The organism is Pseudoalteromonas sp. (genome assembly GCF_036960685.1).
Lineage (GTDB): Bacteria > Pseudomonadota > Gammaproteobacteria > Enterobacterales > Alteromonadaceae > Pseudoalteromonas.
Window position 1 is genome coordinate 62,163 of record NZ_JBALXK010000013.1, and the last position, 57,671, is coordinate 119,833.

Genomic DNA, 57,671 nt, shown 5'->3' on the forward strand with positions numbered 1-57,671 from the left:
AGTTGGTTGTTAGCAGTAATTTGCATTAGATTGATCCTTTCAAAAATGTTGGATTAATAACTTGTTAAACAAGCTATCGTTGCTTTAGCGCTCTGATTATTTATTGGCGCTTTTTAAGATGAACCCACACTGAGCCATCGTACACTTTATAGGTAGCAATTACCGATCCAACATTTTTAAAAAACGATCTTTTTTTGATCTTGATAATAAGCAGGCAGAACAACAGGTCATACCAGCTGTGTTTAGACATAAAAAAACGCACAGGGGTAACCGTACGTCTTTTACATCCAGGGATTTCTAGGCCACGTTTTTACACGGGATCTCCGTATTACTACTTAGCTTCAAAATAAATTCCATTGCGACTTCGTCACAATTGTCTCTGCGCAAACACAGTTCACAATCTTTCATTACCTTTTCCGGTAAGCTGTCTTTAGTACAGAATGTGAAACCTTGTTTCTCAAAGAAATCAGGTACTCGCGTCAAAACAATGATGCGATTCAGTGCCAATTTTTTGGCTTTAACTAATAAATGCTCAACTAACTGACGACCTTGTCCGGTAATGCAGGTTTCAGGGTCTATACCGAGCGAGCGAATTTCAGCAAGGCCAGTATCATAAATATACAGTGACGCACAGCCTGAAACTCTTCCAGCAACTTCCGTTACCGCAAACTCATTAATTGAGTGCACCATGTCACTTTTTGCACGTGGTAGGTTTTCGCCTACTGTAGCCCAATGCTGGATCAGCTTTGCTATCGACTCAACATCATCAAGATTAGCGTCACGAACCGTTATTTGCTGTTTTTTTTTGGCATCTTTTACAGCAATGCTTACTTGCTCTAAAGATGTGCCACCAAGTGCTTGGCGCGCTTTAATACATGCGTCTATTTCTAATACAGCATATACGTCTTGTTCAAAAATACTATGCACAGATTGGAATTGTTCTAAACTTAAATCTTCTAAGTTATTCCCTTGTGCGATAGCCATTTGCACCAGTACACCAACAATGTGATGACCTTCCCTAAATGGGATACCTTTGGCGACTAAGTAATCAGCCAATTCGGTCGCATTTGAATGTCCGCCTTTTGCAGCAGCCAGCGTTCGTTCACCATTAACTTTCACACCTTTGATGCAGGCCTGCGCCATATGGATACAAGCAAGCCAAGTTGGCATTGCATCAAACAAGCCTTCTTTGTCTTCTTGCATATCTTTATTATAAGCAAGCGGCAAGGCTTTAAGTGTCATCATCATCGCACTAAATGCCCCAAAGACACGGCCCGTTTTACCACGAATAAGCTCTAATGCATCTGGGTTTTTCTTTTGTGGCATAAGTGACGAACCAGAAGTGACATTATCAGCCAACTCAATAAAACCGGCCTCGCCCGAGTTGTAGAAGATCAGATCTTCTGACATACGCGATAAATGGATCATAGAGATTGACGCACAGCTTAATAGCTCAACCACAAAGTCACGGTCTGATACAGCATCTAAACTATTTTTAGTCGCAGCGGTAAAACCTAACCCCGTGGCAAGTGCTTGCCGATCAATTGGGTACGCAGTACCGGCAAGTGCCCCACTGCCTAATGGGCAAAAATTCATCCGGGCTTTAGCATCTGTTAAACGGCTTTCATCACGTTCAAGCATTTCAACATACGCCATACACCAGTGACTAAACAAGAGTGGTTGTGCGCGTTGTAAATGGGTATAACCAGGTAAAATAGTACCCAGCTCACGTTCAGCCAACGCAATAAACTCACCTTTTAACTGACCAAGCGCTGCAAGTAAGTGATCTGCGGTATCACGACACCATAAACGAAAATCAGTGGCAACTTGGTCGTTACGGCTACGTCCGGTGTGTAACTTTTTAGCTAAATCACCTACTTTTTCGATTAAAGCAGCTTCAACATGTGAGTGAATATCTTCAGCACCCGATGTTGCCACCGCTTGCGGATCCGCTTTTACTTCGTCGAGTAGTTCATATAGTGCAGCTACTAGCGATTGATGCTCGCTACTACTTAGTACATCAACTTGCTTTAAGGCACCAGCCCATGCAACAGAGCCGACAATATCCTGCTCCGCTAGTTGATAATCGAAGGGAAGTGAGTCGTTAAATTGTTTAAACGCCTCATCTGGACCCGTAGAAAAACGTCCGCCCCATAATGCCATGAAATCTCTCCAAACCCTGAAATTGCCCCGCTTTAATTACGGGGCTTTTGTAAAATTACTTCTTCGCTAGTGCTGAAATTCTGCTTGAAAGCGAGAATAAACGAATAAAACCTTCAGCATGCGATTGGTCGTACACATCATCTGCACCAAATGTTGCAAAATCTTCGCTGTATAAGCTATTTGGTGATTTTTTCTGAACCGCTGTCACTTGGCCTTTGTAAAGCTTAAGTACGACTTCACCGGTAGCGACGGTTGATAGCGCTTCAGCGCCCGCTAAAATTGAATCTTTAAGTGGCGTGAACCAACGGCCGTCATACACTAAGTGCGAAAACTCACCGCCCAGTACTTCTTTCCATTTGCGGCTTGCTTTATCAAGTACAAGTTCGTCAATTGCTTGTAATGCCGCCATGATTACTGTGCCACCTGGCGTTTCATAACAGCCACGGGACTTCATACCCACTAAACGGTTTTCAACGATATCAACACGACCAACGCCATGAGGAGATGCAATATCATTTAGTTTAACTAAACAATCATACGGTTTAAGTGGCTCACCATTTACCGCAACAACTTCACCTTCAACTACATTTAAAGTAACAAACTCAGGCTCATTCGGTGCTTGCTCTGGCGAATTAGTCCAAGTCCAGACTTGATCACTTGGTTGGCACCACGGATCTTCAAGCTCACCGCCTTCATGAGAAATGTGCCACGCGTTTGCATCACGGCTGTAGATTTTAGTTGCCGATGCTGAACATGGAATATCACGCTCAGCTAAGTAATCAAGTAATGACTCACGACTTGATAAGTCCCACTCACGCCATGGCGCAATCACCTGAAGATCTGGAGCTAGCGCGGCAAAACAAGATTCAAAACGTACTTGGTCGTTACCTTTACCTGTACAACCATGAGAAAGTGCATCTGCACCTACTTTGCGAGCAATTTCAACCTGCGCCTTTGCAATAATAGGACGTGCCATCGAGGTACCAAGTAAATAAGTACCTTCATAGATTGACCCTGTTTTAAGTGTTGGATAAATATAGTCACTTACCATTTCATCTTTTAAGTCAACTACATAACACTCTGATGCACCTGATGCGATAGCTTTAGCTTCAACGCCTTCAAGCTCTTCAGCGCCTTGCCCTACATCGGCCACAAACGCAATCACTTCACAGCCGTAATTTTCTTTTAACCATGGCACGATGGCCGACGTATCTAAACCACCAGAATAGGCTAATACAACTTTTTTAATAGAACGCATTGGTGATACCTTACACAAAATTTGGATTTAATAATGAAACAAGCAACGCGTTTTGCGCATGCATACGGTTTTCTGCTTGTTGTATAATTTTTGACGCCGGGCCGTCCATTACTTCTGAGGTAATTTCAAACTCACGGTGTGCAGGCTGGCAATGTAATACAGTGTCAGCCCCTGTTTGTTCAAGTAATGCAGTATTTAATTGATACGGCATATACTTTTCTTTTACTTGTTCAAGCGGTGTATCGTCGCCCATTGATACCCACGTATCGGCATACACAGCATTTGCACCAACCGCTGCTTCAACACGATCGCTGACCATTACCGATGCGCCATTCATTGCCGCAATTTGCTCAGCTTGCTTAAGAATTTGTGAATCCGGTGAGCTGCCTTTCGGGCATACTGCAACAAAATCAGTTCCTAAGGTTGCAGCCAGTAACATCAGTGAATGTGTAACGTTGTTACCTTCACCTAAATAAGCAAGTTTTAGCTGGCTCACATCACCGTATACTTCTTGTAATGTTAAAAAGTCAGCCAACGATTGGCATGGGTGATATAAATCACACAGGCTGTTGACCACAGGCACGCTGGAAAATTCAGCAAGCGTAGTTAAGGTTTTATGCTGATACACACGTGCAACAATGCCATCTGCCCAACTTGCAATATTCAAAGCAAAATCTTTTACTGATTCACGGGCGCCCATGGCACCATTTTGTGAATCAAGATACACAGCATGACCACCTAACTTATTGATGCCAATATCAAATGATAAACGCGTACGTAAGCTTGGTTTTTCAAATAACGTAACCACTGATTTGCCAGCCAGTGCTTGGCTAAAATCAGCTGGGTTTGCTTTAATTTTTTGCGCAAGCTTAAGTAATTTAAGTGCGCCTTGCTGGTCTAGTTCAAGACCCGATAAAAAATGATTAAACATATAAAACCTATGGTGTAATTTTTGTTCCGACGTGCTCACCCGCAAGTAGAGCTACTAAGTTTTCTGGCTTTTGCCAACTCGATATATAAACGCCACGTCGTAAGTGCTGGGCAGCAAGAAGGCTGGTCTTAACTTTGACCTCCATCCCACCCAAAATTACTCCTTCTGCAATTAAAGTATTGATCTGATTTGTGTCAAGTTGATGTAACGGCTGTTTATTTGCATCAAGTACCGCTGCTACATCGGTCATAAAAATAATTTCTGCATCGAGCTCTTTCGCAATTGCCGCCGCCGCTTCATCTGCATTAACGTTATACCAAAGGCCATCATCACCAAAACCAATTGAACTGATTAGCGGTAAGCGCCCCAATTTTAGTAACTCAGGAATAACGCTTTGTACGCCACTATCGCACTGCCCCACTTGACCAAGTGCTTTAAGCTTTTGCGATGAAATAATACCAGCCTCGTATAAACTCAGACCAACAGGCTTATGACCTGCAACGATTGCTTGACTCATTAACTGCTTATTTGCACAACCTGCCAATGCCCCAACAATGTACGGCATTTGCTCTTTAGGACTAATACGTAAGCCCTGATGTTTCGCGCTGGCAAAGCCTGCTTCTTTTAGCCAACTATCAACTAACGCCCCACCACCGTGCACAATCACAAACTGTGCTTGAGTTTGTGAGGCAAGCACTTCAAATAACGCTTTTGCCGCGTTTTCCGTATTGAGTACTGCACCACCGAGCTTGATGACCCATGTTTGCATTACTGTTACCCTTTTAAGCCAGTGCTATGAGGTAACCCCATAGCTAAATTAATACATTGCAGTGCTTGACCCGCAGCACCTTTTAATAAGTTATCAATCGCCGCCATCACTATCAGTTGACTACCTTGTTGCTGCCATGCAATGTCCACAAACGGTTGCTTAGCCACCCCTTTAATTGAAGGTATTTTATTGCCCAGCAATCTGATCAATGGCTCATCGGCAAGCACTTGGTAAGCTTGCGCGACTTGCTCAGGAGTAACATCGGCTTTTAATTGCACATAGATAGTTTCTAAAATGCCGCGAGGGAAATTGCCTAAATGTGGCGTGAATAACACTTTATGGCCTAAATGCTGTTCAATCTCAGGGCTATGTCTGTGGTTAAATAACCCGTATGGTGCAAGCGATACTTCACAAAAATGCGTGCCTACACTGGCTTTACGCCCGGCACCGGTTACTCCCGATACCGCATTAATAATCACGGGTTGCTCATCCAATAAACCGGCTTGCTGCAATGGCTTTAACGCATTTAATGCAGCTGTCGGATAACAGCCCGCTACAGCAACGAGTTGCGCTTTGGCAATAGCTTCGCTGTTCCACTCAGCCAAACCGTAGGCTGCTTGATTAAGTAAATCTGTATGTTGATGCTCAAAGCCATAATAAGTCTGATAATCTTCATTGCTGCTTAAACGATAGCCACCAGATAAATCAAAAACCTTTTTACCCATCTTCAAAAAACGTGGCGCTAAATCAACACTCACTTTATGATCAGTACATAAACACACAAAATCAGCTGAGCTTTCAATATCGTTATATGCACTTTCGCCAAGCGGCAATAAAGGAGAATCAAGCAAACCAACATGCTCAGGATACAAGTCACTTAATAACTTTCCTTTATCTAAGCTTTGCTCAGACACATAACACGCAGCTAAAGTTAATTGTGGATGTTTTACGACTAAACTTGCTAATTCTGCGCCGCTATAACCACTTGCGCCAATAATCACTACTTTCATTCGTTACTCTTTTTGGGTTGTGCTACTACATTTACATTCAAATCGGGTTAGACAGTGCAAAAACACACTGTTATGGGAATGAAACTAGGTTATCGTCGTTTTATATTCATTGCGTCGCTTTAATATATTTATGCTTAAAAAGTGAATTGATATTCATCATAAATACTTTTATATTGTTATGCAATTAGATTGAATAATTAATTTGGATTTTTTTATGCCTTTACCGTCTTTTTTGTCCATGTATCAGCAGTTGATTGCCGCCCCTTCCATTAGTGCTATGGATGAATCTTTAGCTATGAGTAATAAAGGCGTGATCGACCTACTTGCTAATTGGTGCACTTGCTTAGGTTTTGAATGCGAAATTACTGAGTTATCAGGCCCTAAGGGCCGCTTTAATTTGCTTGCCAAGCGTGGTCAAGGCGATGGTGGATTAATGCTAGCAGGTCATACCGACACAGTTCCTTTTGACGATAGCCGTTGGAATTATGATCCATTTAAATTAAGCGAATATGACAATAAGCTTTATGGTTTAGGCAGTATCGATATGAAAGGTTTTTTTGCTTTTGTACTACAAGCAATTAGTGAACTTGATAAAGATGCACAAACTCAGCCTATTTTAATTTTAGCCACCGCCGATGAAGAAACTACGATGGCCGGTGCACAACAAATTTGTAAGCATCCTAATTTAAAGCCTGCCCGCTGTATTATTGGAGAACCCACTGATATGACTCCGGTATTTACACATAAAGGGCATATGAGTACGGCTATTCGAGTAGTTGGTCGCTCTGGTCACAGCTCAGATCCTGAACGTGGTTTAAATGCAATTGAGGTGATGCATAAAGTAATTACTCAGCTATTACTATTAAAAGAAGAATTAAAGAATAAGTATGCAGTTGAGCACTTTGTTATACCCTACCCGACTTTAAACTTAGGGCACATTCACGGTGGTGATAACGCTAACCGCATTTGTGGCTGTTGTGAAATGCACATTGATATGCGTCCATTACCGGGTTTAAGCGTACAAGAATTACAAATGATGTTGTTAAAAATAGCCACAGAGATCAACAACCAATACCCTGATGCAGTGAGCGTGCTGGATATGCACGAACCTATTCCAGCTTTTACTGGCAGCACCGACACGGCATTAGTACAACTAGCAGAGAAAATATCCGGCGAGCAAGCCGTTGCGGTCAATTACTGCACTGAAGCACCATTTATTCAGCAACTTGGCTGTGAGACTATCGTAATGGGTCCCGGCTCTATTAACCAAGCCCATCAACCGGATGAGTTTTTAGCGATGGAAAAAATAAAGCCATCACAACATATTATTAGTGAAATGATTAAAGCAAGCTGCTTTAATTAAACAGTTGTATTTGTTCAGACGTCGAGCTCTTAAATACATAGAGCTCGACTAAGCTGTCAACAACTCAAGTAGTCTTGCCACTTTTGCTTTATCAAGATTGCCCATTTGTTCGCTGTTACTGAGGGCATAAATTACGCCTTCGACGGTGCTGTAATCAATGTCGGTTCTAGATTCTATAACATTAGCCCACAGCTCTAGGTCGTCTAAATCTATCTCATCTGCTTGGCAGCGAGTGAGCACATCAATAACCGTTGCAAGCCCCAATGTATAAATTGGGGCTTGGTTATTTATTGTTGATGCAACAATGATACTTATGGCCTCGTCTTTGTATTTTCCAAAAGTGGCGAATTCTGCTAACGCTTGTGCTCTGTTCATAGTTGCTTATCTGTTATTCTATGGGTTATTAAAAATTAAACGTATATCAAATGACTATTTTAGCCTGCTCACAATGCCACACCACTGTGTCATGTAATGTCGAGGATATTAACGCTTGTTGGTGCAATGAGCTGCCGGCTATTTTACCGCTTGATAACACAACCACCAGTTGTTTATGTCGAAATTGTACCTTAGCGAAAATTAATCAGTTTCTAAGTACCCTTTATCAACGCCCCCTCAAAGATCAACTTGCTTTCGCAAAGCCTTTTCATGGTAATGATAATTTAATCGAGAACCTCGATTATGAAATGCAAAACGGCTACATGGTATTTAGTCGTTGGTTTTTCTTAAAGCGTGGAAAGTGCTGTAAAAACAACTGTAAAAACTGTCCTTATAGAAACAGCTAGAGTATTTATTCAAATAAATAGCATAAAGCTGCAAATAACGCATGACTGCAAGAATAAAAATACACTATAATTGGATATAAATTCACAATACATCCAGAAAATCTGCTTAACATCTCGCCTCAGGTTGATTTTTAAGCATAAATATACTGTAACTTATTCGGAATATGAACATGACTACCTTTAGGCCAGCGCTTCTTGCATCAGCTGTTTCTGCTATTTTATTTAATAGCCATCACCTTGCTGCTGCGCAGGAAACCACCCAAGCAGACAAAGCGATTGAAACAATTCAAATTACCGCGACTCGTCGTGCAGGCTCAGTGCAAGAAGCACCTCTTAATATTACCGCCCTTGATGGTGATGTTATAAAAGATCAAAACATTGGTGATCTTGAAGATGTAGCCCGCTGGGTACCTGGTTTAACTATTTCTGATCAGGGTGGCCGTGAAGGCTCGCCTATTATTGTTCGTGGTTTAAATACCAATACTTCTGATCGTATTTCTGATGGCGGTACGGTAGCGACTTACGTGGGTGAAATTCCACTAAATATTGATTTACGCTTAACTGACGTTGATCGTGTTGAAGTGCTTATTGGCCCACAAGGTACTTTATACGGAGCTGGTACATTAGGTGGCGCTATTCGTTACTTATTAAAGCAACCGCAGCTTGATATTACCGAAGGCCAAGTTACTGGTGATGTATTTAGCTTAAATGAAAGCGACGGCACCGGTGGTGAATTTGGCTTAGTGTTTAATACGCCGTTAATTGATGATGTATTGGCTATTCGCGCTAGTGTCAATTATTACACCAACCCTGGTTATATCGATTATAACTACGTGGTGCAAAACCCTGGCGTATCAAGCCCAAATCCTGATTTTACGAATGAGCAAGACGTTAACGCTAACTTACGCCGTGTCAGTGACGTAAACGATGAGCAAATTACCACAGGTCGTGTGTCACTGCGTTGGCAAGCCAACGAAGCTGTTGAGGCAACGCTAAACTATTTTTATCAAAAACAAGAAAATGGCGGTAATTCTACATCGCAATATAATTCATTAAGTGACAGCAGTGCCTTACAAGGCATGGTGGGTCAATACGAAAATGCAGCCCGTATACTTGAGCCAGGTGAAGAAGAAAACGACTTATTGAGCTTGGAAATTAAAGCGGATCTAGGCTTTGCAGAATTAGTATCTGCCTCTGGCTGGTCAAGCTATGAGCAATCTGGGCAACGTGACCAAACTGACCTGCTTTACGATATATATTCAGGCTACGCTGAATTTCCAGCATTTGTAGCGCAAACACGGGATACATCCAAACGTGATAATTTCACTCAAGAAATTCGCTTAGTGTCTAACTCTGATAGTGCCTTTAACTGGATTGTGGGTGGTTATTACAACAAACTTGAAAGCCATGTTAATGACCGTGAATACACACCCGGTTTAACTGAGTTCTGGGGGGATGAAATCCCAAACATAGAAACTGACCTTGAGTATATTTTATTAACTAATTCAGAAACCACAGAGAAAGCATTATTTGGTGAGATCAATTATAGCTTTACTGAAAAGTTGAATGTAACGCTTGGTGCACGCGTGTATGAATATGACATTTCATCTAATATTGGCTCAGCCACCCCACTCTATATAGAGGACGACAACTACATTTCATCGCTGGATAAAATTGAATTCTCGAATATAAAAACCAATGATAGCGGTAGCCTGTTTAAGTTTAACGCAAACTATACTTTTGATTCTGGTGTGCTTGCTTATTTTACCGTAAGTGAAGGCTTCAGAATTGGCGGTGACAATGGCATTCCTCTTTGCCCAGATGTACTGCCTGAACAACAAGTTATTTGTACATTGCCAAATGAACAAGATTATAAACCAGATACCACAGTAAACTATGAACTTGGTTTTAAATCGAGCTGGTTTAAAAACCGCTTACACTTTAACGCGGCATTATTTAATGTTGATTGGAAGGATGCGCAAGTTGGTTCTTCAACAGTTAATGGTCAGGAGCTTATAACTTCGAACGCTGGTTCAGCTAATTCAAAAGGCGTGGAAATTTCATCACGCGCTATGATTGCTGATAATTGGACTGCCTACGCCACTTATGCCTATGCAAAAGCAGAGCTAACAGAAAATGTACCTATTTTATTTGGTGAGTTAGATGAAGATTACGCACAGTATCAATCATACTACGATGGTGCTGATGGCGATCGTTTGCCAGGTGCGCCTGAGCATCAGCTTTCATTCGGCCTGCGTTATGAGCAAGATGTACTCGATGATAAGTTACTGAGCATTAACTACGGTATGACTGCGCAAAGTGATGTGATCACTAAAGTTGGCTTAAAAGCCGATGGTGAAACACTTTCAGGCTATGCATTGAGTAATTTATCTGCCAAGCTAACGGGTGATATGTGGTCTGCCACTATTTATGTTGATAACTTATTAGATAAGTATGCATTTACTTCAGTACGCCGTGATAAATCATGGGCAGGTATGGCTAAATATGAAGAACTCAATAAAGATCTCCCTGAGCTACAACGTGTGTATGGCCACTACACTACAACACCGCGTACTATCGGCATGAAGTTTACTTATAACTTTGAACTGTAATAACGGTTATCTATAAACTAAAAAAGCCTTGGTGTTTTACGCCAAGGCTTTTATGCTTATTGTTATGCTGACATCGATACAAAAAAATCTACAAAAACAAATTGAACACGCTATTAATCATAGCAAGCTTAACGACGCGCATTTATTACTAGTCAGTAATATCAAACGCGCCTCAGATGATCACTTTAGTTATTTTTTACTCGCGCAAGTAAATATTGCAGCAAATGATATTAGCAAGGCACATAAACTGCTCGCTACAGCAATTAGTATTGCGCCACTACCTTTATATTTTGCTCACTCGGCTAAACTTGCTGTACTCAGTGGCCAGTTATTAGATGCACAATTAGCTATTAATGAAGCTTTAAAACACCCGCACTTTGAAGCGATTGAATGCGACTTAATTGCCAATGTGCTAACTCGTTTAGGTCACTACCAACTGGCACTACAATGGCAATTACGTGCTTATCAGGATGCTCCTGAAAACCCTCAAATCTGTTATAACTTAGCTGTAGCCTATAAAATCATGGGACAATTTAATGATGCTCAACAACTATTACACACATTAACACAACAACAGCCGCAGTATTTTCAAGCTCACTATTCACTTGCTGAACTTAATAATAACAAGCAGGCTAAACAGCATTTACAACAGCTGTTAACTTTAACCGAATACGCTACAGCGCCAATGCAGCAGCAATTTCTGCACCATGCAATTGCACTCAATTACGAACACTGTACTGATTATAAACATGCCTTTGCGCACTTTACTGCCAGTAAGCAAGCAATCTCTCAGCATATAAAATATGATGCAAAAACCCACCGTAAATTTTGCGAGCAGCTGATAGCACTGAGTAATGATTATAAGCCGCGCACAAGCGACAGCGACTTTACCCCGTTATTTGTGGTTGGCATGCCACGCTCAGGCACAACCTTGCTAGAGAAAATAATTAACCAAGCAACACAAGTACAAGGAGTTGGCGAACTTAATGATATTGCCCAGCTTTGCCAAGGTGCTAATGTTCAAGTATTAAATAGCAATGTACTTAAAAAGGCATATTCAAATACTGAGTTAACAGCGCAGCTTAGTCACTATCAGCAACGTATTGCTCAACTAGTGACACCTAAGCTACGTAGTTGCGACAAACAGCCCTTTAATTTTTACTATATCGATTTAATTTTAGCGGCTTTTCCGAAGGCTAAAATCATTTGCATGCAACGAGGACGCAAAGACTGCTGTATAGCTAATTATCGCCAACTTTACAGCCCAGCTAGTGCGTTTCATCACTATAGTTATAAGCTGCAAGATATTGATAATTTCTATCAAGACTACGACCGTTTGATCACTCATTTTGCAACAAAGCACCCTGCGAATGTAATGATCATGCAATACGAAATCTTAGTCTCAGAGCCAGTAAAAAGCACGCAACAACTCTATGATTTTTGTGATTTACCTTGGCAGGCGCAATGTCTTGATTTTTATCAGCAACATAGTCCGTCTGCAACTGCGAGCAAAGTACAAGTGCGCCAGCCTCTAAATAACAAAGGGGTTAATTACTGGCAGCATTACGCGTTTGCACTTTAACGTGCGGGGCAAGGGCCAGTTTCAATAGGTAACTCATCACGGCCGCCCCACTCGCTCCATGAGCCATCGTAAACGTGTAAGTTTTGATAGCCACATTCATCAGCAAATAACACTAAAATACATGCAGTAACGCCAGAGCCACAGCTAAACTGTAAACTCGTTTGCGGGTTTGCTTGCTCACCTAATACCGCGTCGAATGCAGCTTTAATGTCAGCTAATGGTTTGGCTTCGCCATCATCTAGCAGTTCAACAAAAGGTAAAGCACGACTATTTGGAATATGGCCGCTGCGCATACCCGCTCTCGGCTCTGCCATTTCACCTAAATAACGCTGATAACCGCGCGCATCAAGTAATACCGTTTGTTCATCATCGATACCATTAAAAACTGCTGCGGCATCAATGAAGTAATCAGCTCTTGGCTTAGCTGTAAAGTTACCCTTGTGATGATTGTGGCTGTATTCAATTTGCGTTAAATAACCTAGCGATTGCCATTTAGTTAAGCCACCACTGAGCACTTTGACATTATCAAAGCCCATGGCTTTAAACATCCACCAGCCTCGTGCGGCACTAAATAAACCTTGATCTTCGTAGATAATAACTAACGAGTCTTTATCAACCCCCATTGACTGCATCTGCTCGGTAAACTGCTCTGCGCTACACATGCTATGTGGTAGTGGATTTTCTTGATCTGCTAATTGTTTTTTAAAATCAAATCGCTGCGCATTAGGTAACTTAGCTTCTGGTTTATACTCGCCCAGTTTACCGGGGCGCACCATACCGGCATCAAAAACAATCAGTTTGGGGTCGTTTAAGTGCTCCTTCAACCATTGGCAAGTTACGATGTTTTTCATTATTATCCTTTACTTCATTAATTTGCTGAGAAAAAACATCCAACCCTAATAGACGTTTTTCAACAGCTTCTACATGCTCTTTTGAGCAATCTTGCCACCTTCCTTGCAGACTGTAAACATGCTTTATATAATTGAAAAATTGGTTTCTAAGTTGCGTATTGAATTGCCAACCTTGGCTCATTTGCGATATTCGTTCACTTAACTCTTCATTATTGCGCGCATGTAAAACCAATTCGTCAATGTTATAGCAAGCCAGTCCTAACGTAATAACGCGACGGCCAAACAATAATGCCTCTAGTCCGACTGTGGAATTAATCGTGATCACAGCCTCTGCGCTATCAATTAAATCAGCCGTCACATTACCGTTAGCAAAGACTGCCTGAGGGTGTTTTTTATATAGATGAGAATAATGTTTATGCCAAGAAGGATGTTCTTTAAATACCACTTTTAATTCTGGGTCATTGAGTTTTTCAATAGCGGTCATTACTTCTGAAAATAACATCTCCATTGAATGGATCCAAGGCGAATAACATACTATCTGCGTATCATGTGGAACCTGAAATGGCACAAAAATATAGCGCTTAGGTAACTTGCTTTGGACAAATGCTTTGCGTTTTTTATGATTTACTCGAGCGGTTAATTCTGGTGTTTTAAATAGTGCTGTCGGTGATAAGTCACAATTCAGGTAAACATTTTTATCGCGCTTAATTGAAGATGCATAGTTAACACCTTTGGGATCCAAACAGGTTGTATTAGGTAGTAAGCCGTTTTCATAATATATGATGCTAATTCTTAGCTTTTCAGCAGCTTTCACGACTGTAATATTAGGCAATTTATGGCCGTTCCAAATAACTAAATGGGTGGCCTGCTCCTTTGTAAGTAATGCTAAATATTTAGCATACCGACAACGCTCAACTATCTTTATTAAAAAAGAGTAAACTAATATTAATAAGTAGCTACGCCAAATTGCGTGTTTGGCTTGTTTACGCTTTAATTGTGTTGCAATAACCTCATCAAAAGATACTTTAAATGTTTGGAGTAAATACTTTACTGCGCTGAGCATTGGCCTGCCAAAAATATGCAAACTTGCCTTCAAATTTAGTTGAGTAATTAGCTTTTTATAATATCGAGCATGTATATTACGACGAGTAACAAAGAGGAAATGCATAGTAAGATTACACCCATTAAACTTCTTAGGTGACAATATTAAGCTGTAAATATGACTAATTTATGAACGAAGCAGCAATGCTTTTACAATCAAACAACAGTTTCAACAACTGAATAATTATTGAAACTCGAGTTCTGTAAAAGCCATTTAATCAACTAGAAAATATTGATATGACCAACATGGAAAATATCAAACGTTCCAAATATTAGAACTCGTCTGATTTATTTTATTCTAAATAGTTAGCGATTCACTTAGCAGATAATCCAAGCATTAACTATGGTCGCATTGATAATTATAGGCTTATTTTTTATGTCCGCCCTTAATGCAACTCACCGTCACGAGCGATTAATAGTCTATAGCTTAAGATAATTCACATGAAATAATTAATGCTTCTCTTTAATCATAATATCAAATGAGTCAAATTGGCCATTTCAATATTTTACATATAATCCAGCTTACTCTTACTTGTCATTGTTTAAGTAATAAAAAATACGCTTAATAATTCCATATTGCATTTTCTGGTTCAATAGACTTCATAAACCTGCATTGCTACAATCGACACACAAAATGAATGGCACAATTTAGATGAAAAAAAGTAACTGTAAAATAGCAACGCAAGAAATAATGGGTAACATCCTAATCGTCTTACCGAAGTTTATTGGTGATGCCGTTAATTGCACCCCATCCTTAAAGTTACTTAAAGTTTTGTATCCAAACAATGAAATTTTTTTATTACTCAGACCCAACTTAGTCGATTTATTTTCGCGCACTCCAGACTATTCAATTATTGTTGATGAACGATTCAATCACAGCAAACCAATATCAATTTTAACACAGGCAAAAATACTCAAAGCCGCTAACATCCAGCTTGCTATAATAATGCGTAACTCACTATCTGAAGCAATACTATGCTTCTTGGCAAACATTGAATATAGAGTAGGATATGCAAAAAATGGGCGCTCATTTTTATTGACGCATAAACTCAAATTAAATGTGAATCACCATTATATATTCCGTTATTGCCGACTCGTAAACGAACCTCATGACCACCCATTCAATACGATACCGAATACAGCACTTACAAAAGAGCCTAGTTTGCTAATAACAAAGACAAGAAAAAAGTCTATTGGAGTATATTTTGGTGGGAAAAATAAAGGCTTACGTCATTACCCTAATGAACTCTCATTTGCTGCTATGGCGAGCATAGCTATAAAAGTTGACTGCGTTTTTTATATTTTTGGTGATAACAGTGAACTGGATGATGCTAAACAATTACATGAGCAACTTAATAAACAACAAATTGACTCTGTAATACTAGCTGGAAAAACCTCCATTATTACAATGAGTGATGCTATTAGTGAGTTAGATTTATTGCTTACAATAGACTCTGGCCCAATGCATATAGCTGCTGCATTCAACGTGCCTTTTGTAACAGTTGTCGGTTTAGGTACTTCACCATGGAGTGTTGTTGCACCCAAAGTTAATAACTATATTGCTTTAGTTGCAAATGGTAATCAACTACTTGAAAGTGACATTATTAACGAAATAACACCAACGGATATAAGTGATGCAGCTTTAAAACTTCTGCTTGCTAAATCTTAATTATCTGCGATCTCAATGGTGCCATTTTCGCGAGTATTTTATTTTGTACTGTATGATCAATATTTTGTTCATTCATGGCATTAATAAGCAAGTCGACTACATGATTGAAGTCCGCTTCGGTTATGTGCATGCCGGTGTGGATCTCCACCATACTATCGCGCGTGTACTCACAAGGGCCATCAGTTAGCACACACAAATGATTGATAAAACCCTCTCGAAAATGGCTAATATTGGCGTGCTCAAAGTAGTGAATTATCTGCTCATCATTCCCGATTTGATTAATAAAGCTGTCGACTAATCTTTCTAGCCCTGCTTTTCCATCGAGTTGTTGATACAAGGTTAAGTTAGCCATATTTGAACAAGCACTGAGTACCATAGTAAAAATTATTATTGTTATAAATTTTAACATCACCAATATCCTGTTACCGATAAATACCAACCTGTTTGATCTGGCGCCCCCGCGATACTGCCTAAATCAAGGTATGCTGCGGTAACGCTAACATATTTATTAGGCATCCAAGCGACAAACAAATCTTGCCAATCTTGCTCACCTAGCCCTAAGTTATTTGATTTTTGTCGATATTCAACACCCACTGCAATTTCTCGACTTAAGAAAATAGCGGTACTACCTTCAAATAATAACTTTTCGCTGCCATTGGCTCCACCGTAGCCAAGTAAACCTAGCTGATTTGCTTCGCTATAGCGCGTGGTTATATTCCAGAACCAGTTATAACCTGCAACGGCTCCCAAGTGTAACTTGCTTGCTGCTAGGTAAATATCAGTGCCAGAAGTCTCTTCAGCTCCGAGAAGCGTAGCAACAGTGCCATCATCAAGAGACTTATGCTGCGCACCGAGTGTTAGCTGTGGCCAATCACTGTAGACAATATCGCCATAGAGCCTAACTTTAACACCTGTAATTGCTTGTTCTATTTCAGTATCAAGTGCTGGTACCGCAAAGTTTTGCTGTGCATAACTAAGCTCAACACGATTAAATAAATTAATTTGCGCGCCGCATACATCAAGGCTGTAATCAGTCACATCTGCACGACTGCAAAAGCCATTGACAGCAAATTCATCTTCGCTGGCATAACCGGCAAGCTGTGCCCAAGGTACAATGCCGCCGCCACCGCTGCCCTCTATTTGCGATACCCCAGGTGTTGCTAACAACTTGCCTTGCGACGCAAAAGAATCAAAAGCAGCGAATGTGATAACGGTGACAAATAGTAATTTAAGCTTGTTCATTATATTGCTCCAACCATTTTTCAAACACATCCGCTTTGAGCGGTCGACTTAAATAGTACCCTTGCACATGATCACACTGCATTTTTTGTAGCAGTTCCAGCGAAGCCAGTGTTTCAACTCCTTCGGCTACCACAGAAAACCCCAGCTGATGACCTAGGGTGATGGTTGATTCAACAATAAATTGATCTTTTTCCGATTCATCTAGCTTTAAAATAAAGCACTTGTCGAGTTTAAGTTCATCAATAGGGAGCATTTTTAAACGCCCCAAGGATGTTTGACCTACCCCATAATCATCTAACGAAATTTTTACGCCGATAGCTTTGAGGTTTTCCAGTGCTTGAATGCCTTTCTCTTCATTTTCAATCATATCGCGTTCGGTTAACTCAATAGTGATAAGCGCTGGAGCGACCGAAAACTGTTTTAAAGTGCGAATTAAATTTGCATGGAATCCCTGATAAGCAATATCTTGAGCTGAGACATTAATAGCAGCTTGCATGTAAATGCCTTGCTGTTGCCAGAGCCCAACCTGCCCGATTACCGTTTTAACAACCCAACCCGTTAACTCCACAATAAGGCCTGATTGCTCAGCTAAATCAATAAATAGTTCTGGTGACACCCAGCTACCATCTTTACGCTGCCAACGAATGAGTGATTCAACTTTATCTATTGTTTGAGTGGCAATATGCAATTTAGGTTGATAGGTCATAAATAGCTGCCCATCATCGTCATTAATAGCTTGCTTGAGCTCATCGATCATTATCAGTCTTTCAAGATGCTCTTCATCTTCTCCCTGCTGATAATAATGGATATTTTCTTGAGCATTTTCGGCACTATCCACGGCAATCAACACTCTGCGCATTAAATCATCGGCTTGCAAGCCTTGAGAGGGATATTGCACTACACCGGCACTGAAACGTAAATTGATTTTCAGCTTCTGAATCGTATAACTCGCTTGTAACTGCGCCATTAAGCCAATTATGCCACTTTTAAGATTACAGCCGGTACTACTTGGAAACGCGGTTAAAAATTCATCACCACCAATACGCGCATGTAAGCCACCAAACTCATCAGAAAACTCAGCAATCCTTAAAGCTACAGCTTTTAAGCAGTCATCACCAATACGTGCGCCGAGCTTATCGTTGATATGTCTGAGGCCACGAATATCAATTGCAACTAAGGTATACTCTTGGTTTTGTTGGAGGTTCTCATTCAATACCTCCAACATCGCTGAGCGATTATAAAAGCCTGTTAAAGTATCATGTTTTGCTGCAAAGCTAATTTGTTGTTCGCGCTCTTGAATATCGTTACCCATATTTTTAAAAGCATCAATAAGGGTTGATATTTCAGTGCTCTGCTTTTTACTCATTAGCTCGACACTGTAGTTACCACGAGCAAATTGTCGCGCTAAACTGGCCAGTTGTGATAACGGCATAGTTAAGTTTTTTGCTAATAAGCTACTGGTAGCAATGCCAATAAAAATGGTTATAGATGCCAAAATAACTAACGTATAAAACAGTCGTTCAAACTCACTGTAACTTTGCGTTAAATCAGCACTCAGTAATACATTCACAGGGTGGTTATTGAGTGAAGGCAAGTATACGTCACGATTACTATATACTAGCTGTTCACCAAAAATACGTTGTGTAGTTTTGTTATGGAAATACTCAGTTGGAATAAAAGGCGTTGGCCGCGCTAATAATGAACTTTTTACTAAATCATCATTTTTAGCAATAAAGCTTACATCCATGCCGGTTAGGTTTTTTAATTCAGAGGCAACTTCGTCATCAATTTTAAATCCTACTAGGCTATAAGCGACAGTGCGTGGTGCCTTGATCGGTAGTAAAATAACCTGATATAGCTCATTATTTAGCACAACAAAGCTAGACTGCTCGGTATTATTAAGCAACTCATTCATCAAGACTTGTGAATTATCATCAAAATCTTGTTGTCGATTAGTTGATACTAACTTACCTGATAGGTCCAATAACAACATAAGATCAGCATTAATACGTTGGCTATGATTGTATAATACACTGCTTATTGTATTGGCGTCTCTGGTAGCAACCGCCTGCTTAAAGCCAAAGTCAGCGGTCAACACCTTCGCTGCGGTGAGCAATAAGCTTTCTTTTGAAGTCAAATATTGCTTATAGACATTTTCAGCCACATTAATATCTTGTGTTACTTTTTTTTCATTAAATTGACTAGTCGACCACCAAAAACTAAATAAGCTGACTATAGTCGTTAATAACACCAAGCCGACACATAAAATAGTAATGCGATTCTTTAAGCTGTTAGTCATTCCCGCCCTTAAACTTACTACCAAAAGTATTGCGTGGTTTAGGCTCTGTTGTTTGCATTATTACTTGTAAACTACGAGGTGAATTTACAGTTAGTGCAAGAGGCTGTTTCTCTTCTAAGGCATTTTGCTGCAGTGAGTGCCAAAGACTAAGTTGCACAGGCAGTGTTAAGCCACTCAGCTGTACATTTCCCTGCTCATCACTTTGATAAACATGAGAACTTCTAGCGACATAAATATACCCTACCATTGAATCATGAATATTACAGCCAAGTACCACCACGCCTTGATTCTCAAACGTAATTGGGCTTTCTGGTTGTCCTGAATAAAGTTTCAACTGAAATGGTTTAGCTGAAGAAAAAGAGTACACATGATGACGAATATTATCGCTATTCGGAAAGTTGACCTGCTGCCCCTGTTGAGCAATTAACAATGTGGGTGAAAACTGCTTATCGACTTGATCCATAATAAGCACAGGTAGCTGCTGTGATGACTTATCATCAGCTTCACTCACAAGTTCTATTACTACATTTTTAAGTGGTTGCCCATGTTGATCAACTACATTAAGCGTAACATCTTGTGCAAAGGCGGCATATGAAAACGCCACTGTTAAAAAAGTCACAATGCTCTGAGCTGCCAGTTTTTGCAGTTTCATTTAGTCATCCTCGGTAGTGTAAACACTAACCTGTGAGTATTTCTAATTAATCTTTGGTTAAGTTAATTAGAGACTGACTCCAAATGCAAGAATAAAAGCCCAGTTACACTAAATAATAGTAAAACTTGAGGCTTTTAAACAACAGCAAGCAATTTACTAGTAATTAAGCCTTAGAAACCAAGCCGTATTGCTGATCTAAAATCGTAATAACCTCTGCGCGAGGATCAGCAGGAATTGCGATATCATAACCCACTATTTTACTGGCAATACCAACATAGGTTTCTGACACAGCTAACATCACAGACTCTGGTAGGATGTAATCTTTAGCTAATTGCTCTCGCTCAGGCATACGGTCTTTATTCAGTAGCACATCGCTATCTGGCACATTGCTAATTAATAACTGGCGAAACCCTTCTTTAGAGTTCTCAACAATTTTGCCATCCCTATAAGCAGCACCATCCCAAATACGTGATGAGTCAGGTGTGCCTACTTCATCGATGTAGATCAGTTTATCGGTGCCATCAATATCTTCTACATAGCCAAACTCAAACTTAGTATCAACGAAGATTTGATCCAGTTTAGCCAGTTCAGCACTTATTAAATTAAAGCCTTCAACAAGCAGCTTTTCGTATTGTGCAACATCATCTTCAGACTTAAAGTTAAACACAGTTAAGTTATTAGTGATATTGCCACGGGTGATATTTACATCATCTACTGCAGGAATATCTGCAACACCGGTAATGATACCTTTCGTTGATGGCGTAATTAAAACCTCATCTAACTTTTGATTAGCCGTTAAGCCTTCAGGTAACTCTAAGCCACAAAAGTTACGCACCCCTTTAGTGTAATCACGCCACATGCTGCCAGTTATATACTGACGAGCAATTGCTTCTACTTTTACGGTGCTAGCTTTACGCACAATCCATACATACGGATGTGGAATATCAACAATGTGATTCCCAGCAAGACCTGCTTGATCAAATAACTTAAACCAATGTGATGCAACAGTGTTTAACGCCATACCTTTACCTGGCACACCATTTAGGCCGTTTTCCCCTTGCCAAATACAATCAAAGGCAGAGATACGATCGGAAATTACCATAATAGCCAGCTCAGTACCTTTAGGTACTTGATAGCCTTTTTCGCTGATCAAACGTGCGCTGTCTTCGTCTGTTAACCAATAAACTGAGCGTACTTTGCCACTGTGAACAGGGCCCTTAGTGCGGATTGGTAAATCATCGTTTACGTCTAAAACTTTATAGCTAGTCATGCTATCTCCGGATGTATGGCATGCCTATTTCAGGCACAGGTATGGAATTGGGGTTATAAGCCGCTAATAATAATCGAGACCGAAGGAAATCACAATTAAAGCACCGAGACAAACGTCAAAAATAGCTATAACTATTTATACAAGCCGTATGTTCTGAAAAGAGGAAATCTCAAGAAGCAAACTGTAATTTTGCTGTAACAAAGTATAAAACGTTATACTATTCAATCTCATTCTAGGAGGTGAACTTGGATTATTTAGCAGCGACAAAACAAAAAAAATACTTAATGTATATTTCGCAAAACTATTCTTATGCGATTTTACGGCCATTACAAAGTGAGATTCTAGCTCATGGTGGCCAAGTACGTTGGTTTTTAGAAGGCGATTATGTAACTCCTGATTTTTTAGCGCCTGACGAGCAACCCCTCACGTCTATGACAGAAATAAATCAGTGGCAGCCTGACGCTGTTTTCGCTCCTGCTAATATTATTCCTACCTTTATTCCAGGGTTAAAAGTTGCTGTTTTTCATGGTTTTGATGCAGGAAAGCTAAACAGTAAAGGCCAAAATGATCACTTCAAAATACGTGGCTGTTTCGATTTATACTGCACTCAAGGGCCGAATACAACGGGCCCATTCCAGCAATTGGAGCAAAAGCACAGCTTTTTTAAAGTGATCGAAACCGGCTGGCCAACACTTGATCCTTTTTTTGCTCCTGAATTTGAAAGTCCATATATTGATGAAAATGACTCACGTAAAACACTATTAATTTGCTCTACATTTTCAAAACGCCTCTCTTTAGCTCCGAAACTTTACGAAAAAATTAAATATTTCTGTGAGCAAGGTAAATGGCGTATTTTAATGCAATTCCATCCTAAAATGCCCGAGCAACTAGTTACGAAATATAAAGCTCTTGAAAACAACAACCTTACTTTTATAGAAACCGATAATGTATTACCACTGCTGCAAGCGGCAGATGTAATGCTCTGCGATACGTCCTCAATTTTATTGATGTTTATTTTACAACGAAGACCTGTAGTCACTTTTTGCAATCAGGACCCTGGCAAACACTTAATTGATATTACAGATCCAGATAAACTCGAAACGGCGATTGATTACGCGCTGACGCACCCACAATCATTAATGACTGAAATTGAGGCTTTTTGCCAACAGCTGCATCCCTACCAAGACGGCTTATCGAGTCAACGTGTACTTGCTGCCACCAATGAATTAATATTGACCAATCCAAAACTTAAAGCCAAACCACTTAATTTCATTCGTAACTTAAAGATGCGTAAAAAATTAAATTATTGGCACTGGTAGAAATAGGCCGCAATGATTACCCTCACAGATCTGGTTTTTAAATGGCAAAAACAACAAAGTAACCCAACCCTAGCCATTGCAGCGCTTGAGATTGCAAAAGGGGAGAATGTGTTTTTACATGGTCCCAGCGGCTGTGGTAAATCTACGTTACTATCACTGCTTGCAGGGATTAACCGGCCAACATCAGGTTGTTTGAGTATTTTTGGCTGTGAGCTAAGCAAACTGAGCAATAGTAAGCGTGATGCCTTTCGTGCTGATCATATAGGGTATATTTTTCAAAACTTTAACCTGTTGCCTTATTTATCGCCGCTTGAAAACGTGACATTAGGTTGTCAATTTTCAAAACAACGACAAAAGAAAGCCCTTGTAAATAGTATGACTCTCAATCAAGAAGCTGCACGGTTATTAAATGCACTTGGCTTAAGCGAGCAATTCCACCTGCAAAATGTCGCTAATTTAAGTATCGGGCAACAACAACGTGTCGCAGCCGCGCGAGCTTTTATTGGTAGCCCTGAGCTTATCATTGCCGATGAGCCAACCTCTGCACTTGATACCGGTAATCGCCAAGCATTTATTAAATTATTATTCGAACAAGCTCAAGCTGCTAACAGTACCCTCATTTTTGTCAGTCACGATGAGAGCTTACAGCCGTTATTTAATCGCAATATTGATTTAATCGCGTTACAGGAGCAGCTTTCATGATCTTAATAAAGCTTGCCATAAGCAGCCTTTATAACCGCCGAGCAAGTGCACTATTGACCCTATTCACTATTGCTATCAGCGTCATGCTGCTATTGAGTATTGAACGTGTGCGAGTTGATGCTAAAAGCAGTTTTAGTAATACCATTTCTGGTACTGATCTCATTGTCGGCGCCCGCACTGGCGATATACAGTTATTGCTCTCCTCGGTGTTCCGTATTGGTCACGCTAATAACGGCGTAAGTTGGCAAAGCTATCAATACATAAAACAACAACGCGGCGTCAAATGGACCATCCCATTATCACTGGGCGATAGTCATAAAGGCCAAGCTGTACTAGGTACTTCTGACGATTATTTCACCCATTATCAATATGCTAAAAAACAATCCCTTAGTTTTAGCCAAGGCCAGCCTTTCCGCCATTTAAATGAGGTAGTGCTAGGCGCTCAAGTTGCAGAGAACTTAGGCTATTCACTTGGCGATAGTATTGTTATTTCCCATGGTATGGGTAATACCAGTTTTCATCATCATGATGATAACCCTTTTACTGTTGTCGGTATTTTAAATGCCACTGGCACCCCTGTTGATAAAACCCTGCATATCCCATTAGCTGCGATTGAACAAATCCACGCCACTAACCACACTGAACATGAACATGAACATGAACATGAACATGAACATGAACATGAACATGAACATGAACATGAACATGAACAGCTTACTGACCTCATTGGCGAACCAAAACAAATTACTGCGTTTTTAATTGGTTTTGACTCACCACTGTATACTCTGCAAGTACGTCGCAACATTAATCAGTTTAAAGATGAAGCATTACTCGCCATTATGCCCGGTGTTACGTTACGTGAATTATGGGAAATGCTCACTATTGTGGAAAAAATCTTACTAATGTTTTCTATGGTGGTGGTATTAGTGAGCCTGCTTGGTATGCTTACCACTTTATTAGCGAGTCTCAATCAGCGCCGCCGAGAATTAGCTATTTTACGCTCAGTTGGTGCGAGGCCTTGGCATCTGTTCGCTTTGATCAGCATTGAATCATTACTAACAACATTTTTAGGTTGCCTAGCAGGTTGCGGGTTATTTTATTTGCTCATGTCTCTCGCAGCAGGTTACTTGCAAAGCCATGCTGGGATCGCAATCACTATTGCTATGCTATCGGGCTATGAACTCATGCTGATCGGCGCTATTATGGCGGCTGGTTTTATCGTTGGTTTGATACCAGCTACCCGTGCCTATTTTTACTCACTGTCTGATGGCATGAGCATTAAAATTTAAGAGGAACACCATGCAGTATTTGCAAAAACTCACTGTCGTTTACTTAGTTATTTTTAGTTTTTTTTCCAGCTTTAGCAGCTTTGCCAACCAACCCAAAGAGATTTTTTGGGAAGATTTAATTCCTCAAGGGCATGTGCAAATAGACACCCAAGATCAAGCCAGCCATGAAGGGACAGAACAAAATTGGGTGCAACCAGATTTAGATGCCCCCGTTGTAAAAGAGCTAAATGGCCAATCAGTCAGTTTACCGGGGTTTGTTGTACCACTTGAGGGTGACAGCGAAGTGATCACTGAGTTTTTACTGGTGCCATACTTTGGTGCTTGTATCCATGTGCCGCCACCGCCACCAAATCAAATTGTTCACGTGACAATTAAAGGCGGCGTACCAATTGAAAGCCTATACGATGCTATCGTAGTGACCGGTATTATTAGCACAGAAACCTGGAGTGGCGAGATAGCCCAAGTGGGTTATAAAATGACAGCCGTTGGCGTCGCACCGTTTGAACTGTAACTCAGATACCTCGAGCGTGTTGTTCACTGTGCTATAAATACCAGCTCACAAATGCAACACGCTTTAGATTATTTCTGACACTGACTACAAAATACCGTACTGCGTTGTCCTAAACGAATTTCAGTTAATATTTTTTTACACACCATACACGGCTCGCCCTTACGACCGTAGACTAAAAGTTGTTGAGCAAAGTAGCCTGGCTTACCATCACTTTGTGCAAAATCTTTAAGCGTTGTACCACCTTGGGTGATAGCTGCAGCGAGTGTATCTTTAATAATAGGCACTAATTGCTGATAACGCGCCAGTGATACTTTACCGGCTTCGCGCTTTGGGTGAATACCCGCTTTAAAAAGTGATTCATTGGCGTAAATATTACCCACCCCAACCACCACAGCGTTATCCATAATAAATTGTTTAACCGGCACCTTTTTATTCCGCGACTGCTCATATACCCGCTTAGCAGTAAACTCTTCAGTAAGTGGTTCTGGCCCCAACTTACTCAATAAGCTATGACACTCCCCAGGAGCTTGCCATAAACAACACCCAAAACGGCGTGGATCATTCAGTCTCAGTGCTTTACCGTTGGAAAATATAAATTCGATATGATCATGCTTTTTTAATGCTTCGTCTTTATCAACAACCCGTAAATTACCCGACATACCCAAATGTAAAATGACACTCCCTAACTCAAACTTCAGCAGTAAATATTTAGCTCTGCGCTGCACATCTAATACAACTAAGTTAGTAATTTGATAAACATCATCTGGTACCGGCCAGCGCATATTCGGATTATGAATATTCACCTTAGTGACACTTTGCTGCAAAATATGTGGGGTGATCCCCATTCGGCTAACTTCAACCTCTGGTAATTCAGGCATTCGATTTGGGCTCTTTGTGTGAAAAATTAAAACTTGGAAATAACCGCTGCGCAGTCTGCTGATCAAGCAATAACACCCGTTGATTACTTTTATCTAATAAATAGTAACCCTGTGGTGCGCGGTATAATTGATACAGCCAAGGCAGTTGCTCGCCTGCAAGCCATACAGTGGCAACAGTTAGCGCCGGGGTATTATGAAATGCTTGCTGCTTCTCTGCGACCGATAGCTGCATGCTTTGCCACTCATTGACCAATGCAACAAGATTAACGGTTGTTGTTTGCCATAAACTTACTGGCGCATTTTTTACTAATGCTGTCGCGCGCCAAGACGTACCAATGCGCTCTATTTTTTGATCAGGAAACTCGAGCGCTAAAATAAAACTTTGCGCAGGTAACACAGTTTGCACCCTAGGCTGCTCTGCTCCACTATTTAGCTTTGTGTGTAATCCATTAAAAAAGAAAATCATTAACAGCATGGAAAAAATAACAACATTGTTCCAGCCCTTGCGGCCTAACTGCATGTGAGTTCTTCCTAAAAGATTCAATTAGTTAAAGTGTAACTAAAAATATGTAAAAATGGCAGCCGAAATTTGTTATGCAATATTACTAAAATTCACCAGTGGTAATGTGCCAAAGTTAGATTACTTTGCTAATATACGGCAAAATTTAAGGAGTTCCGTCATGTCAATGTATGTAGTGGGTCATAAAATCCCAGATTCAGATTCTATTTGTGGTGCAATTGCACTGGCTTATTTGAAAAACCAAATTGAAGAGCCAGCAATTCCAACCCGTCTTGGTGAAGTTTCACCGGAGACACAATTTATTCTTGATAAGTTTGGCTTTGAAGCGCCTGAGCTTAAATTGAGCTACGCCGGTGAAGACGTATACATCGTTGACCACACAGAAAAAACCCAAGCACCTGATGATATCGACCAAGCACGCGTAGTCGGTGTAGTTGATCACCATAAACTAGGGGACTTAACCAGCTCTACACCTCTTGAGTGTTGGATCCGCCCAGTGGGTTGCTCAAACACTATCATCAAAATGATGTATGATTTTTACAATGTTGAAATTCCAAAAGACATTGCTGGCATCATGATGTGCGCAATTTTAAGTGACACGGTTATTTTCAAATCACCAACCTGTACCACTGCTGATATTAAATGTGTAGAAGCGCTTGCTGAAATTGCTGGTGTTGAAGACTTTAAAGAATTAGGTATGGATATGTTCCGCGTTAAATCTGCGGTTGAAGACACCCCTGCGCGTGATTTAGTAATGCGTGATTTTAAAGACTTCAATATGAACGGTAAACTTGTAGGCATCGGCCAATTAGAAGTTATCGACCTTGCAGTATTTGATGATATTAAAGCAGATCTTGAAGCTGATATTGCCAAGCTTAAAGAAGAAGGCGGACGCCACTCTGTGTTCTTATTACTTACCGACATTATGAAAGAAGGCTCACAAATGTTAATCGTCTCTGACGATGCACACATTGTAGAGCAAGCTTATGGTGAAACACCAAAAGACGGTAAAGTATGGCTAGACGGTGTACTGAGCCGTAAAAAGCAAGTAGTACCACCACTACAAGATGCGTTTGCAAAACTGTAAGTCTGCTTAGTGATCATTAGTCGAGTTCTTTATCACGGTATTGGACTCGACTAACACCATCAACGTGAAGAAGTCCCCATCCCACATCGCTTTTGATCCGATACGCGCTATTAGCTTGGTAATTTACCCAAGCCACCTCAAGATGCAGTTTGGGTATATACCAATTATGCTAGTTTATTAATCCATGTACTTAGATAAAAACTTTTTAAACACAGGATCTGTTTTCGCCAGCGCTTTTTGCTCTGCCAGTATTTCTTGAAGAATGTGTTCAGAAGTAAGTGGATTGGCAAGTACCACTCTAAAGACCACGGTAGGTTGATGATCGTACTGAGCGGGTGTCAATCGCGTACGCGATACAAATGAACGACCAGCTTCACGTTGACGTTTTTGCATGCTCGCAGTAAAACGGTTTAGTGAGGCAAAAATATCCAAACGGGTTTGTTCATCTGCTTGCGCTATTTTTTGTTTAATTTGCTTTGGCACATAGCGGTAGGTAAGCAAGCATAACTCTGGCTCTGAGATCAATTCAAAATCATCATCAGCCTTCACTAAATCAGCAAAGTAGCGTGCTTTTTCAATCCCTTTATCTATCAGTATTTCATAGCCTTTACGGCCAATAACACGTAAGCAAGCATGCACTAACATTGCCATACCCGGGCGGCTACCTTCAAGGGTGTGACTACCTAAATCTTTTGAGCCTTTACGTAATATATACTCAGCATGATGCTCAATGGCATCTGTAGCTGCGGGGTCTTTAAATAACACCAACCCTGCTCCCATCGGCACATACATTTGCTTATGTGCATCAATGGTGATTGAGTCTGCTCGCTCTATACCTTTGAGTAAAGGACGATAAGTATCAGAAAGTAACGTAGCTCCTCCCCACGCAGCATCGACATGAAAATGACATTTAAGCTCTTGGCTTAAATCTGCCATTTCATCAAGCGGATCTATATTGCCGGTTTCAGTCGTTCCCGCCACACCAACAATCGCCATCACCTTAATACCTTGCGCTTCAAGCTCATGAGCTTTAGCACGCATAGCGTCAACATCAACTTTATTGTTATCGGCTGTTTTTATAGCAATAAAATTATCACGGCCAATTCCTAATAAATCGGCTGACTTTCCTAACGAGTAATGGCCCCGCTCTGAAATCAATACAGCTAAGCCTTTATAACCATAGTGCAGCATTGCACTGACCAAACCTTGTGAACCAATCCCTTTAAACTCACCGTCCGCTTTGAGCAAACGGTTACGGGCAATCCACAATGCGGTAATATTCGCAACGGTACCACCAGAACAAAAAGCACCTAATGAAGTTTTTGCACTGTGCATCCATTTACTATAAAAAGCATCATCTTGGCCATAGGCTAAATGATGCATCATGCCCAGCACTTGGCGTTCAAGTGGCGTAAATGCTTTGGAGGTTTCAATCTTAACTAAGTTTTGATTAAGGCCAACCATCAACTTGGAAAGTGGTAATACAAAATGCGGTAATGCTGACGTCATATGACCAATAAAGCTTGGCGCAGCAGTATGCACAGAATGAGCAACCAGTTGCTCCATAATGTCTTGCGCATAGGCTGAAACAAAGGTCGGATCTTCTGGGATCACTGCAGATTGAAAATCTTTTTCAATTTCATGCAATGGCTTTTCAATCGCCGCGATGTTCTCATTCAAAAAACCTGCTAAGTTGCTCGAGATCTCAAGTTCGATTTTACTCAAAGTTGAGTCTGGTGCTTCAGGCACTGTAAATATACGCATCAGAGTTTCTTTAGAGGCGACGGCACAACGCTTTTGATCCATCTTTATACCCAATAAATGTAGTTTTATTTAGCTAAAGCGCCTACGTAAGGGGCTTAATTACCAATAACGTCAACTACAATGATTCTACGAAATGCGTCAACTTTACTGCAATACAGCAGAAATGTCTCGCATTAAGCCATAAAAGCAGTCAATTGCATGACAGATTGATGATAAATTGATTAATATTTGTCACTTCAAGCTAACTATATTTTTATAGGCGATGCGTGCTTTTTTTGTATAATACAAGGGATAATAAATAAAGGATGAGCATGATAAATACAAATTTACGGACGAATTGGATAATCGCTGGTTTCATGCTGTTTTTTATCAGCTTATTAGGCTACATCTATCACACCTATAACAGCACCCGTAACGATATTATGCGAAGCGTTGATACTCGCTTACTTGATGCTGCATTAAGCGTGAAACATATGCTAGGAGATGACTACCATCAAAAAATTAATGCAGGCCTTCGTATATCCCCCTCCGAATATCAGCATAAAAGCCGTCAATTATCAGAATTTGCCAATGCCTTAAACATCGCTTACGTTTATGCCATGGTCTTAAAAGACGGTAATGTGTATTTCAGCGCGTCAAGTTACACGCAAAACGATCAAAACAGTGGCAAAGTTACTCAATTCCTCGATTTATACCCCGAAGCCACTGCGGCCAATATAGGTGCGTTTTACTCAACCGAGCCGGTATTTGAAATTTCAAAAGATCAATGGGGTCATTTTAAAACAATTTTTGTGCCCTTTGTTGACGCTAACGGTGTAACCTATTTAACAGGCGCTGATATTACTATATACGACCTCAATCAACGGTTAGCTGAAAGTGTCTCAAAAGCGGCAGCCATGGCGGTGTTTTTCTTTTTTATTGCTCTGCTAGTTGCAGGCATTTATGTGTATTTATTAAAGCGCGCGATTTCTACCGATACCAGCAGTGGTTTCGCCAATCATATTGCGCTGGAATACTATATTAAAAAGTCTCCTAATCATCATATGCAGCTGGTTGTTATTTGGGTAAATGAATTAGAAGATATCAGTAGTTTTTATGGTACTGAAGTAAGTGATCGGGTGATGAAAAGCCTGTTGCAGCACTTTAAAAAGAATCGCCCTGCTACAAGTCAGATATTTCGCTTAGCAACCAATAAAATAGTGCTGATAGCCCCTTTCAAAGACGATGACATGAGCTTTAACGATGTGATCCAAGCCTATAATTACAGTACGCCATTACTGACTGATCCCTTTATTTACGTCACTTTGTGCGCAGGTATTGCCAGCGGCAATAAATCTATGTTACTTGAAAACGCACATATTGCGGCTTTGCAAGCGAAACAAGGCCGCCATACTGTCGTTAATTACTCAAGTGCCCTGCATGATGTAAAAAATCAATATCAATACAATGTGGCCATGGCTAAAGAAGTACGTGAAGCATTTGAAAATAATAGAATTGTTCCTTACTTTCAAGCTATCTATGACAGTGAAACTAACACCATTATTCAGTATGAATGTTTAGCTCGGATGATTACCTGCCATGGTGAAATTCTTAAACCAGACTCTTTTTTAGACATAGTGAATCGCTCTAGAATGGATGGTATGCTAACCCGAACTATGCTCACCCAATGCTTTGCCCGCTTTAGAAAAACCAGTATCTGTTGGAGCATAAATATTACCGCTCAAGATATGCTTGATCCAAGCCTCACTGAATTTTTGGAAGACGAACTTAAACGTTATCCCCTACCAAGTAATATCACGTTAGAACTTTTAGAAACCGAAGCCATTGCTAACTTTTCTGAAGTAAAAGCGTTTATCTCTATGGTAAAAAATCGGGGGGTGCGCGTGGTCATTGATGATTTTGGTACAGGTTATTCAAATATATCTAATGTACTGAAGTTAGAAGTAGATGGTATTAAACTTGATGGCACTTTAATTCGTCAAGTCATCAACGACCAAGATATTTATTTATATATTGAACACATTGCCAGTTTCGCAAAACAACTTAATTTACAACTAATAGCAGAGAATGTGGAAAGCCGTCCCATCGTAAATGCGCTACGTAAAGCGAATGTGACGCTGATGCAAGGTAATCACTTTAGTGCTGCAGCGCCACAAGTAAATCAAATCGTTAAGAACGCGATTCCAGTGGGATCACTAGCCGGTGACTCTGTTGACCACTCGCCCAATATTTACGTTCGAACGGAGTAATGGCAATATCACTTTCGTATTGCTCAACCTCACAATGGTGTCCAGCCAAATGGAGTGCTTGAGCAAATTCTTTAACATAGATATCCCAGTTACTACGCACTTCTAAACGACCACCAAGTTTTACTATATATGGGAAGATAGCCGCACCATGCCAACGACGTTGAAAATGCTTCGCTTTAGGCCAAGGATTTGGATACAACAAATAATGATGCGTCGGCTGCCAATTGGCAGCCACTGCTAAACGCCAAAAATCATTGAGATCCGCTTGCACTAAAATATACTGGCCTGAGTCAGTTTGTTTATATTCAATATCGTGCTTATCTAAGCGATGTGATGACTTATCAATACCAATAACCAGCGCATCAGGGTGGCGCTTTGCTAAGTTAGCTGTGCTCTCACCCACACCACAGCATGAATCTAAAATAACTGGCCCAGCAAATGCCTGTACCTTTGCATTCACTTCATCAAACGCCGCTTGCGTATGTGCTGCAATCGGCTTTTTAAACTCGGCAGTTAAATGCTTAGTGACTATCTCATCGAGCTTTTCATGCAAGCCTGGTTGATTCGATACAATACTACGTGAATTTGCATCACTCATTAGTGTCTTAACCCCACGCCTTTTTTAATTAGTGTTAAAGCTAACGTAAATAAGGCTGTAATAAATAATAACAGCACACCAAATGCGACTGTTAAATCAACATCCGACACACCTAAGAAACCATACCTAAACGCATTCACCATATAAATAATAGGATTAACCTGCGATACCCCCTGCCAGAATTCTGGTAATAAGGTGATTGAGTAAAATACGCCGCCTAAGTAAGTCAGCGGTGTTAATACAAAGGTCGGAATTATACTTATATCATCAAAGCTGTTCGCATAGATTGCATTGATCAAACCACCTAATGCAAATACCGCAGAAGTTAAAATAACCGTTGCGATGATCACAAAAATATTGTGAATTTGAATATCAACAAACAACAAAGATACGCAGGTAACAATTAACCCTACCAACATACCTCGTGTCATACCGCCCCCCATGTAACCAAGTACGATTATGTAATTTGGTACTGGCGCGACTAGCAATTCTTCGATGCTTTTTTGAAACTTAGTTGAATAAAAACTGGATGCAACATTGGAATAAGAGTTAGTGATCACCGACATCATAATCAGGCCAGGTACAATGAATTCCATATAACTAAAGCCGCCCATATCACCAATTCGAGAGCCTATTAAGTTACCAAAAATCACAAAATACAAACTCATGGTGATTGCCGGTGGTACTAACGTTTGTATCCAAATACGCAAAAAGCGAATGCATTCTTTGATCCATAAACTTTTTAAGGCTACGCCATATTTAAACATCTACTTGCCCCGCCCTTGTTCTAATAAACCAACAAACAACTCTTCTAATCGGTTTGCTTTATTACGCATACTGAGCACGGTATTGCCTTGCTCTGTTAATGCTGAAAATACTGCATTTAAGCCTTGCGACTTTGCGACTTCAACTTCAATGGTATGATCATCTGCCATCGTAAACTTATAACCACCAAGCGTTACAGGTTGTACTGGCTGTTTTAAATCAAGAATAAAGGTTTCTTTATCTAATTTAGCCAATAAAGCCTTAATGGTGGTGTTTTCAACAATAATACCGGAATCTATAATGGCGATATTTTTACACAGTAATTCTGCTTCTTCTAAGTAATGGGTGGTGAGAATAATTGTCACACCTTGCTCATTAATTTGCCTTAAAAAATCCCACATTGAACGACGCAGTTCAATATCAACCCCAGCAGTTGGTTCATCTAAAATAAGTAGCTTTGGTTCATGCATTAACGCGCGGGCAATCATTAAACGACGCTTCATTCCACCAGACAGAGTACGTGCTTGTTTATCTTTCTTTTCCAACAAACCTAACTGCGCTAAATATTTATCAGCACGCTGATGGGCTATTTTACGGGGCACACCATAGTAACCAGCTTGATTAACCAGTATCTGAGTTAACGTTTCAAACTGGCTGAAATTAAACTCTTGTGGTACTAAACCTAGCTCTGATTTTGCAGCCTCTAAGTCGGTGTCTATATTATGACCAAACACTTCAACGTGACCTGCGGTCTTATTTACCAGTGACGAAATAACCCCGATGGTGGTTGATTTACCCGCACCATTTGGCCCAAGTAACGCAAAAAAATCGCCTTGCTGTACTTGCAGATCAATATTCTTTACGGCCTCAACGCCATTCTTATAAACCTTTTTCAGGCCTTTAATATCTAATGCAATTGTACTTTTACTCACTTTTTACCTTCCCCATAACCCCAGCGCTTAGTGAGATTATGTTCAATGTTTAAATGATCCAAAATTCGTGCAACCATAAAATCCACTAAATCATTAATGGTTTGCGGTTGATGATAAAACCCTGGCGCAGCTGGCATAATGGTTACGCCTAATTTTGCTAACTTAAGCATGTTTTCAAGGTGAATTTCACTGAACGGGGTTTCTCGTGGCACTAAAATTAGTTGGCCACGCTCTTTGATGACCACATCTGCTGCACGCTCTAATAAATTATCCGATGCGCCCACCGCAATAGCAGAAACAGAGCCTGCACTACAAGGACACACAATCATTTTTTTCGGCGCGGCGGAGCCCGATGCCACTGGGCTGAACCAATTGTCTTTGCCAAACACCTGAAGTTGGCCGTCAGCCGCATTAAAAAGCGCACTGAGTTGCTCAGTCGCTTTGTCTTCATTGCCTGAAAGCTTGATATTGGATTCAGTATCTAACACCACCCGAGCGGCACTGGAGATCAATACATACACACGAAAGTGCTGCGCAAGTAATACTTCAAGTAATCGTAAGCCATATGGCGCGCCTGACGCACCACTAAAGGCAAGCGTAATAGTTTCTTTATATTGCACAGTCGCTCCGGTTTATTACTGAGTAAATTTATGCTGTAAAGCTGTGATTAACTTATCATGAAGGCCATTAAAGCCGCCGTTACTCATAATGAGTATATGCTGCTGCGGCTGGGCGTTTGCAACTACCTGTTCGATTATCTTATCAGTATTGGTCAAGCACTGCATACCAGCGAGTTCGGCTTGTTCATGCAATGACCAACTTAGGTTATCAGGTTCAAATAAATAAACCTGATTAGCAGCAACTAAAGACGCTAATAATGTATGTTGATGCACACCCATTTTCATGGTGTTCGAACGTGGCTCTAAAATCGCAATAATTTGTTCATCGCCCACTTTCGCGCGAAGCCCTGCAAGGGTTGTTTTAATAGCCGTTGGATGATGAGCAAAGTCGTCATAGACATTGATATTAGCGATGCTTGCTTTAAGCTCCATACGTCTTTTTGGGCTAATAAACTCAGCTAATGCCGCAATACTGTGCTCTATAGCAATACCCACATGGCGCGCCGCAGCAATCGCCATAATCGCATTTTTAACATTGTGCTCACCAATGGCTTGCCATTTCACAGTACCAACAGGTATTTCATTAAGTAACACTGTAAATTCGCTGCCATCACTTTTATGTAAGTCGTAGCGCCAATCACCACCAAGCGTTTCGCTTTCGCTCCAACACCCTTGCTCAATAACCTCACTCAATGCTGATTCGCTAGTTGGCCAAATAACCTTGCCACTGCTCGGTAGTGTACGCATCAAATGATGAAATTGTTTTTTAATTGCGTTTAAATCGTCAAAAATATCCGCATGATCAAATTCAAGATTATTTAAAATTAAGGTACGGGGTAAGTAATGAACAAATTTACTGCGCTTATCAAAAAATGCAGTATCGTATTCATCCGCCTCAATAACAAAAAATGGCGTTTCGCCAACTCGAGCTGACAGACCAAAATTTTGTACGATACCACCAATTAAAAAGCCAGGCTGTAGCCCCGCGTATTCTAAAATCCATGCCAGCATACTCGCAGTCGTGGTTTTACCGTGTGTTCCGGCAACCGCCAGCACCCAAGAATTTTGCAGCAAATTATGCTTTAACCACTCAGGACCTGATGTATAAGGCAGGCCTTTGTCCAATACATACTCAACGCACGGATTGCCACGGCTCATCGCGTTACCAATCACCACCATGTCCGGCGAAGGCACGAGCTGTGCGACATCGTAACCTTGCGTTAATTTGATCCCTAACTGTTCGAGTTGAGTACTCATTGGCGGATACACGTTTAGATCTGAACCAGTTACAGTATGGCCTAACGATTTAGCTATCGCTGCAATACCACCCATAAAAGTGCCACAGATACCAAGAATATGAATATGCATATTATTCCTTTGCCGCCAAAAATCGCTTATGCAGCACTAAAAATCAATAATAAATAAGGCTGTTATAATGCCAAAAATAGCCATCAGTTACCATCGCCTTCTGCGTGTGAGCATTATCAAAAACACCTCGCATAAGCGCTTTTTCAAAAAAGTTCCTTAAACAGATTCAACCGAGCAAAAAACAAACATCAAAAAACAACCAATATTAACATTTTAGATTTATAAACAAGCTAATTCATGTCTTTTAAATAACAATTTAGTTAATAGGAACAAACTAACAAAAACAAAACCCATCATTAAAATCATAACGTAAAGTATTGAATACAAATATTTATTATAAAAAATAACGACGTACCTAAAATTAAACCGAAACAAAACATAAAACACTTTTTAGCAACAAATGATACATTCAACAGGTACAAGACGCCATTTATTTGCTGTGATAAAACATACCGCTAAATTACATTCGGTTACATTACTGGTGATTTATTAACGCTAGAACTGTAACCAAATATTCGTGCAATCAACTTTAAATAAATTCTCTATATTTAAAGTTGTCGAAATTAAAGGTGTTATGTTGAAAAAATTAAATCTCATTGCTGCTGGCATCCAAGCAGTCATCGTTACAGCTGCAGGCACTTCAGCTGCCTTTGCAAATACAACTGATGAAGTAAAGCCAGTAGAACGCATCCAAGTAACAGGTTCAAAAATAAAACGATTTAACCTTACTTCACCAACACCTGTGACGGTGATCAGTGGCGTTGAGATGGAAAACCAAGGTATTACAAACGTAAATGACCTACTTGCTGAGATGCCGCAGGCAACGGTTGGCCTTTCACCTGAAACAACAACAAGCTCAATTTATGCATCAGGACTAAATACCACCGATCTACGTGGTTTAGGTTCAGAGCGAACATTAGTTCTCGTAAATGGCCGTCGTTTTGTACCAGGTACGATTGGCGATACTGCGGTTGATTTAAATAACATCCCAACTACTATGATCGAGCGTATTGAAATAGCCACCGGTGGTGCCGCTGCGGTATATGGCGCTGATGCAGTCGCTGGTGTTGTTAACATAATTACCAAAAAATCAATGGATGGCATTGAGCTAGATGTATCAACTGTCCGCCCAGAGCAAAGTGGTGGCGAGCAAAATAACTTCTCTATTACCGGTGGTATGGAAGGTGATAAGCTTTCCTTTATTGCATCGTTTAACTACACCGAAAATAAAAGCTACGGTAAATTAAGCCGTGATTTTTACCGCAACCCTGTTAACTCATATGCAAACCCAGCTAATAGAAGTGGCACTGATGGTGTTCCATCTCGTATTGTTCTAGGTCAACCAACGGGACTTGCCTATTACTCTGAAGGCGGTGACTTTTTCACTAAAGATGCATTTGCTGATAACGGATATAATAACCACCACTACACCTTTGATGCTAACGGCAATACACGGCCATTTGATTATGGTTTAGGTCGTATCCCTAACCCAGGTGTCGGTCGTGATGCGACAAGCTATTTTCAAGATAATCAACACCAAGGCGATGGTGTATTCGGCCATGGTTACAAAGAATATTTTCAAACGCCACTAGAGCGGATTATTGCCTCTGCTTACGGTACATATGAATTAAATGATGAACACACACTAACGTTTGATTTCACCTACTCTAATACCGACTCCACCGCAGAAAGCTCACCGTCGTTTTTTGTCCATACGATTAATCGTGACAACGCCTTTATGAAAGGTGATATGGCGAAATTAATGGATGATAATGGCTTAAAATCTGTTTCTCTACGCCAAGCAAACGAGAACCTATGGGGAGATCGCGCTTATAATCAAGAACGTGAAGTATTCCGTACTTCTATCGGCGCTGAAGGTGTATTAACTGATAATTGGGGCTACTCGACTTACGCTCAATTTGGTCGTATTGAACAAGATACACTTTGGACCGGTGAAGTTCTCACCCAAAACTTAGCAAACGCGATTGATGCTGTAGAATATCAAGGTAACGTAGTGTGTGCTAAGCGTAACGAAAATGGCGATGTTATTGGCGCTATTGCAGGCTGTACACCGTTTAATACTATGGGCGCTACATCAGCAACACAAGCTCAGCAAGATTATATTGGCACAACGGCAACTCGTTTTGCAAAACATGACCAAGTTGTATTTGCACTTACTGTTGATGGTTCATTATTTGAGCTGCCAGCAGGTTATGTTGCTGCTGCATTTACTGCTGAGCACCGTAGAGAGTCAGCAACGACTACACCATCTCAAAATATGGAACAAGGCCTAATTTTTGGTAACTCAAGCTTACCTATGGATGGAGAAATTGAAGTCGATGAGCTATCTGCTGAAATTTCAATCCCGCTGCTTGAGGATGCATTTCTTGCTACAGATTTAACTCTTGAGACGGCATTTCGTTACATGGATTATTCAGTAACAGGTGAAGATAACGCATGGAAATTAGCACTTAACTGGGGTGTAACTGATGAGCTGCGTATTCGACTGAACCGTTCTAAATCAGTACGCGCGCCAAACATTGGTGACCTGTTTACACCAAACTCGAAAACATTTAGCTCAGGTCGAGCTGATGTATGTAGAGCAGACTCAATTGCCGAGTCAGGAAGCAAATACAAAGATAACGTGATCAAAAACTGTCAAGCAGCTGGCCTGCCTGAAGGTTGGATGCCATCAGAAGAGTGGCTGTCTGCAGGTAGCTTGCCTGGCTACATTCAAGGTAACCAAGAGCTGGAAAATGAAACGTCAAACGATTACACCATCGGCTTTATTTATACACCTGAATTTATTGAAAATTTAGATTTAACATTTGATTACTGGTCATTTGAAGTAGAAGGCGCTATTGAATACTTTGGCCGTGACAATGTTGAACTATGCTACGAATCATCATCACTGGATAATCCATTCTGTAGTAACGTTGTACGTAACACAGAAACTGGAGAAATAGATAACTTCTATGACCGCCCAATAAATGCGGCTGTTATAAACAAAAAAGGTATCGATGTTGAATCTGCATACAGTACAGATATGCTCTCTGGCAATTTAGCTCTTAAGCTAACCGCAACGTATCTTATTGATGATAATAGTAACTCAACAGGCAGAGAAGAAGATTTCCGTAATGATGTGGGCGAAATTGCATCTCCTCGTTGGAAAGGTCGCTTTAATGCTGTTTACTCTCAAGATGATTCAGCTTACGTACTAACGATGAATTACCGCCATGCTACCGTTAATGATAATGACTGGACTATTGAAGATAACAACTACAATAACATCCCGTCTTACACGACATTTGACTTTATGTACAAAACTTACCTGATGGATGAGTTACAGCTGCGTGTTGGTGTAAACAACATCCTAGACCGCGAGCCGCCACGTAACCCTTTCACTTACGATGATGGTGAGTTCTTTGATGTTAAAGGTCGCCGTTTATCGTTGGGCGCTAAATACACTTTCTAATTAAAAAGGTGTTTAACTGATAAAAAAACGCCTCAGTTCATCGAACTGAGGCGTTTTTATTTATATTTTAAAGTTCATTATTAGATCATTAAAAATGCGATTAAACCCACGCCCAATAATAAGCGGTAAATAACAAATGGCATCATACCCATGCGCTCAATGATTTTTAAGAATAAGAAGATGCATGCATAAGCAGAAATAAAAGATAAACCCGCACCTAAAATTAACGTAGTCCAATCAACAATATGATCGCCTAATGCAAGTTCAATGGTGTAATAAAGTCCCATCATAGAAATGACCGGAATCGCCAGTAAAAATGAAAAACGTGCTGCGCTTTGCTTATTCATGCCAAGCATTAAACCCGCAGTCATGGTGATCCCAGAACGTGATGTACCAGGGATCATTGCCATCGCCTGCGCCAGGCCAATCATCAACGCAGATTTCCATGTTAACTGATAAATTGTTTTGGTTTGCTTGCCTTTTGCATCTGCATACCAAAGTAATAAACCAAACAAAATCGTCGTAATTGCAATTACCCAAGCACTGCGTAAATAAAGCTCGATTAAATCTTTAAAAATTAAGCCGAGCACCGCGGCCGGTATAGTACCTAAAATAATCCACCAGCCAAGTTTACTATCGTCTGTAGCTCCTTGTGCCCCAAATGACTTAAACCATGCGCTTAGTATTTCAACGACTTCTTTGCGAAAGTAAATGATCACTGCAATCAAGGTACCAACATGCACAGCAACATCAAAGGCGAGGCCTTGGTCTTGCCAACCGAGAATTTGTGATGGAAGAATAAGATGCGCTGAGCTAGATATAGGTAAAAACTCAGTCAATCCTTGGATCAGGGCTAAAACGATAATTTCGATAATACTCATGGGTTAATAAACTCCACCTTCCATAGTTTTTGCTTGGGGTTGTTGTAAGCACCCCACAACTGGGCAATAGTTTGCTTTGCTGTAGGATGGTAAAAATTAGGGGCGATTTCTGCCAGTGGCTGCAATACAAAGGCATTTTTGGTTATTTCATCACGGGGTAACTGTGCTGGTGTATCACACACAATATCGTCATAAAATAATAAATCGAGATCTAGTGTACGTGGGCTAAATTTTTTGTCGTTAGCTGTGCGGCCGTTATCACGTTCAATCTGTTTCAGGATGTGGCAAAGCTCAGCAAGCGGTATCTGTGTTTGCGCACCCACTACCGAGTTATAAAAATTACTACCTGCGAAACCAACAGCTTCACTTTCAAATACGCTAGAGTGCTCAAACTCAGTTAAATGAGCTTTAAGGGCGATTAGCGCTTGGCGAAGATAATGCTCTTTATTAACATTGGAGCCAAGGCTAATGTAAATTTGCGCCATCTTAACAGGCCTTACATCGAGTGATTTCAACACCTACAGTGTTTGCTTGCGCTACCGCAGCTGGCTTACTAATTCGGATAGTCACTTGTGTAGTCGTAAACTCAGTTAAAATAATACCCGCTAGTTGCTCAGCTAACGTCTCTAATAACTCAACCGGTTTTGCTGTAGTGTGAGCAATAACACGCTCACTTACTTTTGCGTAATCCAGCGCTAAAGCAATGTCATCAGTTGCTGCGGCTGGTTTAATATCACACAGCATTTCGATATCAAAATACAAACTCTGCTTAGTTTCTTTTTCAAAATCGTACACGCCTATGATAGTGTCAACATGTAGTTGCGATATAAAAACCTTATCCATAACTGCTCCAACTGGCAAAAACTTAATCTCATTAATTTGAGTTTTGTTAGGCTATAATTTGCATTTATAGCCTTTATACACGTTAAGTGTGTTTTATTATGTAAAAATTACCCATACAATAGTGTATAGGTACATCATGTAATATTAGCGTGTAGGTACACATGTAATTGCATTTCAATTACAAAAAGTATCAATGCAATTTTTGCGGCCAATGATAGCCGAAAAACGGTGATATAAAAATAAGGAAGCGTGTGATAGCTGTTTTAATGTTAGTTTTAGCCTATTTACTAGGGTCGATTTCATCGGCTATTCTAGTGTCACGGCTATTTAAACTACCCGATCCGCGCAGCCACGGCTCAAATAATCCTGGTGCGACCAATGTATATCGCCTTGGTGGTACCTTCCCCGCTTGTTTAGTATTAGTGTTTGATATTCTCAAAGGAACAATCCCCGTTTGGGGCGCATACTTTTTACAGCTTGATCCACTGCTGTTAGGACTGATTGGCGTAGCGGCATGTTTGGGGCACATGTTCCCGGTGTTTTTTCACTTTAAAGGCGGAAAAGCAGTTGCCACTGCGTTTGGTACATTGCTGCCCATTGGTTTATCACTTGGCGGGTTGTTAATTTCAACTTGGGTCGTGGTGGTTGCAATTACTCGCTATTCATCACTTGGCGCGTTGATCGCCGTTTCATTAGCCCCACTGTATACTTGGTGGATCAAACCGCTTTATACATTGCCAGTTACTTTTTTAACTATTTTGATAATCTTTCGCCACAACGCCAATATCAAACGTTTATTCAGTGGTAAAGAACCTAAAATTGGCGACAAAAAACAGCCGCCAACTGAAGATAAATAGCATTAAATTGCCTCAAGGCTATCAATAGGCCAACGTGGTTTGGTTTTCATATCTAGGCTGGCAAATTGCCCAGCCTTTAAGCGCTGCATACCCGCATAGGCAATCATTGCCCCATTATCTGTACAAAACTCTGTGCGCGGATAATAAACTTGCCCTTTCATGCCTTGCATTACGCGCTCTAACTGAGCTCGTAATTGCACATTAGCACTCACACCGCCGGCAATAACTAAACGATTAATTCCTGTTTGTTTTAAAGCCCGTTTACATTTGATCACTAAGGTATCAATTACTGCTGTTTGAAATGCGTGGGCTATATCAGCTTTAGTTTGCTCGTCATCGTCATTATTACGAATAGTAATTGCTGCAGCTGTTTTTAAGCCGCTAAAGCTAAAATCAAGCCCCGGCTTATCTGTCATCGGACGTGGGAAGATAAAACGCTTAGGTACACCTTGCTCTGCAAGCTTTGCTAAACGCGGGCCTCCTGGATAATCTAACCCAAGTAACTTAGCGGTTTTATCAAACGCTTCACCTGCAGCATCATCAACAGACTCACCCAACACTTCGTATTGACCAATCCCAGCGACTTTAACCATCATAGTGTGTCCGCCTGAGACTAACAAAGCAATAAATGGGAACTCAGGGGTATTCTCTTCAAGCATAGGAGCCAGTAAGTGCCCTTCCATATGATGCACTGCCACTGCAGGAATATTCCAACCGTACGCGAGAGAGCGACCTATTGATGTGCCCACCAATAACGCGCCAACTAACCCTGGGCCCGCCGTATAAGCTATACCATCAATATCTTCAGGGCCACAGCCGGCCTGTGCAAAGGCGGCATCAATCAATGGCAAGGTTTTACGAACATGATCACGAGATGCAAGCTCAGGTACCACGCCACCGTAGTCCGCATGTACTTTCACTTGGCTGTAGAGTTGATGAGCGAGTAAACCTTGCTCATCATCATAAATTGCAATTCCAGTTTCATCACACGACGATTCAATGCCTAAAATTCGCACTGCAGTTTTCTCCTATGCCTGTTGGCATTTTTTAATAGAGTGAAATAATTAAAGCGTAATACCAATATTTGTTTGCCCATCAGCAATAGCGTGCTGTTTGAGTGCTTTCACATTTTCGGCCGTTACTCTGCCCATCTGCTCAACAAAGTCAATGAGTTCACCTAATACTTCAATTTCATATTGCATTAACGGGTGCTCTCGTACCGCAGTATTATCAGCTAACTCCCCTTCCACAGTTAATTGATACTCAATAAAACGCGCGACAGTTGCCTGTGATATTTTACTAATACTGATAAATTCTTGCTCATCCTTAGCGATTAAGCCGTGCATTAAGCCTAATAATGCCGTAGCTGCATCGATTGCTGGGTACGTGCCAAACATATCAAAATCAGCAAGCTCTGGAACATTGGGTTCAATTTTTTCAATTTGCTTTTCAAGGCTTATTTTACTTTTCGGCAGTAATATTTTTTCCCAGCACAGATTAAGTGCGCTACGTAAAATAGCTTCATCACCAAACCCTGTTGCCTCACTGAATAAACCGTAATTAGGCAACATGCGCTCAATCAATGCCGCTGCAAGTACCGCTTGTTGCAAATAGTTAAGCTCTCGGATGCGCTGAAAATTATTCGCTTTAGTCATTATGTGGTGTCCTACAGGACCAACAAAAATCAAATGTTGACCCATTATGCTCATTACAATTGGGGCATACCCAATCAGGAGCTGATTGTTGTACTTGAGTGTAGTTTACCAATATTTGCCGCGCCTGGCGCTCTTTAATCGCAAAAACCTGCACTCTAACTTGAGTTTGCTCCAAAGGTATTTCGCCCACCGCTCCTTGCAAAGACTCACCAAGCAACTGGCAGTCAATATTATTGTTAATAAGCAGTCCTTTCACAATATTTGCCTCTACAGCATTCGCAGCGCAATAGATTGTTAACCATTCAAATGGTGCTTGGCCGACTTTATTATTTATTTTATTTTGCACTGACAACCTCTTTTACTTTGCGAATTAATTACCCTAAGCTACTCTAAGCAAAGTAATTGTTATATAGGAAATAATCATGACCCTCACAACACCAGGATTGCTATTCCCAGCAATCTCTTTGTTGTTATTAGCGTATACCAACCGCTTTTTAGTACTCGCACAATTAATTCGTGAACTCAATGCCCGCGAAGGCGATACTATACGACCTCTCGTTGTCGCACAAATCACTAATTTAAGAAAGCGCATTAAACTAATTAGAACCATGCAAGTGTATGGTGTTGCTTCTTTTTTAATGTGTACTGTTTCCATGTTTGCGCTATTTATCGAATTTAAAACTACAGGCGTCATTTTATTTGGCGTGAGCTTAGCGTGTCTTGCATTGTCGTTATTAACGTCTTTGTATGAGATACACATTTCATGTGATGCGATTGAAATTGAACTCAAAAACATTGAAAAAAAACCACTGAGCAGTAAGGCAGACTAAAAAACAAGCACTATACTCTTTAGAAGAATGGTAAAACTAAAGGTGTAAATGTGAACGACTTTTTATTTTCAGAAGATGCTGTTGAAGAGTCAGAAGCTCAAGCACCGCAAGCATTCTGGGACATTCTCGTTGTTGATGATGAAGATGATATTCATCAAGTCACTAAACTCGTGTTATCTGGTTTTGCCTTTGAAGGTAAAACCTTACGTTTTCATCATGCTTACTCAGCTCAAGCCGCTAAAGAGTTATTACGCCAAAACCTAGATTTTTCCGTTGGTTTGATAGACGTTGTAATGGAAACCAGCCATGCGGGTTTAGAGCTGATAAAGTTTATTCGTGATGATATTAATAACCACGATATCCGCCTTATACTGCGAACAGGTCAACCCGGAGAGGCTCCCGAGGAATCTGTGATCCGCGAATATGATATCAACGATTACAAAAATAAAACCGAACTGACCGCAATAAAAATGAAAACCTTATTGTATTCAGCACTGCGTGCACATCGTGATATTCAAACCATTGAACGCCACAAAAAAGGCCTAGAAAAAATAATCAACGCTTCGAGTTCTTTTTTTAAATGCGATAGCGTACATGAGTTTGCGTCAACGATTTTATCTCATGTAACCAACGTTATGGGCTTAGATGACACTGAAATTTATTGTGCTGCTGCCGTTAATCAACAGACTTCACCAGCAACTGATTTTAAGCTACTGGCAGCGTCAGGCGTGGAGCCTGAGTCAAATACCAACACACTCCCTGATGATGTAAAACAACTTTTTGTTGAAGCTCACAACCGGAAATCATCACAAAAAACAACCCGAGACTATATTGGCTACTTTCCTACGCAAGCAGGCCTTGAAACCATGCTTTATGTGCGTAAAGGCTCATTATTAGAAGCAACGGACTACCAACTTCTCGAGTTTTTTGCCAACAACATTGCACTCGCTTACGATAATCTTAAGTTACGTGAAATGATGAAAGAATCGCAAAAAGAGTTATCGTATATTCTGGGCGAAGCCGTTGAAAAACGTTCAAAAGAAACGGGCTCTCATGTTAAAAGAGTGGCGCATTACAGCGAACTGTTGGGCAAGTTATATGGATTAAATAGCTTTGAATGTGAAGTGATAAAACTCGCTTCCCCTTTACATGACATTGGCAAAATAAGTATTCCTGATCATATCCTCAATAAACCCGGCAAACTCGATGACCAAGAGTGGGCAATTATGCAAACTCATGCCGAAATTGGTTACGACATTCTAAAAAATTCAAATAACGAAATTCTAAAGTGTGGCTCAATGATTGCCTACCTACACCATGAAAAATGGGATGGCACTGGCTATCCGAATAAACTGGCAGGTGAAGACATTCATATTGTTGGACGCATTACCGCACTTGCAGATGTATTTGATGCATTGGGGAGCGATCGTTGCTACAAAAAAGCATGGCCACTTGAAGATGTGCTTGATTTAATCAAAAGCCAAAGTGGCAAACAGTTTGAGCCTAAACTTGTGGATATATTTATTAACAATTTAGTCCTTTTTTTGGAGATAAAAGAACGTTATCCTAACTGATAGTTGTAACATTTGTGTAAAATGCACTTTTCAAATTAGGTACAATGAATTACTATCTATTAAGTTAAAATCAATTATGTTCGCCACTGTGCGGCTTACTTATACAAAGGACTATAAAAGTGAGATTTGAACAATTAGAGCAATTTGTAGCATTGGGTCAGCTACGACATTTCCGCCAAGCGGCCGAAACAACTAAAATCAGCACCTCAGCATTAACTCGCAGCATTCAAACTTTAGAAGACGAAGTTGGTTATGAACTGGTCAAACGTTCGACTCGTTCTGTTAAGCTAACGACGGAAGGCGAGCTTTTTTTAGAATACGCTCAAGACACGCTTACCAAGCTTGAAGACACCAAAAAACGTTTATTCCAATCGCTCAATGGCTGTTCAAATGAAAAGCTTGTTATTGGCTACACCAACAATGCCAGTGCCATAGTGCCTATTTCATGTGGTCAATTTTTAGCGCAATATCCTCATGTAAAAATCGAAATGCAATTACAAGAGCAAAGCGAACTGGTACGTAAACTGCAGTTGGGTGAAATTGATATTAGCGTGTGCTCTCAAGCAGTAAATAGCTTTGGCAATGACATTCACTTACCTGATCAATTAATTTTATTTGTTGCAAAAAACCACCCTCTTGCTAATAAGAGTGACCTTTGCAAGCAGGATTTAGCTGACTACCCAATGTATAGTTGCTTCTCGCAATCAAAACAAATCCAAACTATGCTCAATGAAGCTGTCGATAGCTTAAACAAAACCAGTAGTATTAAAGTCGGCAGTATTGAGCAGGTAATGGATGGATTATCGAAATCAAACCATGTTGCTATTAGCAGTATTGAGCATGCCAGCTCAGTCGCTGAGAACAGTAACTTGTTACAGTTAAAGACTAATAAGAGCTTAGCCCACGAACAATTAATTGTACAAACCAGCCAACAAGTTGTCGCTGGTGACCCAATAAATCAATTACTGTCACTGATAGAAAAGACAGCGTTGTCAATAAATTCTTAAATTCGCCTATCGAAAACCAAGCCAAAGCAATTGTTTGGCTTGGTTTTTAAATCTACAGTAGTACCTTCTGTTCTTTTTAAGCTAAACTACGCACCTTCACTGCTACATAGTACAATTAATGAGCCTTAACCTGATCCCTGGACGTTATTTAACTGACATAGAAACGCGTGGCTACGCCGTGATCGAAAATATGTTTGATACAACTCTGACTAATGCATTAATGCAAGATTGTTATCGCATTAACCCCCATTTTAAATTAGCAGGTATTGGTCGCCAGCAAGATTTGCAAATAGATAAGAGCATTCGAACTGATAAAACATTTTGGTTTGACGGCACTAGCCAAGCTCAAATTGATTACCAAGCAGCGCTGGAAGATATTAGAATAAATTTGAATCGTTATTTCTTTTTGGGTTTATTTGATTATGAATGTCACTACGCAAAATACCAACAAGGTGACTTTTATAAAAAGCATTACGACGCGTTTAAAGGGCGTTCTAACCGGGTATTCACGACGGTATTTTACTTAAATACAGTGCAATCTGGTGGTGAGCTGGTAATTTATAAGCCCAAAAGCAAAGAAATCGAAATCACTATTCAACCGAAAGCTGGCACGTTGGTGATGTTTGAGAGCGAGCGCTTTATGCATGAAGTATTGCCGACAGTCGACAATCGTTATTCAGTTGCAGGTTGGTTTAGGAAAAACGCTTCAATTAGTGGTGTTATTGACCCACCTCGCTAAATTTATAAATTAAATGGCAAGGATGCCGCTAAGCCAATAAATACCACCATCCCGACATAATGATTGTTTAAAAAAGCCTTAAAACACAGCTCTGTGTTACGATTATGAATTAGCAATTGTTGATAAATTAAAAAACCACTTGCTGCGCACAGACCAAGCCAATAAGGTATTGCTAATTGGCTCATATACCCAATTAAAGCTAATAGACCGACAAAGATACCATTTAACACAAAAATAATGATTCGATCTGCGTTGCCAAATAATATTGCCGTCGATTTTACGCCAATCTTCAAGTCATCGTCTCTATCGACCATGGCGTACATAGTATCGTAAGCAACAGTCCAGGCAATATTTGCCGTAAACAGTAGCCAAGCAACTAAAGGCGTACTGCCCGTCACCGCCATAAATGCCATTGGAATAGCCCACCCGAATGCTGCGCCTAATACAACTTGTGGCAACTGAGTATAACGCTTCATAAATGGGTAACTGAATGCCAACAGCAATGCCCCCAATGAAAGTAAAATAGTGTGCCAACCTAAAAATAACACCAGTATAAATGCAATGAGGATCAGTAAAGAAAATAAGCTCAGGGCTTCACCACTTTTGACCAATCCTGTAGCAAGCGGTCTTTGTGCAGTGCGTTTTACTGCACCATCTATTTTGCGATCGGCAAAATCATTGATAACACACCCTGCACTGCGCATTACAAATACACCTAAGCTAAATATGACTATGTGAAGTAAATTTGGCATACCGTCACTTGCAAGCCACAACGCCCAATAAGTCGGCCATAATAACAGTAACGTGCCAATGGGCTTATCGGTGCGCATTAGCTGCTTATAATAAGGCCAATGAGCTGTGCGTAAGGGGGCTAGTTTCATAAGTATAGGAAAGCCTCTGGTAAGAATATCTCCGCGACTAAAAAGCGGCTTTGAGCTAATGAGAATACACTGCGACGTCCCCATAACGGCTTTGCTATCGCTGAATATTGGCTGACAAGCTGCTGCACAGGATGCTGGCAATCAAACTGCGCGACTTCTATTTCGGTTCGCTTTAGATCTGGATGCTGAAAAATCACATCCCCTAACGGCTTATCCCCCAGCGCCAATAATTGTTGTTGCTGCATATCTTCAGTTACTGGCAGCCAACTTTGCGCATAAACCATTGGCTTTGCGTCACAAAGCAATAAAACTTCACGGTTAATAGCTGATGACTGAGTGCATGCTAATAGCTGTTGTTGGGCTGGGGTTAGCGAAAAGGTTTTTTCATTTAATACCTGAACCGAAAATTCAGTGCAATGTTGCTTTAACTTAGCCGTCAATGAATTGGGTTCAAGTAACCAGTCTTGCTCATTACCAGACAAAGAATTAATTGATGTGCCTAACTGCCAATTTGCAGCTACAGAAACAGGAAAAGTGATCACGATAACTCTATTTAATAACAACCGTATAAATGATACCACTGCCCGCGCTTTGGAAAAAGTGATGATTAATGAATATAATAGCTTCACTAGTCTGTATCTTAGCTATTATTACGTATAGACTAATAACTATTGATCGCAGGGCCTATTACTGAATATGAAAAAAACGCTTTATGCAGGTATATTAATTAGCACTTTGTTTATTAGCTTATTCAGCAGCTTTATGAGCCGTGCAGAATCGACTGTAGGCTACTTTGGCTTTGAGCCTGACATTATTACCAACTATATTGGTCAAGGTAATAAGAAGCTGGGGTATGTGCGTATTACGGTTGATTTAATGCTCAGCGATATGTCAACTATTGCGATTGTTGAACATCACACGCCATTATTACGTGATGCTTTGGTAGAAATTTTATCTAAAGAGCCTGAAGAAAAAATTAAGTCGCTGACAGGCCGTGAAGAGATCAGAAAGCGCTGTGCGGATAAACTCAAAACCCTGCTAAAACAAGAAACAGGGCAAGAAATCATCCGCGAAGTGCTATTTACTAAATACCTTTATCATTGAGGTTTAGCTGTATTTTTAGTAAATAGTTGCGCGGTAAACGCATAAGCCATACCGCTTAATAAGCCTCCTAAGTGTGCCCAGTTAGCCATATTTACAAACAGCATATCACCAAAACCAAGTACCAACCAAATCAACATAAAGCCGATAATACCATTGGTTACTAAAGCTGGTTGCTGTGGGTTTAGGACCCGATGGATCCAACAAAAACCAAGTAAACCATAAACAACACCGCTTAAGCCGCCAAAGTTTGGACCCACCATAATAAACTCGGCCCAATTACTAAATAGTGCAGTCACTAAAAACAGCCCTATTAAGGTACTTTTACCACTGAGTTTTTCAATGCCGTCACCTAAGGTGATCCACCACATAATATTAAACACTAAATGCACCGCAGTAAAATGCACAATTGCCGGTGTAAGCCAAGTTAATGGCTGGTCGGGTTTAAACTGTAAGGCACTATAAATTGACTCGAAGCCACCCATTAAAAAAGCAAAATAGATGCCTACGCAAAGCAGAGTTACGGTTTGATTTAACCAGCTGAGTGCTTTAAAACGCGCTTTTAGATTCAATCCCTGACCTTGGTAAGTAAGTGGTGACTCAGTACTGCCAACATGCCATGATGCCTCTTGGTAACGTGCATGGTTTGGGTTCTCAACAAATGCTTGCCATAACGATTGTGCTTGATGAAAGTGCTCAGGGGCAACACAAATAATTACCGTGGAGCCATCCGCTGAGCGTAACTCACCCTGTATCCCTTGGCTTTTTATATAATCAATAAAACCTTGCGCAGCACGGGGGTTATTTATACTGCCAAGCTCTATCATCGCTCAACCTGCTCTGGCAGCTGGGTTTCCCACTGAGTAAAACCGCCATCCATACTGTAGACATCTTCAAAGCCCTGCTCAGATAAATAATTAGCAGCGCCTTGTGAACTCATCCCGTGGTAACACACGATTATAATTGGCTGATCAAACTCTTTGTTCATCATAAATTCGCCAATATTAGCATTTGATAAATGTTCAGAACCCGGAATATGCCCTGCCTGATAAGAATTAGGATCACGAATATCGGCAATCACAACATCATCTTTATTAAGTAGCGCTTGGGTTTCGGTAATTGAAATATGCTTAAATGCCATAGTACTCTCTTATAATTACAAAAAAGGCGACAAATGCCGCCTTTAATTCTCTTAACAAGTGGATAATTAATCCCAGTTAAGAATTACTTTACCTGATTGGCCTGAAATCATCATATCAAAGCCAGCTTGGAAGTCATCTATTGAATATTGATGAGTGATAATTGGGTTTAGATCAAGCCCTGATTGAATAAGGCTGGCCATTTTATACCAAGTCTCAAACATTTCGCGGCCGTAAATCCCTTTGATCACTAAACCTTTAAAAATAACTTGGTTCCAATCCACCGCCATATCTGATGGCGGAATACCTAACATGGCAATTTTACCACCATGATTCATGTTATTTAGCATACTATTAAATGCAACTGGTACGCCTGACATTTCAAGGCCGATATCAAAGCCTTCGGTCATGCCTAGCTCTTTGATCACATCTTCAAGTTTTTCATTAGCCACATTAACTGCGCGAGTCGCACCCATTTTACGTGCTAGATCAAGACGGTACTCATTCACGTCAGTAATAACAACATGACGAGCGCCGACATGTTTTGCAACTGCCGCAGCCATGATACCAATTGGTCCTGCGCCTGTGATCAACACATCTTCGCCTACTAAATCAAATGACAACGCAGTGTGTACCGCGTTACCAAATGGGTCAAAAATAGACGCTAACTCGTCGCTAATGTTGTCAGGAATTTTAAATGCATTGAATGCTGGGATCACTAAATACTCAGCAAATGCCCCTTCGCGGTTTACGCCTACACCCGTTGTATTTCGGCATAGGTGAACTCGCCCAGCGCGACAGTTTCGGCAATGACCACAGGTAATATGACCTTCCCCTGAAACTCTATCACCAACGCTAAAACCACGCACTTCTTGGCCCATATCAACCACTTCACCTACATATTCATGGCCTACAACCATAGGAGTAGGAATCGTGTTTTGCGCCCACTCATCCCACTTATAAATATGTACGTCAGTACCACAAATAGCCGTTTTGCGAATTTTGATTAATAAATCGTTATGGCCTACTTCAGGTTTTGGCGCATCAGTCATCCAAATGCCTGGTTCTGCTTTTAATTTAGATAATGCTTTCATGAATCACACTCAATAAAAAAACCATAGCTAATGCTATGGTTTAAAATAAATTAATTAAATAACACCCATTTCTTTACCAATACGGGTAAAGGCGTCAATTGCGATATCTAATTGTTCAATACTGTGCGCAGCTGAAATTTGCGTACGGATACGTGCTTGGCCTTTTGGTACTACAGGGAAAGAAAAACCTGTCACATAAATACCTTCAGCCAATAATTTATCAGCCATTGCAGATGCAACTTTAGCATCACCTAACATCACTGGAATGATGGCGTGATCTTTACCTGCACAAGTAAAACCAGCTGCTTCCATTTGTTCACGGAAGTATTTTGCGTTTGACCATAACTTGGCGCGTAACTCATTGCCATTTTCCAGCATTTCAAGCACTTTGATTGACGCTGTAACGATTGAAGGCGCTAATGAGTTAGAAAATAAATATGGACGTGAGCGCTGACGTAACCACTCAACGATTTCTTTTTTGCCAGATGTATAACCACCCGATGCACCACCAAGGGCTTTACCTAATGTACCAGTAATAATATCTAAGCGATCTAGTACGTTGCAGTACTCAGGTGTGCCTTTACCATTTTCGCCAACAAAACCTACAGCGTGAGAATCATCAACCATAACAAGCGCATCGTATTTATCAGCTAAATCACACACAGCTTCTAAATTACAGATAACACCGTCCATCGAGAACACACCATCGGTGGCGATTAATTTTGTTTTAGCACCCGCTTCATCAGCTGCAATCAACTGCTTTTCCAAATCCGCCATATCGTTATTCGCATAACGGAAACGCTTAGCTTTACATAAACGCACGCCATCGATGATAGATGCATGGTTTAACGAATCAGAGATAATCGCATCATCGGCGCCTAAAATAGTTTCAAATAAGCCTGTATTCGCATCAAAGCACGATGAATATAAAATAGTGTCTTCAGTTTCTAAAAAGGCACTAATTTTTTGCTCTAACGTTTTATGAATATCCTGTGTACCACAGATAAAACGTACTGAGGCAACACCAAAACCGTGTGCGTCTAGACCTTGCTGTGCAGCTTGAATTAGCTCAGGACTATTTGCTAAACCTAAATAGTTATTTGCACAAAAATTAATAACTTTGTCGCCAGAAGCAACTTGAATTTGAGCTTGCTGTTGTGAAGTGATCACTCGCTCATTTTTGTACAAACCTTCGGCTTTTACTTCATCAATTTGCTGCTGAAGCTGGCTAAAAAACGCAGATGCTCTCATCTGAAATCTCCAATTTATTGAACGGGGCGAGCGAACATGAATTAACACGGCTCATCATTGCCGCTATTGTAAAAGTTTAGTCAAACAAATGCACTGTTTGTAGTTCATCGCATAAATAAGAAACTGACAACTTAGGCTGCCAGTTTACATTCATCTATAGCAATATGGCAGGTAAGTCGGCTAACGAATCACACACATAATCAGCAGAGTCTATAGCGACTGCATCAAATTCCTGCCCTGTTCGAACAAGTACGCGAGTGCCGATAGCCGCTTTGCTAGCTGCTTGCATATCGCTAAGTTTATCGCCAACCATAATACTGTGTGCAGCATCGATATGATGCTCAGCGATGCCTTGCAATAACATGCCAGGTGCAGGTTTACGGCAATCACAGTCTTTTAAATATGCTGGTAAGGCTTTTTGCGGGTGATGAGGACAAAAATAAACATCGGTGACAGTTACATCATGAGCTGCAAATTGGCTAATAACCCACTTAGTTAAAGCGTGAAAATCTGCCTCTGAATAATAACCTCGGCCAATACCAGATTGATTCGTCACTATGATCAGCTTAAAGCCTGCATCAACAAATGCCTTGCATGCTGCAAATACCCCTGGTACAAATTCAAACTTGGTCGGCTCATAAACGTAACCATGGTCAATATTTACCACGCCATCACGGTCTAAAAACAGGGCTTTATTAATATTGTTCATAACTGCTCTTTCTTAACCACTAGGTCAAACATCAAAGTTACATCATCAACACTTATTTGTTCCATTAAGTCACCTCCTTTAACCCGCGTGCCCCAAGGTAATTGTTCAGCAGTTTTACCTGTTTGCTTGAGTAAGGTTTGGTGGTAAACCTCAACTACATAATTTTGATATAAATAAGGACCAGTGCGCTTTGGGTTTGAATGAGCATATAAACCAATAACCGGAGTCCCCACAGTTACCGCCATATGTGCAGGGCCAGTATCAGGCGCTAACACTAATGCAGCTCGCTTTAAAACACATAACAGCTCTTTCAGCTTTGTTTTACCTACTAAATTAAGAATGGGAGTAGTGGTAGCTGCGATAATGTCATTGCTAAGCGTCACCTCAAGCTCTGTTGGGCCACCCGTGATCACCACATGAAAACCTTGGCTGTGTGCATGCTCGGCAAGCTTAGCGTAACGCTCAGCAAGCCAATTGCGCTCTTTTTTACTGGCAGCAGGGGAAATCACAAAAATGCGCCCGGCTAATCGCTCTGCGCCAAGTAATTCATCCGCTGCTATTTGGTCCTGCTCACTGACGGGCATAGCCCAATTAGGCTGATAATCTGCAACACCTATCGCTTGTGCAAAACCTTTAAAGCCTTCTAACACATGAGCGTGTTGCTGTGGTGCAATGCGTTTATTAATAAATAAACTATGCAATTCTTTCGAGCGAGCCCAATCAAAGCCAATTTTAACTTTCGCAGGGATACAACGCGCGACTAAATTAGCCCTTAATGCTACTTGCATATGCAGTAACACATCAAACTTACGGCCTTTAAACTGCTGTTTTAACTGTTGATAAGCCACTTTACCTTGCTTTTTATCAAACACCACCAGCTCAACACCGGGTAAATCAGCCAATAACATAGCCTCAACCTTGCCTATCACCCAGGTGATTTTTGCACTAGGGTGCGCTTTTTGAATGGCTTGCACCGCAGAGACGCCATGGCAGACATCACCAATAGCTGAAAGTCTTAAAATACAAATATCTGAATAAGTGATTGAGTCAGTCACAGAAATCCTTAGCATATGCCGGGTAATATCTATGATCTTAAATTAACTACTCGCTATTGCAAGCACTTATACTCGGCTTTAAAACAGGTTAAGATACCAATATCGGCTGTAATTAAGTAAATACATTATGTTTAATCAACAAACCATCAATGAGCACATCATTTTAAGCCATCCTGAGTTCAGCGCTCAAATTAGCTTAAATTGGTTTGATAATGAATATTGGCAGCAACAAGGTAAAATTGTTGGTACGAAAAAAGGCCGCGCTACGGCATGGTTTTTTTGTCATCACGACTTAACTGCCGTACTTAGACATTATTGGCGAGGCGGTTTAGTTGGTAAAGTATTAAGCGATCAATACCTTTACAGAGGCATTGAAAAAACCAGAGTATACAAAGAGTTTGCGTTGATGATGCAACTTATTAAACTCGGTTTAAACGTACCTACGCCGATTGCAGCAAAGATCTGCGTGAGTGGCTTAATTTATCGTGGCGATATTATTACTCAAGCGATTACGGGCGCACAAAGTTTACTAGATGTGTTAAAAGTACGCCCTTTAACTGAGCAAGAATTGCTTAAAATTGCCGAAGTAATTGCTAAATTCCATAGCCATGGCGTGTATCATGCTGATTTGAACATTAATAATGTTTTATTTGATGATACGGGCGAGGTATTTATTATCGACTTTGACCGAGGTGAACTAAAAACCCCACACCTTAGTTGGCAGCAAGCAAATATGGCACGTTTTGCTCGCTCGTTTAATAAAGAGCAAGGCCGAAATCAAGTCATGCACTGGCAACAAAGTGACTGGCAGCAGTTATACGCAGCATACCAGTCTGTTTTAAAGAGCTAAGCTTTAATTTTACTGATCACTTTTGACGTAGAGCAGCCATTTAAAAACTCAAGTACTTCAACTTTTCCACCATGGCGAAGCACATGTTCAGCACCCGCTATTTGCTCTACGGTGTAATCGCCTCCCTTCACTAAAATATCAGGGCTTATAAGCTCAATTAATTTAGCCGGGGTGTCATTGTCTTCTATGGCACCAAAGGGGATTACCCAATCAACAGATGCTAGCGCACTGAGTACCATTGCTCGCTCATCAAGTGGATTAACCGGACGCTCAGGGCCTTTTAAACGGGTGATTGATTCATCGTTATTTAAACCGACGACTAAACGATCCCCTCGTGCTTTAGCTTGTGCTAAATAACGCACATGCCCTGCATGAAGAATATCAAAACAACCATTGGTGAACACGATAGTTTCACCATTTTGTTTTGCAAATTCAATGTGCTTTAGCACATCATCAAATGGAGTTTGATAATGCTCACCGGTTTTTTGTAAATATTGACCTAATTTGCGGCTTAACTCTTCAGGCGATACCGTCGCAGCACCTAGTTTGCTCACTGCAATACCTGCAGCAAGGTTAGCTATTTCTACGGCATCCTTTGGCTGCATTCCTGCACCTAACATCATCGCAAGCGTTGCGATAACCGTATCACCAGCGCCAGTTACATCGCTTACTTCTAATTGCTGTGCTGCAAAGTCGTGTTTTTCATCGGCACTGATCAGCGACATACCTTGCTCTGAGCGTGTTAATAACATTGCAGCAATTCCTGCATTTTTAATTAACTCTCGAGCACTGTCTGTTAAACTTTGTTCTGAATCCGTTTTACCACCAGCAAGCTTAAACTCATTTAAATTAGGGGTGATATAGTCAGCACCACGATATAAATTCAAATCGGATGATTTTGGATCGACTAATACTGTTTTGCCAGCATCTTTTGCTAATGTAATCATTTGTTGGATCAGGGTCAGCGAGCCTTTGTTATAATCAGAAAACAAAACAAAGTCGTATTGCTCCAATACTAACTCTAAACGATTTAACAATAATTGACTGTGTTGCTCTGTAAAAGCCTCTTCCAAATCAAGGCGAACAACTTGTTGATGACGACTAATCACTCGCATTTTTGAAATCGTCGGTAACTCGCAAACACTCACTAATTGTGAGTCAATACGCTCTTCAGCCAGGATATTCTCTAAAATTTGCCCGCTTTCATCCTCACCAATAAGACCAAGTAAGCCAACTTTACCATCTAATCGAGCAATATTTTTTGCTACGTTGGCAGCGCCACCCGCTTTATCTTCAAACTTACTGACTTTGACAATAGGCACTGGTGCTTCAGGAGATATACGCCCAGAATCACCATGCCAATAGCGGTCAAGCATCACATCCCCAACCACTAATATTCTTGCATTTGACAGGTTCTTAAATAACCCTAAATCCATTAATTTTGCCCCGCTACGACCATATCGATGGCTTCACATAACCAATGTCCAATAAACATATGCGCTTCTTGAATTCGTGCTGTTTCATCGTCTTTAATAATAATTGGCAGCTTGGCAATATCTTTTACTTTACCACCA

Annotated in this window: 57 protein-coding genes (2 of these 57 cut by a window edge); 19 read left to right on the plus strand and 38 right to left on the minus strand. The window is 40.6% G+C overall.

What is annotated here, in order from left to right:
* From V7783_RS12325 to argC, 6 genes are all read right to left on the minus strand, one after another.
* A protein-coding gene (locus V7783_RS12325) for a hypothetical protein (protein ID WP_335678960.1) crosses the window boundary here: on the minus strand, positions 1-26 show its beginning. 184 nt of this gene lie to the left of the window's left edge; only the first 26 of its 210 coding nucleotides appear in the window; its start codon is at positions 24-26; its stop codon lies beyond the left edge, outside the window.
* 271 nt (positions 27-297) lie between these two features.
* On the minus strand, positions 298-2,163 hold the full coding sequence (gene argH / locus V7783_RS12330) for an argininosuccinate lyase (protein ID WP_335678961.1): 1,866 nt from the start codon (positions 2,161-2,163) through the stop codon (positions 298-300).
* Between the two features lie 55 nt (positions 2,164-2,218).
* On the minus strand, positions 2,219-3,421 hold the full coding sequence (locus V7783_RS12335; RefSeq protein WP_335678962.1) for an argininosuccinate synthase: 1,203 nt from the start codon (positions 3,419-3,421) through the stop codon (positions 2,219-2,221).
* A 10-nt stretch (positions 3,422-3,431) separates the two neighbouring features.
* Positions 3,432-4,352, minus strand: coding sequence for an ornithine carbamoyltransferase (locus V7783_RS12340; protein WP_335678963.1), 921 nt, complete (start codon positions 4,350-4,352; stop codon positions 3,432-3,434).
* A gap of 7 nt (positions 4,353-4,359) precedes the next feature.
* A complete protein-coding gene (gene argB, locus V7783_RS12345) occupies positions 4,360-5,121 on the minus strand; it encodes an acetylglutamate kinase (protein ID WP_335678964.1) in 762 nt (253 codons plus the stop codon).
* A gap of 5 nt (positions 5,122-5,126) precedes the next feature.
* Positions 5,127-6,131 (minus strand): N-acetyl-gamma-glutamyl-phosphate reductase, encoded by a 1,005-nt coding sequence (gene argC / locus V7783_RS12350; protein WP_335678965.1) that lies wholly within the window; start codon positions 6,129-6,131, stop codon positions 5,127-5,129.
* A 214-nt stretch (positions 6,132-6,345) separates the two neighbouring features.
* Between argC and argE the strand changes: the two genes are divergently transcribed.
* Positions 6,346-7,494, plus strand: a complete 1,149-nt coding sequence (argE, locus tag V7783_RS12355) for an acetylornithine deacetylase (protein WP_335678966.1) — start codon at positions 6,346-6,348, stop codon at positions 7,492-7,494.
* Between the two features lie 48 nt (positions 7,495-7,542).
* On the opposite strand, the gene V7783_RS12360 is transcribed toward argE, so the two are convergent.
* Entirely contained in the window at positions 7,543-7,869 is a 327-nt protein-coding gene (locus tag V7783_RS12360; RefSeq protein ID WP_335678967.1) for a hypothetical protein, read from the minus strand.
* Between the two features lie 50 nt (positions 7,870-7,919).
* Between V7783_RS12360 and V7783_RS12365 the strand changes: the two genes are divergently transcribed.
* The 3 genes from V7783_RS12365 (at position 7,920) to V7783_RS12375 (ending at position 12,470) form a co-directional block, all read left to right on the plus strand.
* Positions 7,920-8,276, plus strand: a complete 357-nt coding sequence (locus V7783_RS12365) for a DUF5522 domain-containing protein (RefSeq protein WP_335678968.1) — start codon at positions 7,920-7,922, stop codon at positions 8,274-8,276.
* A gap of 170 nt (positions 8,277-8,446) precedes the next feature.
* On the plus strand, positions 8,447-10,888 hold the full coding sequence (locus tag V7783_RS12370) for a TonB-dependent receptor (protein WP_335678969.1): 2,442 nt from the start codon (positions 8,447-8,449) through the stop codon (positions 10,886-10,888).
* A gap of 64 nt (positions 10,889-10,952) precedes the next feature.
* Complete coding sequence (locus tag V7783_RS12375) at positions 10,953-12,470, plus strand: tetratricopeptide repeat-containing sulfotransferase family protein (protein ID WP_335678970.1); 1,518 nt, start codon at positions 10,953-10,955, stop codon at positions 12,468-12,470.
* On the opposite strand, the gene V7783_RS12380 is transcribed toward V7783_RS12375, so the two are convergent.
* Together V7783_RS12380 and V7783_RS12385 are read right to left on the minus strand one after the other, a co-directional pair.
* Positions 12,467-13,321 carry a sulfurtransferase gene (locus V7783_RS12380; protein ID WP_335678971.1) on the minus strand — a complete coding sequence of 285 codons (855 nt, stop codon included), beginning with the start codon at positions 13,319-13,321 and terminating at the stop codon, positions 12,467-12,469. The two genes, V7783_RS12375 and V7783_RS12380, sit on opposite strands and share 4 nt — an antisense overlap.
* On the minus strand, positions 13,254-14,384 hold the full coding sequence (locus V7783_RS12385) for a capsular polysaccharide export protein, LipB/KpsS family (protein WP_335678972.1): 1,131 nt from the start codon (positions 14,382-14,384) through the stop codon (positions 13,254-13,256). Before V7783_RS12385 ends, V7783_RS12380 begins: the two co-directional genes overlap by 68 nt.
* A gap of 690 nt (positions 14,385-15,074) precedes the next feature.
* Here V7783_RS12385 and V7783_RS12390 point away from each other — a divergent pair.
* Entirely contained in the window at positions 15,075-16,091 is a 1,017-nt protein-coding gene (locus tag V7783_RS12390; RefSeq protein ID WP_335678973.1) for a glycosyltransferase family 9 protein, read from the plus strand.
* Here the strand turns inward: V7783_RS12390 and V7783_RS12395 are convergent.
* The 5 genes from V7783_RS12395 to V7783_RS12415 all read right to left on the minus strand — a co-directional run bounded on the left by V7783_RS12395 (position 16,081) and on the right by V7783_RS12415 (position 21,554).
* Positions 16,081-16,467, minus strand: a complete 387-nt coding sequence (locus V7783_RS12395) for a group I truncated hemoglobin (protein ID WP_442961373.1) — start codon at positions 16,465-16,467, stop codon at positions 16,081-16,083. The genes V7783_RS12390 and V7783_RS12395 overlap by 11 nt on opposite strands.
* 32 nt (positions 16,468-16,499) lie before the next feature.
* Positions 16,500-17,333, minus strand: coding sequence for a DUF3034 family protein (locus tag V7783_RS12400; RefSeq protein WP_335678975.1), 834 nt, complete (start codon positions 17,331-17,333; stop codon positions 16,500-16,502).
* Positions 17,320-19,632: a bifunctional diguanylate cyclase/phosphodiesterase gene (locus V7783_RS12405; RefSeq protein ID WP_335678976.1), complete on the minus strand. Its 2,313-nt coding sequence runs from the start codon at positions 19,630-19,632 to the stop codon at positions 17,320-17,322. The genes V7783_RS12400 and V7783_RS12405 overlap by 14 nt, the downstream gene beginning before the upstream one ends.
* Positions 19,625-20,284: a methylamine utilization protein gene (locus V7783_RS12410; protein ID WP_283710083.1), complete on the minus strand. Its 660-nt coding sequence runs from the start codon at positions 20,282-20,284 to the stop codon at positions 19,625-19,627. The genes V7783_RS12405 and V7783_RS12410 overlap by 8 nt, the downstream gene beginning before the upstream one ends.
* A 163-nt stretch (positions 20,285-20,447) precedes the next feature.
* Entirely contained in the window at positions 20,448-21,554 is a 1,107-nt protein-coding gene (locus tag V7783_RS12415; RefSeq protein WP_335678977.1) for a phosphoribosylaminoimidazolesuccinocarboxamide synthase, read from the minus strand.
* Between the two features lie 245 nt (positions 21,555-21,799).
* Between V7783_RS12415 and V7783_RS12420 the strand changes: the two genes are divergently transcribed.
* From V7783_RS12420 to V7783_RS12435, 4 genes are read left to right on the plus strand one after another with little or no spacing between them, the layout of a single operon-like run.
* Entirely contained in the window at positions 21,800-22,873 is a 1,074-nt protein-coding gene (locus V7783_RS12420; protein ID WP_335678978.1) for a CDP-glycerol glycerophosphotransferase family protein, read from the plus strand.
* Between the two features lie 12 nt (positions 22,874-22,885).
* The gene (locus tag V7783_RS12425) at positions 22,886-23,575 is read left to right on the plus strand and encodes an ABC transporter ATP-binding protein (RefSeq protein WP_335678979.1); all 690 of its coding nucleotides are present in this window, start codon (positions 22,886-22,888) and stop codon (positions 23,573-23,575) included.
* A complete protein-coding gene (locus V7783_RS12430) occupies positions 23,572-24,864 on the plus strand; it encodes an ABC transporter permease (protein WP_335678980.1) in 1,293 nt (430 codons plus the stop codon). The genes V7783_RS12425 and V7783_RS12430 overlap by 4 nt, the downstream gene beginning before the upstream one ends.
* A gap of 10 nt (positions 24,865-24,874) precedes the next feature.
* A complete protein-coding gene (locus V7783_RS12435; protein ID WP_064667996.1) occupies positions 24,875-25,375 on the plus strand; it encodes a DUF3299 domain-containing protein in 501 nt (166 codons plus the stop codon).
* Positions 25,376-25,443: 68 nt separating this feature from the next.
* On the opposite strand, the gene mutM is transcribed toward V7783_RS12435, so the two are convergent.
* Positions 25,444-26,253: a bifunctional DNA-formamidopyrimidine glycosylase/DNA-(apurinic or apyrimidinic site) lyase gene (gene mutM, locus V7783_RS12440; protein ID WP_064667997.1), complete on the minus strand. Its 810-nt coding sequence runs from the start codon at positions 26,251-26,253 to the stop codon at positions 25,444-25,446.
* On the minus strand, positions 26,246-26,773 hold the full coding sequence (locus V7783_RS12445) for a hypothetical protein (protein ID WP_335678981.1): 528 nt from the start codon (positions 26,771-26,773) through the stop codon (positions 26,246-26,248). Before V7783_RS12445 ends, mutM begins: the two co-directional genes overlap by 8 nt.
* A 160-nt stretch (positions 26,774-26,933) precedes the next feature.
* Between V7783_RS12445 and V7783_RS12450 the strand changes: the two genes are divergently transcribed.
* Entirely contained in the window at positions 26,934-27,860 is a 927-nt protein-coding gene (locus V7783_RS12450; protein ID WP_064667999.1) for a manganese-dependent inorganic pyrophosphatase, read from the plus strand.
* Positions 27,861-28,037: 177 nt separating this feature from the next.
* Here V7783_RS12450 and panP read toward each other — a convergent pair whose 3' ends face one another.
* The gene (gene panP, locus V7783_RS12455; protein ID WP_301562627.1) at positions 28,038-29,666 is read right to left on the minus strand and encodes a pyridoxal-dependent aspartate 1-decarboxylase PanP; all 1,629 of its coding nucleotides are present in this window, start codon (positions 29,664-29,666) and stop codon (positions 28,038-28,040) included.
* 269 nt (positions 29,667-29,935) lie between these two features.
* On the opposite strand from panP, the gene V7783_RS12460 reads away from it, so the two are divergent.
* Positions 29,936-31,873, plus strand: coding sequence for a bifunctional diguanylate cyclase/phosphodiesterase (locus tag V7783_RS12460; RefSeq protein ID WP_064668001.1), 1,938 nt, complete (start codon positions 29,936-29,938; stop codon positions 31,871-31,873).
* Here the strand turns inward: V7783_RS12460 and trmB are convergent.
* The 5 genes from trmB to mpl are packed head-to-tail and all read right to left on the minus strand — an operon-like array spanning position 31,794 to position 36,156.
* Positions 31,794-32,471 carry a tRNA (guanine(46)-N(7))-methyltransferase TrmB gene (gene trmB, locus V7783_RS12465; protein ID WP_192541829.1) on the minus strand — a complete coding sequence of 226 codons (678 nt, stop codon included), beginning with the start codon at positions 32,469-32,471 and terminating at the stop codon, positions 31,794-31,796. The genes V7783_RS12460 and trmB overlap by 80 nt on opposite strands.
* Positions 32,471-33,238, minus strand: a complete 768-nt coding sequence (locus tag V7783_RS12470) for an ABC transporter permease (protein ID WP_064668003.1) — start codon at positions 33,236-33,238, stop codon at positions 32,471-32,473. Before V7783_RS12470 ends, trmB begins: the two co-directional genes overlap by 1 nt.
* Positions 33,239-34,168, minus strand: coding sequence for an ABC transporter ATP-binding protein (locus V7783_RS12475; RefSeq protein WP_064668004.1), 930 nt, complete (start codon positions 34,166-34,168; stop codon positions 33,239-33,241).
* Positions 34,165-34,788 carry a flavin prenyltransferase UbiX gene (locus V7783_RS12480; RefSeq protein ID WP_064668005.1) on the minus strand — a complete coding sequence of 208 codons (624 nt, stop codon included), beginning with the start codon at positions 34,786-34,788 and terminating at the stop codon, positions 34,165-34,167. The genes V7783_RS12475 and V7783_RS12480 overlap by 4 nt, the downstream gene beginning before the upstream one ends.
* A gap of 15 nt (positions 34,789-34,803) precedes the next feature.
* Positions 34,804-36,156 (minus strand): UDP-N-acetylmuramate:L-alanyl-gamma-D-glutamyl-meso-diaminopimelate ligase, encoded by a 1,353-nt coding sequence (gene mpl, locus V7783_RS12485; RefSeq protein WP_335678982.1) that lies wholly within the window; start codon positions 36,154-36,156, stop codon positions 34,804-34,806.
* Between the two features lie 574 nt (positions 36,157-36,730).
* Here mpl and V7783_RS12490 point away from each other — a divergent pair.
* A complete protein-coding gene (locus tag V7783_RS12490; RefSeq protein WP_335678983.1) occupies positions 36,731-39,631 on the plus strand; it encodes a TonB-dependent receptor domain-containing protein in 2,901 nt (966 codons plus the stop codon).
* A gap of 80 nt (positions 39,632-39,711) precedes the next feature.
* Here V7783_RS12490 and V7783_RS12495 read toward each other — a convergent pair whose 3' ends face one another.
* From V7783_RS12495 to folB, 3 genes are read right to left on the minus strand one after another with little or no spacing between them, the layout of a single operon-like run.
* On the minus strand, positions 39,712-40,512 hold the full coding sequence (locus V7783_RS12495) for an undecaprenyl-diphosphate phosphatase (RefSeq protein WP_335678984.1): 801 nt from the start codon (positions 40,510-40,512) through the stop codon (positions 39,712-39,714).
* Positions 40,509-40,997, minus strand: coding sequence for a 2-amino-4-hydroxy-6-hydroxymethyldihydropteridine diphosphokinase (folK, locus tag V7783_RS12500; RefSeq protein ID WP_335678985.1), 489 nt, complete (start codon positions 40,995-40,997; stop codon positions 40,509-40,511). The genes V7783_RS12495 and folK overlap by 4 nt, the downstream gene beginning before the upstream one ends.
* 1 nt (position 40,998) lies before the next feature.
* A complete protein-coding gene (folB, locus tag V7783_RS12505) occupies positions 40,999-41,355 on the minus strand; it encodes a dihydroneopterin aldolase (RefSeq protein WP_335678986.1) in 357 nt (118 codons plus the stop codon).
* A 251-nt stretch (positions 41,356-41,606) separates the two neighbouring features.
* On the opposite strand from folB, the gene plsY reads away from it, so the two are divergent.
* The gene (gene plsY / locus V7783_RS12510) at positions 41,607-42,212 is read left to right on the plus strand and encodes a glycerol-3-phosphate 1-O-acyltransferase PlsY (protein ID WP_335678987.1); all 606 of its coding nucleotides are present in this window, start codon (positions 41,607-41,609) and stop codon (positions 42,210-42,212) included.
* A gap of 2 nt (positions 42,213-42,214) precedes the next feature.
* On the opposite strand, the gene tsaD is transcribed toward plsY, so the two are convergent.
* The 3 genes from tsaD to V7783_RS12525 are packed head-to-tail and all read right to left on the minus strand — an operon-like array spanning position 42,215 to position 44,213.
* Positions 42,215-43,228, minus strand: coding sequence for a tRNA (adenosine(37)-N6)-threonylcarbamoyltransferase complex transferase subunit TsaD (gene tsaD / locus V7783_RS12515; protein WP_335678988.1), 1,014 nt, complete (start codon positions 43,226-43,228; stop codon positions 42,215-42,217).
* A gap of 48 nt (positions 43,229-43,276) precedes the next feature.
* Positions 43,277-43,867 (minus strand): YjaG family protein, encoded by a 591-nt coding sequence (locus V7783_RS12520; protein WP_145235087.1) that lies wholly within the window; start codon positions 43,865-43,867, stop codon positions 43,277-43,279.
* Positions 43,860-44,213 carry a putative signal transducing protein gene (locus tag V7783_RS12525; protein ID WP_335678989.1) on the minus strand — a complete coding sequence of 118 codons (354 nt, stop codon included), beginning with the start codon at positions 44,211-44,213 and terminating at the stop codon, positions 43,860-43,862. The genes V7783_RS12520 and V7783_RS12525 overlap by 8 nt, the downstream gene beginning before the upstream one ends.
* 76 nt (positions 44,214-44,289) lie before the next feature.
* Here V7783_RS12525 and V7783_RS12530 point away from each other — a divergent pair, with 76 nt between their 5' ends.
* The 4 genes from V7783_RS12530 (at position 44,290) to V7783_RS12545 (ending at position 48,017) form a co-directional block, all read left to right on the plus strand.
* The gene (locus V7783_RS12530) at positions 44,290-44,697 is read left to right on the plus strand and encodes a DUF2721 domain-containing protein (RefSeq protein WP_335678990.1); all 408 of its coding nucleotides are present in this window, start codon (positions 44,290-44,292) and stop codon (positions 44,695-44,697) included.
* Positions 44,698-44,747: 50 nt separating this feature from the next.
* The gene (locus V7783_RS12535) at positions 44,748-46,271 is read left to right on the plus strand and encodes a DUF3369 domain-containing protein (protein WP_335678991.1); all 1,524 of its coding nucleotides are present in this window, start codon (positions 44,748-44,750) and stop codon (positions 46,269-46,271) included.
* Positions 46,272-46,390: 119 nt separating this feature from the next.
* On the plus strand, positions 46,391-47,278 hold the full coding sequence (locus V7783_RS12540) for a LysR family transcriptional regulator (protein WP_335678992.1): 888 nt from the start codon (positions 46,391-46,393) through the stop codon (positions 47,276-47,278).
* Between the two features lie 118 nt (positions 47,279-47,396).
* Positions 47,397-48,017 (plus strand): 2OG-Fe(II) oxygenase, encoded by a 621-nt coding sequence (locus V7783_RS12545; RefSeq protein ID WP_335678993.1) that lies wholly within the window; start codon positions 47,397-47,399, stop codon positions 48,015-48,017.
* 2 nt (positions 48,018-48,019) lie between these two features.
* On the opposite strand, the gene ubiA is transcribed toward V7783_RS12545, so the two are convergent.
* Complete coding sequence (gene ubiA / locus V7783_RS12550; RefSeq protein WP_335678994.1) at positions 48,020-48,898, minus strand: 4-hydroxybenzoate octaprenyltransferase; 879 nt, start codon at positions 48,896-48,898, stop codon at positions 48,020-48,022.
* Positions 48,895-49,440 carry a chorismate--pyruvate lyase family protein gene (locus tag V7783_RS12555; RefSeq protein WP_335678995.1) on the minus strand — a complete coding sequence of 182 codons (546 nt, stop codon included), beginning with the start codon at positions 49,438-49,440 and terminating at the stop codon, positions 48,895-48,897. The genes ubiA and V7783_RS12555 overlap by 4 nt, the downstream gene beginning before the upstream one ends.
* Before the next feature lie 154 nt (positions 49,441-49,594).
* Here V7783_RS12555 and V7783_RS12560 point away from each other — a divergent pair, with 154 nt between their 5' ends.
* The gene (locus V7783_RS12560; protein ID WP_335678996.1) at positions 49,595-50,002 is read left to right on the plus strand and encodes a flagellar basal body-associated protein FliL; all 408 of its coding nucleotides are present in this window, start codon (positions 49,595-49,597) and stop codon (positions 50,000-50,002) included.
* On the opposite strand, the gene glpG is transcribed toward V7783_RS12560, so the two are convergent.
* The 6 genes from glpG to V7783_RS12590 all read right to left on the minus strand — a co-directional run bounded on the left by glpG (position 49,996) and on the right by V7783_RS12590 (position 55,247).
* Positions 49,996-50,826, minus strand: coding sequence for a rhomboid family intramembrane serine protease GlpG (glpG, locus tag V7783_RS12565; RefSeq protein WP_335678997.1), 831 nt, complete (start codon positions 50,824-50,826; stop codon positions 49,996-49,998). The two genes, V7783_RS12560 and glpG, sit on opposite strands and share 7 nt — an antisense overlap.
* Positions 50,823-51,140 (minus strand): thiosulfate sulfurtransferase GlpE, encoded by a 318-nt coding sequence (gene glpE / locus V7783_RS12570; protein ID WP_335678998.1) that lies wholly within the window; start codon positions 51,138-51,140, stop codon positions 50,823-50,825. Before glpE ends, glpG begins: the two co-directional genes overlap by 4 nt.
* 66 nt (positions 51,141-51,206) lie before the next feature.
* Positions 51,207-52,232: an L-threonine 3-dehydrogenase gene (gene tdh / locus V7783_RS12575; RefSeq protein ID WP_283710073.1), complete on the minus strand. Its 1,026-nt coding sequence runs from the start codon at positions 52,230-52,232 to the stop codon at positions 51,207-51,209.
* A 54-nt stretch (positions 52,233-52,286) separates the two neighbouring features.
* On the minus strand, positions 52,287-53,483 hold the full coding sequence (locus V7783_RS12580; protein ID WP_335678999.1) for a glycine C-acetyltransferase: 1,197 nt from the start codon (positions 53,481-53,483) through the stop codon (positions 52,287-52,289).
* Between the two features lie 154 nt (positions 53,484-53,637).
* On the minus strand, positions 53,638-54,192 hold the full coding sequence (gene gmhB, locus V7783_RS12585) for a D-glycero-beta-D-manno-heptose 1,7-bisphosphate 7-phosphatase (protein ID WP_335679000.1): 555 nt from the start codon (positions 54,190-54,192) through the stop codon (positions 53,638-53,640).
* On the minus strand, positions 54,189-55,247 hold the full coding sequence (locus V7783_RS12590; protein WP_335679001.1) for a glycosyltransferase family 9 protein: 1,059 nt from the start codon (positions 55,245-55,247) through the stop codon (positions 54,189-54,191). Before V7783_RS12590 ends, gmhB begins: the two co-directional genes overlap by 4 nt.
* A gap of 127 nt (positions 55,248-55,374) precedes the next feature.
* Here V7783_RS12590 and V7783_RS12595 point away from each other — a divergent pair, with 127 nt between their 5' ends.
* Positions 55,375-56,097 carry a 3-deoxy-D-manno-octulosonic acid kinase gene (locus V7783_RS12595; protein ID WP_335679002.1) on the plus strand — a complete coding sequence of 241 codons (723 nt, stop codon included), beginning with the start codon at positions 55,375-55,377 and terminating at the stop codon, positions 56,095-56,097.
* Here the strand turns inward: V7783_RS12595 and hldE are convergent.
* Both hldE and V7783_RS12605 read right to left on the minus strand, forming a co-directional pair.
* Positions 56,094-57,533, minus strand: a complete 1,440-nt coding sequence (gene hldE, locus V7783_RS12600) for a bifunctional D-glycero-beta-D-manno-heptose-7-phosphate kinase/D-glycero-beta-D-manno-heptose 1-phosphate adenylyltransferase HldE (protein WP_335679003.1) — start codon at positions 57,531-57,533, stop codon at positions 56,094-56,096. The genes V7783_RS12595 and hldE overlap by 4 nt on opposite strands.
* Positions 57,533-57,671, minus strand: partial view of an SIS domain-containing protein gene (locus tag V7783_RS12605; protein ID WP_335679004.1) — the 3' end only. It continues 452 nt past the right edge of the window; the window shows 139 of its 591 coding nt (coding positions 453-591); its start codon lies off the right edge, out of view; the stop codon is at positions 57,533-57,535. Before V7783_RS12605 ends, hldE begins: the two co-directional genes overlap by 1 nt.

Excerpts from the sequence above, each read along its gene's own strand:
- argH (WP_335678961.1), bottom strand. The coding sequence starts at position 2,163 with ATGGCATTATGGGGCGGACGTTTTTCTACGGGTCCAGATGAGGCGTTT.
- folK (WP_335678985.1), bottom strand. The coding sequence starts at position 40,997 with ATGGCGCAAATTTACATTAGCCTTGGCTCCAATGTTAATAAAGAGCAT.
- V7783_RS12530 (WP_335678990.1), top strand. The coding sequence starts at position 44,290 with ATGACCCTCACAACACCAGGATTGCTATTCCCAGCAATCTCTTTGTTG.
- V7783_RS12580 (WP_335678999.1), bottom strand. The coding sequence starts at position 53,483 with ATGAGAGCATCTGCGTTTTTTAGCCAGCTTCAGCAGCAAATTGATGAA.
- tdh (WP_283710073.1), bottom strand. The coding sequence starts at position 52,232 with ATGAAAGCATTATCTAAATTAAAAGCAGAACCAGGCATTTGGATGACT.
- V7783_RS12370 (WP_335678969.1), top strand. The coding sequence starts at position 8,447 with ATGACTACCTTTAGGCCAGCGCTTCTTGCATCAGCTGTTTCTGCTATT.
- V7783_RS12340 (WP_335678963.1), bottom strand. The coding sequence starts at position 4,352 with ATGTTTAATCATTTTTTATCGGGTCTTGAACTAGACCAGCAAGGCGCA.
- gmhB (WP_335679000.1), bottom strand. The coding sequence starts at position 54,192 with ATGAACAATATTAATAAAGCCCTGTTTTTAGACCGTGATGGCGTGGTA.
- V7783_RS12425 (WP_335678979.1), top strand. The coding sequence starts at position 22,886 with ATGATTACCCTCACAGATCTGGTTTTTAAATGGCAAAAACAACAAAGT.
- argC (WP_335678965.1), bottom strand. The coding sequence starts at position 6,131 with ATGAAAGTAGTGATTATTGGCGCAAGTGGTTATAGCGGCGCAGAATTA.
- argB (WP_335678964.1), bottom strand. The coding sequence starts at position 5,121 with ATGCAAACATGGGTCATCAAGCTCGGTGGTGCAGTACTCAATACGGAA.
- glpE (WP_335678998.1), bottom strand. The coding sequence starts at position 51,140 with ATGGCATTTAAGCATATTTCAATTACCGAAACCCAAGCGCTACTTAAT.
- V7783_RS12435 (WP_064667996.1), top strand. The coding sequence starts at position 24,875 with ATGCAGTATTTGCAAAAACTCACTGTCGTTTACTTAGTTATTTTTAGT.
- V7783_RS12460 (WP_064668001.1), top strand. The coding sequence starts at position 29,936 with ATGATAAATACAAATTTACGGACGAATTGGATAATCGCTGGTTTCATG.
- V7783_RS12415 (WP_335678977.1), bottom strand. The coding sequence starts at position 21,554 with ATGACTAGCTATAAAGTTTTAGACGTAAACGATGATTTACCAATCCGC.
- mutM (WP_064667997.1), bottom strand. The coding sequence starts at position 26,253 with ATGCCTGAATTACCAGAGGTTGAAGTTAGCCGAATGGGGATCACCCCA.
- V7783_RS12490 (WP_335678983.1), top strand. The coding sequence starts at position 36,731 with ATGTTGAAAAAATTAAATCTCATTGCTGCTGGCATCCAAGCAGTCATC.
- V7783_RS12470 (WP_064668003.1), bottom strand. The coding sequence starts at position 33,238 with ATGTTTAAATATGGCGTAGCCTTAAAAAGTTTATGGATCAAAGAATGC.
- V7783_RS12380 (WP_335678971.1), bottom strand. The coding sequence starts at position 13,321 with ATGAAAAACATCGTAACTTGCCAATGGTTGAAGGAGCACTTAAACGAC.
- V7783_RS12400 (WP_335678975.1), bottom strand. The coding sequence starts at position 17,333 with ATGAACAAGCTTAAATTACTATTTGTCACCGTTATCACATTCGCTGCT.
- V7783_RS12495 (WP_335678984.1), bottom strand. The coding sequence starts at position 40,512 with ATGAGTATTATCGAAATTATCGTTTTAGCCCTGATCCAAGGATTGACT.
- V7783_RS12410 (WP_283710083.1), bottom strand. The coding sequence starts at position 20,284 with ATGAAACTGCAAAAACTGGCAGCTCAGAGCATTGTGACTTTTTTAACA.
- ubiA (WP_335678994.1), bottom strand. The coding sequence starts at position 48,898 with ATGAAACTAGCCCCCTTACGCACAGCTCATTGGCCTTATTATAAGCAG.
- V7783_RS12520 (WP_145235087.1), bottom strand. The coding sequence starts at position 43,867 with ATGACTAAAGCGAATAATTTTCAGCGCATCCGAGAGCTTAACTATTTG.
- V7783_RS12385 (WP_335678972.1), bottom strand. The coding sequence starts at position 14,384 with ATGCTCAGCGCAGTAAAGTATTTACTCCAAACATTTAAAGTATCTTTT.
- panP (WP_301562627.1), bottom strand. The coding sequence starts at position 29,666 with ATGGATCAAAAGCGTTGTGCCGTCGCCTCTAAAGAAACTCTGATGCGT.
- V7783_RS12390 (WP_335678973.1), top strand. The coding sequence starts at position 15,075 with ATGAAAAAAAGTAACTGTAAAATAGCAACGCAAGAAATAATGGGTAAC.
- V7783_RS12560 (WP_335678996.1), top strand. The coding sequence starts at position 49,595 with ATGAAAAAAACGCTTTATGCAGGTATATTAATTAGCACTTTGTTTATT.
- mpl (WP_335678982.1), bottom strand. The coding sequence starts at position 36,156 with ATGCATATTCATATTCTTGGTATCTGTGGCACTTTTATGGGTGGTATT.
- V7783_RS12545 (WP_335678993.1), top strand. The coding sequence starts at position 47,397 with ATGAGCCTTAACCTGATCCCTGGACGTTATTTAACTGACATAGAAACG.
- V7783_RS12360 (WP_335678967.1), bottom strand. The coding sequence starts at position 7,869 with ATGAACAGAGCACAAGCGTTAGCAGAATTCGCCACTTTTGGAAAATAC.
- V7783_RS12375 (WP_335678970.1), top strand. The coding sequence starts at position 10,953 with ATGCTGACATCGATACAAAAAAATCTACAAAAACAAATTGAACACGCT.
- V7783_RS12450 (WP_064667999.1), top strand. The coding sequence starts at position 26,934 with ATGTCAATGTATGTAGTGGGTCATAAAATCCCAGATTCAGATTCTATT.
- hldE (WP_335679003.1), bottom strand. The coding sequence starts at position 57,533 with ATGGATTTAGGGTTATTTAAGAACCTGTCAAATGCAAGAATATTAGTG.
- V7783_RS12335 (WP_335678962.1), bottom strand. The coding sequence starts at position 3,421 with ATGCGTTCTATTAAAAAAGTTGTATTAGCCTATTCTGGTGGTTTAGAT.
- V7783_RS12430 (WP_335678980.1), top strand. The coding sequence starts at position 23,572 with ATGATCTTAATAAAGCTTGCCATAAGCAGCCTTTATAACCGCCGAGCA.
- V7783_RS12405 (WP_335678976.1), bottom strand. The coding sequence starts at position 19,632 with ATGACTAACAGCTTAAAGAATCGCATTACTATTTTATGTGTCGGCTTG.
- V7783_RS12445 (WP_335678981.1), bottom strand. The coding sequence starts at position 26,773 with ATGCAGTTAGGCCGCAAGGGCTGGAACAATGTTGTTATTTTTTCCATG.
- folB (WP_335678986.1), bottom strand. The coding sequence starts at position 41,355 with ATGGATAAGGTTTTTATATCGCAACTACATGTTGACACTATCATAGGC.
- V7783_RS12365 (WP_335678968.1), top strand. The coding sequence starts at position 7,920 with ATGACTATTTTAGCCTGCTCACAATGCCACACCACTGTGTCATGTAAT.
- V7783_RS12395 (WP_442961373.1), bottom strand. The coding sequence starts at position 16,467 with ATGGTACTCAGTGCTTGTTCAAATATGGCTAACTTAACCTTGTATCAA.
- argE (WP_335678966.1), top strand. The coding sequence starts at position 6,346 with ATGCCTTTACCGTCTTTTTTGTCCATGTATCAGCAGTTGATTGCCGCC.
- glpG (WP_335678997.1), bottom strand. The coding sequence starts at position 50,826 with ATGATAGAGCTTGGCAGTATAAATAACCCCCGTGCTGCGCAAGGTTTT.
- trmB (WP_192541829.1), bottom strand. The coding sequence starts at position 32,471 with ATGAGTGATGCAAATTCACGTAGTATTGTATCGAATCAACCAGGCTTG.
- V7783_RS12595 (WP_335679002.1), top strand. The coding sequence starts at position 55,375 with ATGTTTAATCAACAAACCATCAATGAGCACATCATTTTAAGCCATCCT.